58 protein-coding genes and 1 pseudogene (1 of these 59 cut by a window edge) are annotated in these 56694 nt (G+C 42.5%); 20 read left to right on the top strand and 39 right to left on the bottom strand.

The window, feature by feature from the left end:
* Positions 1-66: 66 nt before the first annotated feature.
* Positions 67-813, bottom strand: coding sequence for a DUF305 domain-containing protein (locus B1A85_RS15990; RefSeq protein ID WP_041919568.1), 747 nt, complete (start codon positions 811-813; stop codon positions 67-69).
* Positions 814-1206: 393 nt separating this feature from the next.
* Here B1A85_RS15990 and B1A85_RS15985 point away from each other — a divergent pair, with 393 nt between their 5' ends.
* The 3 genes from B1A85_RS15985 (at position 1207) to lnt (ending at position 5915) form a co-directional block, all read left to right on the top strand.
* Positions 1207-2730 (top strand): multicopper oxidase family protein, encoded by a 1524-nt coding sequence (locus B1A85_RS15985; protein ID WP_015328546.1) that lies wholly within the window; start codon positions 1207-1209, stop codon positions 2728-2730.
* A 500-nt stretch (positions 2731-3230) separates the two neighbouring features.
* A complete protein-coding gene (locus tag B1A85_RS15980) occupies positions 3231-3794 on the top strand; it encodes a DUF305 domain-containing protein (RefSeq protein WP_071882466.1) in 564 nt (187 codons plus the stop codon).
* Between the two features lie 600 nt (positions 3795-4394).
* On the top strand, positions 4395-5915 hold the full coding sequence (lnt, locus tag B1A85_RS15975) for an apolipoprotein N-acyltransferase (RefSeq protein WP_015328543.1): 1521 nt from the start codon (positions 4395-4397) through the stop codon (positions 5913-5915).
* 435 nt (positions 5916-6350) lie between these two features.
* Here lnt and B1A85_RS24745 read toward each other — a convergent pair whose 3' ends face one another.
* Both B1A85_RS24745 and purT read right to left on the bottom strand, forming a co-directional pair.
* A complete protein-coding gene (locus tag B1A85_RS24745) occupies positions 6351-6500 on the bottom strand; it encodes a hypothetical protein (RefSeq protein WP_210404514.1) in 150 nt (49 codons plus the stop codon).
* Between the two features lie 400 nt (positions 6501-6900).
* Positions 6901-7827 (bottom strand): annotated as a pseudogene (purT, locus tag B1A85_RS26225) (formate-dependent phosphoribosylglycinamide formyltransferase); the annotation flags it as partial.
* Positions 7828-8186: 359 nt separating this feature from the next.
* Here purT and B1A85_RS15960 point away from each other — a divergent pair.
* Positions 8187-8543: a four-helix bundle copper-binding protein gene (locus B1A85_RS15960; RefSeq protein ID WP_015328542.1), complete on the top strand. Its 357-nt coding sequence runs from the start codon at positions 8187-8189 to the stop codon at positions 8541-8543.
* Between the two features lie 192 nt (positions 8544-8735).
* Here B1A85_RS15960 and B1A85_RS15955 read toward each other — a convergent pair whose 3' ends face one another.
* Together B1A85_RS15955 and B1A85_RS15950 are read right to left on the bottom strand one after the other, a co-directional pair.
* Positions 8736-9227 carry a DUF411 domain-containing protein gene (locus B1A85_RS15955; protein ID WP_015328541.1) on the bottom strand — a complete coding sequence of 164 codons (492 nt, stop codon included), beginning with the start codon at positions 9225-9227 and terminating at the stop codon, positions 8736-8738.
* 166 nt (positions 9228-9393) lie between these two features.
* Entirely contained in the window at positions 9394-9894 is a 501-nt protein-coding gene (locus B1A85_RS15950; RefSeq protein WP_015328540.1) for a hypothetical protein, read from the bottom strand.
* A gap of 284 nt (positions 9895-10178) precedes the next feature.
* Here B1A85_RS15950 and B1A85_RS24730 point away from each other — a divergent pair, with 284 nt between their 5' ends.
* The 3 genes from B1A85_RS24730 to B1A85_RS15940 are packed head-to-tail and all read left to right on the top strand — an operon-like array spanning position 10179 to position 12263.
* Positions 10179-10805, top strand: coding sequence for a transposase (locus tag B1A85_RS24730; RefSeq protein ID WP_210404511.1), 627 nt, complete (start codon positions 10179-10181; stop codon positions 10803-10805).
* 36 nt (positions 10806-10841) lie between these two features.
* Positions 10842-11273 carry a transposase gene (locus B1A85_RS24725; RefSeq protein ID WP_210404510.1) on the top strand — a complete coding sequence of 144 codons (432 nt, stop codon included), beginning with the start codon at positions 10842-10844 and terminating at the stop codon, positions 11271-11273.
* A 33-nt stretch (positions 11274-11306) separates the two neighbouring features.
* Positions 11307-12263 carry a tyrosine-type recombinase/integrase gene (locus B1A85_RS15940; protein WP_104547871.1) on the top strand — a complete coding sequence of 319 codons (957 nt, stop codon included), beginning with the start codon at positions 11307-11309 and terminating at the stop codon, positions 12261-12263.
* A gap of 7 nt (positions 12264-12270) precedes the next feature.
* Here B1A85_RS15940 and B1A85_RS15935 read toward each other — a convergent pair whose 3' ends face one another.
* Both B1A85_RS15935 and B1A85_RS15930 read right to left on the bottom strand, forming a co-directional pair.
* Positions 12271-12885 (bottom strand): RES family NAD+ phosphorylase, encoded by a 615-nt coding sequence (locus tag B1A85_RS15935; RefSeq protein WP_104547870.1) that lies wholly within the window; start codon positions 12883-12885, stop codon positions 12271-12273.
* Complete coding sequence (locus B1A85_RS15930; protein WP_104547869.1) at positions 12863-13558, bottom strand: hypothetical protein; 696 nt, start codon at positions 13556-13558, stop codon at positions 12863-12865. Before B1A85_RS15930 ends, B1A85_RS15935 begins: the two co-directional genes overlap by 23 nt.
* A gap of 737 nt (positions 13559-14295) precedes the next feature.
* On the opposite strand from B1A85_RS15930, the gene B1A85_RS15925 reads away from it, so the two are divergent.
* Complete coding sequence (locus B1A85_RS15925; protein WP_104547868.1) at positions 14296-15582, top strand: acetamidase/formamidase family protein; 1287 nt, start codon at positions 14296-14298, stop codon at positions 15580-15582.
* A gap of 141 nt (positions 15583-15723) precedes the next feature.
* On the opposite strand, the gene B1A85_RS15920 is transcribed toward B1A85_RS15925, so the two are convergent.
* The 5 genes from B1A85_RS15920 to B1A85_RS15900 form a co-directional block, all read right to left on the bottom strand.
* A complete protein-coding gene (locus B1A85_RS15920; protein ID WP_104547867.1) occupies positions 15724-17349 on the bottom strand; it encodes an amidase in 1626 nt (541 codons plus the stop codon).
* A 254-nt stretch (positions 17350-17603) separates the two neighbouring features.
* Positions 17604-18011 (bottom strand): hypothetical protein, encoded by a 408-nt coding sequence (locus B1A85_RS15915; protein ID WP_210404509.1) that lies wholly within the window; start codon positions 18009-18011, stop codon positions 17604-17606.
* A gap of 362 nt (positions 18012-18373) precedes the next feature.
* Entirely contained in the window at positions 18374-18775 is a 402-nt protein-coding gene (locus B1A85_RS15910) for a winged helix-turn-helix transcriptional regulator (RefSeq protein ID WP_104547865.1), read from the bottom strand.
* Positions 18776-18897: 122 nt separating this feature from the next.
* Positions 18898-19737 carry a hypothetical protein gene (locus B1A85_RS15905; protein ID WP_104547864.1) on the bottom strand — a complete coding sequence of 280 codons (840 nt, stop codon included), beginning with the start codon at positions 19735-19737 and terminating at the stop codon, positions 18898-18900.
* Between the two features lie 88 nt (positions 19738-19825).
* The gene (locus B1A85_RS15900; RefSeq protein WP_104547863.1) at positions 19826-20782 is read right to left on the bottom strand and encodes an HNH endonuclease; all 957 of its coding nucleotides are present in this window, start codon (positions 20780-20782) and stop codon (positions 19826-19828) included.
* Between the two features lie 57 nt (positions 20783-20839).
* On the opposite strand from B1A85_RS15900, the gene B1A85_RS15895 reads away from it, so the two are divergent.
* Complete coding sequence (locus B1A85_RS15895) at positions 20840-21064, top strand: hypothetical protein (RefSeq protein ID WP_104547862.1); 225 nt, start codon at positions 20840-20842, stop codon at positions 21062-21064.
* Positions 21065-21190: 126 nt separating this feature from the next.
* Here the strand turns inward: B1A85_RS15895 and B1A85_RS15890 are convergent, their stop codons facing one another.
* Positions 21191-21958 carry a 3'-5' exonuclease gene (locus B1A85_RS15890; protein ID WP_104547861.1) on the bottom strand — a complete coding sequence of 256 codons (768 nt, stop codon included), beginning with the start codon at positions 21956-21958 and terminating at the stop codon, positions 21191-21193.
* 228 nt (positions 21959-22186) lie between these two features.
* On the opposite strand from B1A85_RS15890, the gene B1A85_RS15885 reads away from it, so the two are divergent.
* A complete protein-coding gene (locus B1A85_RS15885; protein ID WP_210404508.1) occupies positions 22187-22414 on the top strand; it encodes a hypothetical protein in 228 nt (75 codons plus the stop codon).
* A 168-nt stretch (positions 22415-22582) separates the two neighbouring features.
* Here the strand turns inward: B1A85_RS15885 and B1A85_RS15880 are convergent, their stop codons facing one another.
* The 5 genes from B1A85_RS15880 to B1A85_RS15860 all read right to left on the bottom strand — a co-directional run bounded on the left by B1A85_RS15880 (position 22583) and on the right by B1A85_RS15860 (position 31648).
* Positions 22583-23095, bottom strand: coding sequence for a hypothetical protein (locus B1A85_RS15880; protein ID WP_104547860.1), 513 nt, complete (start codon positions 23093-23095; stop codon positions 22583-22585).
* 174 nt (positions 23096-23269) lie between these two features.
* Positions 23270-23647 (bottom strand): hypothetical protein, encoded by a 378-nt coding sequence (locus B1A85_RS15875; protein WP_146087189.1) that lies wholly within the window; start codon positions 23645-23647, stop codon positions 23270-23272.
* A 110-nt stretch (positions 23648-23757) separates the two neighbouring features.
* Positions 23758-27999, bottom strand: a complete 4242-nt coding sequence (locus B1A85_RS15870; RefSeq protein WP_104547858.1) for a helicase-related protein — start codon at positions 27997-27999, stop codon at positions 23758-23760.
* 21 nt (positions 28000-28020) lie between these two features.
* Positions 28021-31281 (bottom strand): type ISP restriction/modification enzyme, encoded by a 3261-nt coding sequence (locus B1A85_RS15865; RefSeq protein WP_104547857.1) that lies wholly within the window; start codon positions 31279-31281, stop codon positions 28021-28023.
* A gap of 94 nt (positions 31282-31375) precedes the next feature.
* Positions 31376-31648, bottom strand: a complete 273-nt coding sequence (locus B1A85_RS15860; protein ID WP_104547856.1) for a DNA-binding transcriptional regulator — start codon at positions 31646-31648, stop codon at positions 31376-31378.
* 342 nt (positions 31649-31990) lie between these two features.
* On the opposite strand from B1A85_RS15860, the gene B1A85_RS26220 reads away from it, so the two are divergent.
* Positions 31991-32350 carry a PDDEXK nuclease domain-containing protein gene (locus B1A85_RS26220; RefSeq protein ID WP_104547855.1) on the top strand — a complete coding sequence of 120 codons (360 nt, stop codon included), beginning with the start codon at positions 31991-31993 and terminating at the stop codon, positions 32348-32350.
* Positions 32351-32359: 9 nt separating this feature from the next.
* On the opposite strand, the gene B1A85_RS23965 is transcribed toward B1A85_RS26220, so the two are convergent.
* The 5 genes from B1A85_RS23965 to B1A85_RS15830 all read right to left on the bottom strand — a co-directional run bounded on the left by B1A85_RS23965 (position 32360) and on the right by B1A85_RS15830 (position 36564).
* Positions 32360-32746 carry an HAD family hydrolase gene (locus B1A85_RS23965; protein ID WP_210404507.1) on the bottom strand — a complete coding sequence of 129 codons (387 nt, stop codon included), beginning with the start codon at positions 32744-32746 and terminating at the stop codon, positions 32360-32362.
* A gap of 669 nt (positions 32747-33415) precedes the next feature.
* On the bottom strand, positions 33416-33874 hold the full coding sequence (locus B1A85_RS15845) for a DUF29 domain-containing protein (RefSeq protein WP_104547854.1): 459 nt from the start codon (positions 33872-33874) through the stop codon (positions 33416-33418).
* A complete protein-coding gene (locus B1A85_RS15840) occupies positions 33852-35195 on the bottom strand; it encodes a ParB N-terminal domain-containing protein (protein WP_104547853.1) in 1344 nt (447 codons plus the stop codon). The genes B1A85_RS15845 and B1A85_RS15840 overlap by 23 nt, the downstream gene beginning before the upstream one ends.
* The gene (locus tag B1A85_RS15835; RefSeq protein WP_104547852.1) at positions 35192-35686 is read right to left on the bottom strand and encodes a hypothetical protein; all 495 of its coding nucleotides are present in this window, start codon (positions 35684-35686) and stop codon (positions 35192-35194) included. Before B1A85_RS15835 ends, B1A85_RS15840 begins: the two co-directional genes overlap by 4 nt.
* A complete protein-coding gene (locus B1A85_RS15830) occupies positions 35683-36564 on the bottom strand; it encodes a hypothetical protein (protein ID WP_104547851.1) in 882 nt (293 codons plus the stop codon). The genes B1A85_RS15835 and B1A85_RS15830 overlap by 4 nt, the downstream gene beginning before the upstream one ends.
* A 513-nt stretch (positions 36565-37077) precedes the next feature.
* Here B1A85_RS15830 and B1A85_RS15825 point away from each other — a divergent pair.
* Complete coding sequence (locus B1A85_RS15825) at positions 37078-37449, top strand: helix-turn-helix transcriptional regulator (protein WP_104547850.1); 372 nt, start codon at positions 37078-37080, stop codon at positions 37447-37449.
* Between the two features lie 224 nt (positions 37450-37673).
* On the top strand, positions 37674-37937 hold the full coding sequence (locus tag B1A85_RS15820) for a hypothetical protein (protein ID WP_104547849.1): 264 nt from the start codon (positions 37674-37676) through the stop codon (positions 37935-37937).
* A 60-nt stretch (positions 37938-37997) separates the two neighbouring features.
* On the opposite strand, the gene B1A85_RS15815 is transcribed toward B1A85_RS15820, so the two are convergent.
* From B1A85_RS15815 to B1A85_RS15785, 7 genes are all read right to left on the bottom strand, one after another.
* Positions 37998-38849 carry an ATP-binding protein gene (locus B1A85_RS15815; RefSeq protein WP_104547848.1) on the bottom strand — a complete coding sequence of 284 codons (852 nt, stop codon included), beginning with the start codon at positions 38847-38849 and terminating at the stop codon, positions 37998-38000.
* 67 nt (positions 38850-38916) lie between these two features.
* Complete coding sequence (locus B1A85_RS15810) at positions 38917-39138, bottom strand: hypothetical protein (protein ID WP_104547847.1); 222 nt, start codon at positions 39136-39138, stop codon at positions 38917-38919.
* Positions 39139-39248: 110 nt separating this feature from the next.
* A complete protein-coding gene (locus B1A85_RS15805) occupies positions 39249-39776 on the bottom strand; it encodes an antirestriction protein ArdA (protein WP_104547846.1) in 528 nt (175 codons plus the stop codon).
* 97 nt (positions 39777-39873) lie between these two features.
* The gene (locus B1A85_RS15800; RefSeq protein ID WP_104547845.1) at positions 39874-40323 is read right to left on the bottom strand and encodes a hypothetical protein; all 450 of its coding nucleotides are present in this window, start codon (positions 40321-40323) and stop codon (positions 39874-39876) included.
* Positions 40324-40378: 55 nt separating this feature from the next.
* Positions 40379-40726 (bottom strand): hypothetical protein, encoded by a 348-nt coding sequence (locus tag B1A85_RS15795; protein WP_104547844.1) that lies wholly within the window; start codon positions 40724-40726, stop codon positions 40379-40381.
* 76 nt (positions 40727-40802) lie between these two features.
* Positions 40803-41012: a hypothetical protein gene (locus B1A85_RS15790; RefSeq protein ID WP_104547843.1), complete on the bottom strand. Its 210-nt coding sequence runs from the start codon at positions 41010-41012 to the stop codon at positions 40803-40805.
* Between the two features lie 48 nt (positions 41013-41060).
* A complete protein-coding gene (locus B1A85_RS15785) occupies positions 41061-41309 on the bottom strand; it encodes a Pb-reticulocyte-binding protein (RefSeq protein ID WP_146087188.1) in 249 nt (82 codons plus the stop codon).
* A 206-nt stretch (positions 41310-41515) separates the two neighbouring features.
* On the opposite strand from B1A85_RS15785, the gene B1A85_RS15780 reads away from it, so the two are divergent.
* The gene (locus B1A85_RS15780; RefSeq protein ID WP_104547841.1) at positions 41516-41770 is read left to right on the top strand and encodes a hypothetical protein; all 255 of its coding nucleotides are present in this window, start codon (positions 41516-41518) and stop codon (positions 41768-41770) included.
* A 778-nt stretch (positions 41771-42548) separates the two neighbouring features.
* Here the strand turns inward: B1A85_RS15780 and B1A85_RS15775 are convergent.
* A complete protein-coding gene (locus B1A85_RS15775) occupies positions 42549-43052 on the bottom strand; it encodes an Lrp/AsnC family transcriptional regulator (protein ID WP_104547840.1) in 504 nt (167 codons plus the stop codon).
* Between the two features lie 415 nt (positions 43053-43467).
* Between B1A85_RS15775 and B1A85_RS15770 the strand changes: the two genes are divergently transcribed.
* From B1A85_RS15770 to B1A85_RS15760, 3 genes are all read left to right on the top strand, one after another.
* Entirely contained in the window at positions 43468-44487 is a 1020-nt protein-coding gene (locus B1A85_RS15770; RefSeq protein WP_104547839.1) for an ABC transporter substrate-binding protein, read from the top strand.
* A gap of 182 nt (positions 44488-44669) precedes the next feature.
* Positions 44670-45875, top strand: coding sequence for an aromatic ring-hydroxylating dioxygenase subunit alpha (locus B1A85_RS15765; RefSeq protein ID WP_104547838.1), 1206 nt, complete (start codon positions 44670-44672; stop codon positions 45873-45875).
* Positions 45876-45883: 8 nt separating this feature from the next.
* Positions 45884-46732, top strand: a complete 849-nt coding sequence (locus B1A85_RS15760; RefSeq protein ID WP_210404506.1) for a sugar phosphate isomerase/epimerase — start codon at positions 45884-45886, stop codon at positions 46730-46732.
* Between the two features lie 260 nt (positions 46733-46992).
* Here the strand turns inward: B1A85_RS15760 and B1A85_RS15755 are convergent, their stop codons facing one another.
* The 4 genes from B1A85_RS15755 to B1A85_RS15740 all read right to left on the bottom strand — a co-directional run bounded on the left by B1A85_RS15755 (position 46993) and on the right by B1A85_RS15740 (position 50618).
* Positions 46993-49128 (bottom strand): molybdopterin-dependent oxidoreductase, encoded by a 2136-nt coding sequence (locus B1A85_RS15755; protein ID WP_210404505.1) that lies wholly within the window; start codon positions 49126-49128, stop codon positions 46993-46995.
* Between the two features lie 191 nt (positions 49129-49319).
* Positions 49320-49742 (bottom strand): Tfp pilus assembly protein FimT/FimU, encoded by a 423-nt coding sequence (locus B1A85_RS15750; RefSeq protein WP_104547836.1) that lies wholly within the window; start codon positions 49740-49742, stop codon positions 49320-49322.
* A 58-nt stretch (positions 49743-49800) separates the two neighbouring features.
* Positions 49801-49986, bottom strand: coding sequence for a hypothetical protein (locus B1A85_RS15745; protein WP_104547835.1), 186 nt, complete (start codon positions 49984-49986; stop codon positions 49801-49803).
* Between the two features lie 29 nt (positions 49987-50015).
* A complete protein-coding gene (locus B1A85_RS15740) occupies positions 50016-50618 on the bottom strand; it encodes a thermonuclease family protein (RefSeq protein WP_104547834.1) in 603 nt (200 codons plus the stop codon).
* Positions 50619-50748: 130 nt separating this feature from the next.
* Here B1A85_RS15740 and B1A85_RS15735 point away from each other — a divergent pair, with 130 nt between their 5' ends.
* From B1A85_RS15735 to B1A85_RS15725, 3 genes are all read left to right on the top strand, one after another.
* Entirely contained in the window at positions 50749-51438 is a 690-nt protein-coding gene (locus B1A85_RS15735) for a hypothetical protein (RefSeq protein WP_104547833.1), read from the top strand.
* Positions 51439-51491: 53 nt separating this feature from the next.
* Entirely contained in the window at positions 51492-52376 is an 885-nt protein-coding gene (locus tag B1A85_RS15730) for a glycosyltransferase family 2 protein (protein ID WP_104547832.1), read from the top strand.
* A 165-nt stretch (positions 52377-52541) separates the two neighbouring features.
* Positions 52542-52811, top strand: a complete 270-nt coding sequence (locus B1A85_RS15725; protein WP_210404504.1) for a hypothetical protein — start codon at positions 52542-52544, stop codon at positions 52809-52811.
* 6 nt (positions 52812-52817) lie between these two features.
* Here the strand turns inward: B1A85_RS15725 and B1A85_RS15720 are convergent, their stop codons facing one another.
* The 4 genes in view from B1A85_RS15720 to B1A85_RS15705 are tightly spaced (each overlapping or abutting the next) and all read right to left on the bottom strand, a layout consistent with a single transcriptional unit that may run on beyond the window.
* The gene (locus B1A85_RS15720) at positions 52818-53735 is read right to left on the bottom strand and encodes a hypothetical protein (RefSeq protein WP_104547830.1); all 918 of its coding nucleotides are present in this window, start codon (positions 53733-53735) and stop codon (positions 52818-52820) included.
* On the bottom strand, positions 53668-55188 hold the full coding sequence (locus B1A85_RS24720) for a hypothetical protein (RefSeq protein ID WP_210404503.1): 1521 nt from the start codon (positions 55186-55188) through the stop codon (positions 53668-53670). Before B1A85_RS24720 ends, B1A85_RS15720 begins: the two co-directional genes overlap by 68 nt.
* Positions 55185-56291, bottom strand: coding sequence for an ATP-binding protein (locus tag B1A85_RS15710; RefSeq protein ID WP_210404502.1), 1107 nt, complete (start codon positions 56289-56291; stop codon positions 55185-55187). The genes B1A85_RS24720 and B1A85_RS15710 overlap by 4 nt, the downstream gene beginning before the upstream one ends.
* A protein-coding gene (locus B1A85_RS15705; RefSeq protein WP_104547828.1) for a metal-dependent hydrolase crosses the window boundary here: on the bottom strand, positions 56291-56694 show its 3' end. The gene runs 643 nt beyond the window's last position; the window shows 404 of its 1047 coding nt (coding positions 644-1047); its start codon lies off the right edge, out of view; the stop codon is at positions 56291-56293. Before B1A85_RS15705 ends, B1A85_RS15710 begins: the two co-directional genes overlap by 1 nt.

Here is a 56694-nt window from a genome sequence, read left to right as displayed (position 1 = left end):
TTGACTATGGCGAGTGTAAAACAATTCTCGCCATAATTTCTACAACTTTTAAGTTAGGTGCGATACTTACTGTTTGTACCAAGCTTGTTGCCACTGCTTCATTTGAGCAATCTCCGCTTGCTGCGAATCAATAATTTCTTGAGCCAATTTCTTAATTTCCGGATGCTGGGATTTTGCTAAAGCATCTTGTGCCATCATCAAAGCACCCTCATGGTGGGCAATCATTGCATTCATAAACCGCAAGTCAAACTCAGCATCAGCAGGTCCTAAGTCTTCAAGCATCGTCATGCTTTGCTGTTGTTGTTCCGACATCGGTACCAGTGGTTTGCTCTCACTACCGTAAGCTACAAATTCTTGAGGAGCATTGGGATACCAGTCTTGTCGCCACTGCCGCAACAGCTCATTTTCCTCTCTACTTTGAGCTTGAATAATATTTTCTGCTAGTTTTCTAATTTCTGGGCGTTGCGATTTTTGTTGAGCTTCTTGAGCCATGGCGATCGCGCCGCGATGATGTAGTCGCATTGCGTCAATAAACCGCAAGTCATAATTGGCATCAGCAGGACCTAAGTCCATAGCCATGTTATGGTTCATGCTACTGTGATCCATGCCCTGCATACCACCTGTATCCGTCATGGTGTTTGGCGATGGTTGGTTCTGAGAAGTAGTTGAACCTGCGTCAGTTGCAGATGTATTAGGGACTTGGCTTTGAGTCGTGTTTGCACAAGATGCAAGTAATCCGCCTGTGGAGGCGATCGCTGCGAAGGTCAATGCTAATAACCCTGTTTTCAAAGAAATACTTTGTGTAAACTTCATACCTATATCATTGCTACTTAGAGGGGAGGCTTTTTCATTATGATCTCTCCAGTCAACTGGAGATTCAAATGTCTCCATGTATACTGGCTAACTTTTCTAGAATTTTCAACAGCACACAATCCCAGCTTGTCATTTAAAAATGAAATCAAGATGAAATTTTGAGATTTAGAGAACTCAAAAGTACTGATTTTTCATTACGAAGGCGTATCAACAATTTCTGCCACACTTGATTTGTTACTTCAAGTAGAATAGCTAGAAGTCAAATATATAATGTCAATACCGTATTTTTACTTACTTCTTGACTCTCCAGCTAAATAGAGTCTTTAAAATATTGACTGAGATAGCCTAATTACTCAAAACCGCTACAAAGTTGGCTATAAACAGGAGTCACATATGAAAATTCATCGTCGTCAATTTTTTACGCTCAGTGCTGCCACTGTAGGAGCAATTCTTGTTAGTCGTTGGGTAAATCAACGAAATCAAAATCCGCTGCAATCGGCGATTTCTACGGAACGTTACGCGAACGCGCTCCCACAACTGCACAAAAGTAAGGATGGTTTGCTTGAACTCGATCTGGACGCGAGTTATCGTCCGGTTCAATTAGGTAATCGACAAGCTTATCTTTTAAGCTACAACGGACAAGTTCCAGGTCCGCGACTGGAGGTCAAGCCAGGAGATACTATCCGCATTCACCTTACCAACAAACTTTCGCAACCTACAAACTTGCACTACCATGGATTGCACGTTACACCGCAGGGGAATGCTGACAACGTTTTCCTCAATATTCCATCACAAGAGCGCCTGACTTATGAATTTTTCCTGCCTCGTGACCATCCGGCAGGTACTTTCTGGTATCATCCCCACCTCCACGGCTCAGTGGCAGAGCAAGTGTTCGGCGGACTTGCAGGTCTTTTTATTGTACGCGGGGAACTAGATGAGATTCCAGAAATACAAGCAGCACAAGAAGAGTTCCTTGTTTTGCAGGATTTTGACCTTGACACCAATGGTCGCATCATTACCCCGAATCCTATGGCAATGATGATGGGACGTGAGGGACAACTCGTGACGGTAAACGGGCAAGTCAATCCTAGTCTAAAAATTGCTTCTGGTGGATTGCTACGCTTGCGCCTCCTTAATGCTTCCCCATCCCGCTTTTATCGATTAGCACTTGAAAATCATCCTCTCTATTTAATCGCCACAGATGGCGGTGCTCTAAGCGAGCCAGTCGAAGTCGCCGATTTACTGTTATCTCCTGGAGAACGGGCGGAAGTACTCGTCAAAGGCGATTCTCCTTCGGAAAGGCTTCGCCAACGCCAACCAGGACAATACCGCTTGCTTAATTTGCCTTATAACCGAGGCGGTATGAGCATGATGGGGCAAGGTATGAGTGAGATGATGGGGCGTGGAATGCGTCATGATATGGGAACTCAATCCCAAGCTCCACAACCTTTAGCAACTCTTACCTATCACGATTCCGTTACTTCTGTGCCACTACCGCAAAAGTTAATTAGTGTTGATTCTTTACCAAAGCCTGTACTCACCCGTCGAATTGAACTCTCAATGGCAATGGGAATGGGTAGAGGTATGACATTTCTCTTCAATGGTAAAGCTTACGATCCTAAGCGAATTGATACTGAAGTGCAATTGGGCACAACTGAGGAATGGGAATTAGTAAATGTTGACCCAGACCGCATGGATCACCCTTTTCATCTCCATATCAATCCATTTCAAGTCATTTCTCGCAATGGTCAACCTGAGCCTTATCAAGCTTGGAAAGATACAGTTCTAGTGCAGGGCGGTGAAACTGTCCGAATTCGCATTCCTTTCCGCGATTTTGCAGGTAAAACTGTGTACCACTGCCATATTCTCGACCACGAAGACTTGGGAATGATGGGGAATTTAGAGATTCGTAGTTGATTTTTCTGGCGATCGCCTTGCCTTACTGGCTTATTTTACCCAGATTGAGCCAAAGCTCAAGCTAACACCAACAGAACTTATACACCAAGATATTGATTGTATGCAGAGAAATGTAGCTCTTCTCTGCATATAAAGATGAAATTAGAATGAAATCCTTTTACCTAATTAGTAATAAATCACTTTTACTCCATTTGAAAGATGTATTACTCTTGTCAAGACTTTAATCTGAGTTTGTCTTTAGAGATTTAAATATACTATCAATAGCAGGTCTTGAAGTTTAGTCAATGTATGCAGAGATTGATATTGATTAAGCAATCAATACTTATCTTTACATACCAGTAAAAGCTTATTGAACTTTCTCTTAATCAATAAGTTTTATTTTCTCAATGCATACTAAAATCAATAAGACAAAAAATATGCACAAGCGTTGGACTGTAAAAATTACCTCTCAGCTAGCTCTAGCTTTAACACTAATAATTGGTACACTTGTTACTACAAGAATGCCTGTTAAATCAGACGCGCCTGCACCAAGAAATAGGCTAACAATATTAGAGATTCGTCTTCTACGAGATTTAATTGACGGTCATAATTTTGCAGTCCAAATGGCACAAGTTTGCGTACAGAAAGTCAGTCGTCCGCAACTAAAGTCTCTCTGCGAACAGGTAATTTCAACTCAGCAACAAGAGATACAAACTATGCGATCGTGGCTTTTTAATTGGTATGGCGTTAGCTATGCGCCGACAGCTAATAAATTTGCTACGAACGTAGTCAACGAACTTGCATCATTAAATGGCAGGCAATTTGAAATTGTCTTTATGAAGACATTAGCGTCACATCATTGGGGTGCTATCGAGTTTGCAGGAGAAATTATTGACCGTGCTTACCATCACCAATTTGTAGATCTTGCCGCAGATGTTGTTACTGCACAAGTAAGTGAGATTAATCAGCTACAAAATATGCTTCTGAATGTTTATGGTGTTGAATACAATGGTGCTGCTGCTGCTGGTTCGGCATCTGTTGATCCTGAACCTGGATTACTCGATCCAGGAGCACCTCGCCGATAATTGTATCTTTTAGCCTGGAGTTATGTTGCAAAAACGCTGTCGGGCTAGTGATGTATGCACTTTGAAGAGTTAAACACTATTTCAATGGAGTCTAACCGTCCCTATCCTTGGAAAGACTTCGCCTATGAGTGGCAGCGCTTTTTGCCCCAATATATTTCCGTTGCATCCGCTGATACTTCTGTTAATCGCTCATCTATTGAGATGTAGAAAACATAAGAACTAGGATTGAGTGTGGGTCATCAACCGTTTACGGGTAGAATTTTACACCCCAGAATTAGACAAGTGCTATTCCACCACTTCGATTAATATTTTACTCTAGTGATACTTTAGTTATTCCTTGACTATGACTTCAAGTACAAGTGCTAAAGCAATATACTCAAATAGTGGTACTATAGCAAACCTTAAGACTGCAACTGCTGTAACTAGCAATTAATAGGTAAGTAATTCATTTTTAACTTGCGTTAGTTTTTTTGTTTAGCCAGTTTATTAGAACACTTAATAATAACAGTAAGTAACAGTATTTACTTCGTAAAATCTCATTCCAGCAGAATGCCAATTGTGAAAACGAGATTGGGTAAACAGTATCATCAGAGGTGGGCAATGCTTGCCTCTGGTTTTCTTGCTTTAGCTAGCGGTATGCTAATGGGGCTAACTGTTGCCCCTGTTGAAGCATGGTTTTTAGCATGGATCGCATTAGTACCTTTATGGGTATTAGTAGCATCTCCCGCACAACGAAAAACTAAATTACTCTCAGCTACACTGTGGGGAATTGGCTATCACGGTGTTGCTTTGTCTTGGATTACTGGTGTTCACCCTATGATGTGGATGGGAGTACCGTGGCTTGCGAGTATTGCGATCGCACTATTTTGCTGGGCTGCTATTACACTTTGGGGTGCAGTCTTAGTAACAATTTGGGCAGTTTGTATGACTGTTCTGAGTCAAAGTGTAGGAACTTTCAGCCGCACTCTTGTTGGCGTTGCATTGTGGTGTGGTTTAGAAAGTTTATGGAGTTTAGGTCCTTTATATTGGACTTCACTTTCCTACACTCAGAGTCCTCATAACTTAGTTATTCTCCATCTAGGACAAATTTCCGGTTCTCTCACAGTCACAGCCGCAATTGTTGCAGTTAATGGCTTACTAGCTGAAGCATGGATGAAATATGAGGGGTCAGTGGTCAAGGATCAGAGGGCTGCAATAAAGGTCTTTGCCAGAAGCTGCATACTTTTTGTTATATTACATCTTATTGGGTTTAGTTTATATAGTCGCCCATTAATACAACCACCAGAGACTGCTTTAAGAGTAGGAATTATTCAAGGTAATATTCCCAATACAATCAAACTTTATCCTGAAGGATTGCGACGGGCGCTCGCCGATTACACTGAAGGATATATTACATTAGTCGAGCGAGGAGTTGAGGCAGTTCTGACACCCGAAGGGGCTTTACCTTTTATGTGGAGTGAGGTGCTGCGTACCTCTTTCTACTCTGCTGTACAAGAAAAAGGTGTCACCGCTTGGATTGGTACATTTGGCGAACAAGGACAAAGTTACACCAACAGCATATTTACTCTTACTGAAAAGGGCGAATTCAGTCGCTACGACAAAGTTAAATTAGTACCAATTGGTGAATATATTCCGTTTGAGCAAGTTTTAGGAGGATTAATTCAACGATTATCTCCATTAGAAGCCAAGCTAGTACCAGGTTTGCCAGATCAAGTATTTGACACACCTTTTGGACGTGCGATCACTGCAATTTGTTACAGTTCCGCGTTTCCTGAACAGTTACGTTATCAAGCTGCAGCAGGTGGACAATTTATCCTCAGCGCTGCGAATAACGCACATTACAGCCCTTCAATGCCAGCACAACACCATGCTCAAGATACCATGCGAGCAATAGAAACAGATCGTTGGGCAGTACGCGCAACAAACACAGGTTACTCAGGTATTATCGATCCGCACGGTAGAACATTGTGGATATCCGGCTTAAACACTTACGAGTTACACGCAGAAACAGTCTACCGACGTATTACGCAAACTTTATACGTCCGTTGGGGGGATTGGCTCACACCCTTACTACTAGGATTAGCCGTAATCTCTAAATCAATATCAAGTCTGGCTAAATAAATAGGTACATTGCAGGGAATCGATAATTGGTAACTGGGAATTGTGTTGCTGAGTTATTAGCTACTTTATATTACGAGCGATTGACCAGATTTAATATAAACTCTTTGTGTACTGTGTGCCTTTATAGTTATTCTTAGTTTAAAAACTTTTAAATATAACTAACTAAAACTTTTGGTTGTTTTATTTGTGGAACATGACCGCAATTTTTCAACCAAACAAGTTGAGAATCTGCGATTGCCTAATGAAACTTCGTTGTATCATTTATACCCAAAGTATCGTTGCGATCACCCCACAAAATGAACGTTGGTTGAGTAATTTTATGAGTCTTATCTGCTAAATTATTATAGCTGTTACTTTTCATAAAATCGAGCATTGCCTCATACCAATTAGGCATATCTAAGTGCAGTAAAGCACAACTTATCGCTTCTACAGAATCTAATTTACTAAGATAACTCCACTACGTTGCCAATACTCTACTGCTACATAATGAAAAGGCGGAAAGAAAAACTTACCAAGTGGAAAATCACCACTAAAGCCTACACTATTAATCAAAACTAACTTCTCTACCGCTTGCGGATAATTCAACGCAAAATCGATTGCCGTTGCACCTCCATCGAAGTACCAACCAATTAATGGCTGATTGATCAGCTTCCAAAAGCTATAATGATGGGCTTTAATTGAGTCCGGACTATAGATAATTTCTGTTATTCTTTCAGTAAAACCAAATCTGAGTCAATCAACCGCCCATGTTTGACCAAATTTGGCTAGTAATAGTAGAAAATAGCGAAATTCTAGAACTGAACTGTCAAATCCATGCAATAGTAAAATTAGTTTACCTGTACCTTGACACACATAAGCTGTAGTGATCGCCTATTTGCTTAGCGGAGTTCAAATCAACTTACGTTGAATACTTTTAGCTAAAGCAATTGCTGCATTTTCCTTAAGTAACTGTACTTGAGATGGTAGAAATGCGGGAAACATATTTTTAAACAACTTTGATTTTGCTAGCAGCTTGTGTAGTGCTTTTTCTCTTGCCTCCTCTACATTGTTACCCTTAGCTAAAGCTACTCCCATTTGTCGTCCAGGACGTGTATCTGGCTTGCCAAATAATCGCAATTTGATGTCTTTTTGTCTTTTTCTGCTAAAGCCTCCGTTGCACTAATATAGGGGACTCGTCAGCCTATTTATGAGCTAAAATAACTGCACTGGCTGAAGGTGCGAATAACTCAATTTGCGGTATGGGTAATCCTAAAACAGCCTACAGGTGTAATTCAAATTCATTCAGATTTTGTGAAATCAATATCACCATACCTATATCGTGAGGTAGATGTGAAAGTTTTGAAAATATAAATTCATTTTTAGTAACAAAAAACTCTACTCCAAAAAAATCCTGCACCACTCAAAACATCAGTAACTTTTTGAATGATCGCTTGTGCTTCTATTAATAATTTATTTGAAATGTTAGCGGATTACCAAGACTCCTGATAGTTTCCATTTTCTTGATGGATCCAATTGCAGAATAAAAAAATGTTGGTGCATTCCACTGCTTAATGGTTAAGAGAGTTATTTCAGTTTAAATTGAATAAATTCTTCAACGATAGTTTTTTGACTATCTCCTCTAGAATTATGAATAGCATAATTTCAAGCAGTTTTCACCTCATCAGAATATGAACAACAGATTGCCCTTTTCCTGATGAAGACATAATTGGTTTAATTACATTTGGAAAACTAATATTTTGAGAAGCCGTCACTATTTCCTCTAAACTCGCTGCATAAGCATATTTAGCAGTCCGGATTCCAGTTGAGTATGTGCTAGTTCGCGCATGTGCTTACGATTCATTGTAAAGTTAGTTGCTTTAGCCGTTGGTATAACAGTGATTCCGTGTTGTTCAAACTCAAGTAATTTTTCAGTTTAAATCATGCTCTTGCTATTTCAATCTTTATTTGGAGATTTTATATTCATTATTTAAAATTTTCTTTTCTTCTTGCTTTTACTAACATTGCTTACTATTGCATTTAGGTTCTTCGTAGAAAAATGAAGTTGCAACGAGTATCTCACGAGTTTAGTTTGTATCAGTTAGATTGTGTATAAAGCATATAAGAATGAAATTTAGATGAAATTCTTATATTTCTAAAGCAAGAAATTGCTCGCATACCATTAGAGAGACGCGATCGCCCGCGTTAACTTCTAACGTGAAATTGGAAAAGGCATACTACCGCCAAAGGCATACTACCGCCTTAGATTATGTTTCTCACTTTAGGAGTTAAACAATGACCACAACTCAATCTCACGATTCTTTGTTGGAAACTTGCATTCAAGCTTGTCTTGATTGTTTACGCGAGTGCGAAAACTGTGCTAATGCTTGCTTAGACAGCGATATGGTGCAGATGATGGCTGCATGTATCAAACGCTGCCGTGATTGTGCTGACACTTGCGACCTCTGTGCTCGTTTTATGGCTCGCAATTCAGATATTCACGGTCAGATGTGCAGCATCTGCGCCGAAGCCTGCGATCGCTGCGCTGCAGAGTGCGAGAAGCACGACCACGACCACTGCAAGCAATGTGCTGAATCTTGTCGTCGCTGTGCTGAATCCTGCCGCAAAATGGCAACTGCCATGGCAGCATAAATAGTATGCGGACTGACTATTGTACTGATATTATTGATAGAAACCTGCGCTCAGTACAGTAGTCAGTGAATTACTGGCGATCATTAATGGTTTGCGTCTGGCGCGAAAATCGGCATGAGTGTAGCCTACCATCTGCAAGATTCCAATACATTCTTTACAAGCTTTACAAGCATTGTTCGTGTAAATCTAGATTTAGTATGACCGATACTCCTTGAATACCTTAAATTCGCCGTTTTTCTTGAAGGAAATCACAGCAAATGGCTCTTTCTTGTTTCCTACTTCCATACCAGGTGTTCCTACAGGCATTTGGGGAACAGATAAGCCAGTTAACTGCGGCTTTTCTTTCAAGAGACGTTTAATATCGTCGGCTGGCACGTGTCCTTCAATCACATACCCGTCAATCAATGCTGTATGGCAGGATGTCAATTCCTTGGGTAAGTTGTACTTCTGCTTGATAGCTTCCATATCGATTGCTTTAATATCCTTGACTTGGAAGCCGTGCCTTTTCAAATGCTCCATCCATCCGCCACAGCAGCTACAGGAGGGGCTACGATACACGGTAATGTTTAATATTCCTGAATAGGACTCAGTTTCTCTATGCCAAACGCTCTCACTTGCAATTACAGGTGAAGACAGCGATGAGATAAAAACTGATAACAGAACAATGGCATTTACTAATTGCATTCGTTTATTTCCTACAGGTAGAACAATTGCTGTTTGATCGTAAATGCTTGTTGCGTCAAAAAATGTCAAATACAGTATTTGGTTGCGAACTTGTAAAATCTTACTGTTAACGAGTAACAAACCACGTTGAACCAACGTTTGCGATCTTTCTCTACGATTGTCTCAGTCATTTATGCCTAGTATAAAAAAGTTGGCGTTGGACGAACCAAACAATTAGGGGCGGTATTAGTAACCACTGAAATAGTGGTAACAGTCCTGTACCCAACAATGGAAGCTTTGGCATAAGAGCAGCATATTCCCACAGATTAAGTGGTCCAGTAGCCAAAGCTTCAAAACTAATCGTGATTGCAACGCCTACCAGAACAAAGACACTTATCTGCAACCTACTTGACTGATTCACCCATTGGCGAGACTTTGATATTACTGCAACCATCCAGAAAGCAGTGGTTGAAATTCCAACATCTCCTATAGTTGCAAGAGTACAATTCCTGATTATATCTGAGCAAGAAAAATCTAATGGAATCTGAAAAAACGGCATTTGCTGAATCTCCCAAACGAAATTCAGCAGAAAGGAGAATATAGCGACATTCCATTCAGGTAATTTTACCCAAAGAAAAGCACGACCGATGCTTGAAGAATAATTTGACATACGACGACTAGGTTTCATTGCAGTTATCGTTTTTATATATAGATATTAGGTTGTGCGAAGTGTTCCTTTGGTTGTTGTGAGTGGCAAGTGAATAACGAAGGTACTACCACTGCCCAACTTACTCTGCACTTGAATGCTACCTTTGTGTACCCAAGTGCTCGCCTTTCCCTAATAAGATGCGGTGCTGGGGCATTTAGGAAAGAATTAGGTTGTGCTGTCTCTATGATGAGTTGTAAGCAACTAGTAGAATCCTTCATCAGAATTTAAGACAATTCAAGTAGTAGTCTAAGAAGGAGATTGCTATGAATAGCTCATCAAAGAAGCCTTCATACACGGGAAAGAATGTTTTCATCGGGATTGATGTACATAAACGAACCTACTCAATAGTGAGTGTAGTAGACTCAATAGTGAGTGTAGTAGAAGGAATCGTAGTAAAGAAATGGCAGACTACGGCTATACCCGACCAACTGGCAAGACAACTCAAGAGTTATTTCCCAGAAGCTAACCTGTATAGTGTTTATGAAGCAGGATTTTCAGGATTTGTCTTACATCGGAAACTGGAAGAAGCTGGTATTAAAAACTTGGTAGTCAATGCAGCTAGTATAGAAACTACCGTCCATAACCGAGTGAAGACGGATAAGCGAGATGCTCTAAAATTAGCTAGTTTACTAGAGGCGGGACGCCTAAAAGGAATCAGAGTTCCGAGCGAGAAAGAAGAAACTCAAAGACTGCTTAGCCGTACCCGACAACAACTAATCAAGGAGCGGACAGCGCTCAAAAATCAAATTCGGATGAAGTGTCATCAAATGGGATTGATTGCAGCAGATGACCGCCGTAAAATGAGCCACAAGTTAGTGCAGGAATTGCTCAAATGCTGTCCTTCGTTAGAATTGAGCTTAGCAATTGAAACTGATTGGCAAGTGTGGTAAGCTATCGAAGCCCAGATTAAAAAGCTAGACAAGGAATTGGAGCGGCAGGCATACTCAGATCCCAACGAGAAAATTTACCGTTCTGCTCCAGGGATAGGTCCTCTCGGAGCGAGAATCCTATCCAATGAGTTAGGAGATATGAGCCAATTTCACAACGAGCGGCAATTATTTAGCTATACGGGGTTGACTCCTTGCGAGCAGTCGAGTGGGGACAACATCCGAAGGGGTTGCATCACGCGACAGGGAAACAGTCGGGTTCGATGGGTTTTATGTGAAGCGGCTTGGAGAGCCATTAGACAAGATCGGGATTTGAGAGAATACTTCGAGCGACTCTTTCCCCGAACGGGGAAGAAGAAAGCAATTGTTGCTGTCAGCCGTAAATTAATCGGTCGTATTCGTTCAGCTTTCCGTCAGGGTAAACCCTATCGCATGACTCCTATTACCTCATCTTCAGCAGAGAATAGCTGACAAAAGTTTCCAGAAGAGTCCTTCTCATAAGTAATGCTCAGAGCTACTGCAACGCTTGTCTTAACTACACCGCTGCCACTGACCGAGCATCCCGCCGCTGTGTATCTGGCAACGCTTAGTCCAGGGTCGCGTGCGACAATGCAACAAGCTTTAGATGCGATCGCTTCTTTACTGACAGATGGAGTTGCTGACGCGCTGACCTTAAATTGGGCAGCATTGCGTTACAAACATACTGCCGCAGTCCGCGCCGCGTTGATGGAAAAATACGCGCCAGCGACAGCCAACAAGATGCTCAGTGCGTTGCGACGAGTTTTGAAAGAAGCGTTGAGATTAGAATTAATTGACCCTCTAGATTACGCTCGTGCTGTGGATATTGCTTGCATTAAAGTAACGAAACAGTTACGCGGTCGCGCTCTATGTGAAAGCGAGATTGCGGCGTTGATGGACGTTTGCCTCAACGATCCTACTCCCGCAGGATACAGAGATGCCGCACTATTTGCATTGCTGCGCGGTGCTGGGTTGCGACGGCGCGAGGTCGTTTCTTTGGACGTAGCAGACCTCGATCTCGGTATTGGAGCTATAAAAGTCCGTTCTGGAAAAGGAGGCAAAGACCGCACAGTATATTTACCACAGGAGGCGATTTCCATCATAGAAGCGTGGCTCAAGATTCGCGGCGATGTGGTAGGTTCGCTGTTGTGTCAAGTCAATAAAGCTCATCGAGTAGTATCAAAACGGCTTACTCCACAAGCCGTGTTATTTATTCTGCAAAAACGCGCCAAGGAAGCACAAGTAGCGTCGTTTTCTCCACACGACCTACGGCGCACCTTCTGTTCTGACTTACTCGATAGCGGAGTAGATATTGTAACAGTCCAGAAATTAGCAGGTCATGCCGATCCGGCAACAACGTCGCGCTACGACCGCCGAGGAGAAGAAACGCTGCGTCGCGCTGTGCAGACTTTGAAAATTCCTGGTAGCAAAAGGAAACAGTAGCGAACGCTTACAGCAAGCCATAGTCATAGTGCGCCAACATCTGAGCAAGTAGTACGGGATGTTGCTCGACCAAATTACCCAAGTTCTCTTCGCGCAAAAGCGATCTCGTTCGGTCGAAAAGTCCGCAACAGATGCGCGTATCGTCGTGCCGCGAATGGTATCTCAGTCCATCTACGGCGCTCGGATGCTCCCAAATTGCCTGCGCCCACTTCCGCGCCATCAAATACGGACCAGAAGCAATTCGAGAATCGGCTCCTAACTTCACTAAGCCACTACCTGTCAAGTCAGCTAAAAGCAAGGGACGCGCCGATGTAATGCGTACTAAATTCCGCATTTGCAGTGCTGATTCGGCTACGCCCCGCGCCCCGTGGACGCGACCGAAGCATTCGATAAAAGCAGCGTACTCGTCGGCTCCAACATACAAAATGCCATAACCAAGCTCAGCCCCGTCAAACCTACCTCTGCCGCTGCGGTCAAAAAATAACGCACTTGAGTAACGTGCTGGGTTCAATCGATACCAAGGACTATTACTCTCAACTACAGGTAACGAGCGGCTGCCAAAATCAGGCGGCGGTTCTGGATGCGGGGCTAACGGCTCCTCAAGCGGCTCCTGGGGTGCCATAACATTCTGCTGCCCAGACTACTGTATCAATGTCTCCTGCTTGCAAGCGCTCTAGCGGAGTAGCGCCATCCAAACGCACGTCACCAGTTTTTAAAAACATCAACTGAGTCCAAGTGTCGTAATCTTTGAGTGCAGCTAAAACTCGCTCTAGACCTGGTAGCACTTGCCCTGCTTGAAATTGCCAAACTGGATACAAGTAACCCCTCCTGCCTAGCGATAACCCTAATAATTGTCCTTTTAACCGTCGCTTGTCTACTGCTTGCCGAGTGATGTGCAGTAACTGTGCCACTTCCTCGCTCTTGAGTGGTTGTCCGTCTCCATACAACAACTCTTGCTTGACCTGCACTCCCTTCAACCGAGCAGCTGCCAAGGGGTCAGCAGGAGCAAGTACTTTAAGTGCTTCTGGACGCGCGAACACTTTAACCATCGTTTCAAATCCTGTTTGAGGATCGTCCAAATCGGTATCAGCAATCTTAACTTCTCGACTGACAGCAAGCGCTGTTTCCAAAACGTATTGCAAAAATTTACTCCGCGCTGTCGATTTATTCATCTCTGACAACGCTTCTATCAGCGCTGGCTTAAGTGCTGCGGAGGAAGCAAGAACTCGTTCAATTAATTTCTGTTCTTCTGAAGTTGCTGAGTGCACCTGTTGCCATAAGGCTTTTTTGTTCATTACACTTGCGCAGTTCGTTACTTTAGATTCTAGCAAAGTTTACCAAGTTGCACAACTTAGTAAACTAAACAAGTAAGTGAATTAGCACGAAGTACTTAGTAGTGAGACTTATCTCTATTGGTTGATGTTTTATATAGCAAACGACATCACTATTGGCATTGGACGTACTTGGTGTCATGACCGTAGGCGCGTAAGCTCGATGAGGAGATTACTTACAGAGTAGCCAGCGCTCTTGCCGCCAACCAATCATCTTGTCAAGGTAGCGTTAAGGAATCATCTAGCAACGAGTGGCAACTGCTTAAAGCACAAGGTACTACTCAAAATTTAGATAAAAATTATGTACTAATTAATGCTTTGCAGAATCAAACAAAAGTGTGAGACAAAGCGATCGCGCTCATTTACGCTCCACAAATTACTTATACTGTGTCATCTAACCACCCGCATTCTAAGCAATCCCAATGCACCCGTGCTGTATAGTCTCGCTCAAACTGACGTCCGCAGCAGGTCTTGCAGTAGTCACGTTCATAAATCTACTGTAAAACTATGTAAATTAAAGCCTTTACAAGCTTTGCAGACTTATCCTTGCTCTTGTTTCAATACTACGTCTGTACTATCAAGCGCTTACTTAGATAATTTTTCAAGCACTGAGAGAGTTTGTTATATGGAATACAAACAGACGGCTCAAGTACTCCTTAAAGTGCTCTGATACGCTTACCTAAATCTCTGTGAGGAGTTTCATGGATCGCCACAGCCACAACCACTCTCATTCTTTTGCTGATTCAACTAATTCGACTAACGATGACGACATTGCTGACGAACATGATGAAAAAGCTTTTCTAAAATGTCATCCAGGGTTTCTTTCTCGCCAATCTCGTCGAGCATTTTTAGCAAGCGCTGGAGCCGCTGCTGCATTAGGTTCAAACTATGCTGTCAGTTTTTTGCGCGGTGACTCAGAGGAAGCAAAAGCAGAAACTTTGCTAGCCGCCGACCTGATTCGCAATGCTGGCAGCATTCATATACTGAAAGCAACGCCGCAAACTTGCTTTTGGGGCTTCTTTGATAAAACTTTGCCGCCAGTGCTCACAATCAATTCTGGTGACATTGTGTATATTGAAGCTCTCACTCACCATGCAGGTGATGCTCCAGATCTACTGATGGATGCAGGCGTGCGCGAGGTGTATGAAAAAGTCATCGATCGGGGTCCTGGGGTACATATTATGACCGGACCAATTAGCGTTCGGGGAGCAGAGCCAGGGGATACATTAATGGTTCGCATTCTTAAAACGGAACCTCGTCTCGCTTACGGTAGTAATATTGCAGCACACTGGGGGTATCTTTACGACACTTTCAAGAAAGAACGCATTACTATCTACAAAATTGATATGGCAGCAGCCCAAGCTTATCCTACCTTTGCCTACGACTTTAAAGGCAGACCAGTTTACGACAGACCTGGTTTTATTACTGCTCCTGAGCCAGCTGCGCGCGAAACAATCAAAACAAAAGTTGCAATTCCCTTACGTCCGCACTTTGGTGTTATGGGAGTTGCTCCGAATGAGAGTGGAAGAATTAACAGCATTCCTCCTGGCTCATTTGGTGGCAATATTGACAATTGGCGAATTGGGGCAGGAGCAACTATGTACTATCCAGTGTTCAATAAAGGTGCCAACTTCTTTGTTGGTGACTCTCACATGGCACAGGGCGACGCCGAGCTTTCAGGTACAGCAATCGAAGCCTCTATGAATGGTTACCTACAAATCTTTGTGCTGAAAGACTTTCCGATTACTAACCCGATATTAGAAACGGACACTCATTGGATTACGCATGGCTTCAACCAAGATTTAAATAAGGCAATGCGGCAGGCAGCCGATCAAATGCTTGACTTCCTTACAACCAAACGCAAAATGAGTGCAGATGAGGCATACTCAATGATTTCTGTCGGGGTGGACTTTGGGGTAACGCAAGTAGTAGATATTCGTCAGGGATGCCATGCGGCAGTACCCAAGCATTTGTTTATTCCAAGTTAGTTTAGCTCTTTACAACAGTTCAGAATTGGCAGAAATGCAAAATAACTAGTGAGTTTTCATGGAAGTAAATCTAAGTCTTAGATTAATTAGATATGAGTAGATGCACTCAATCAAATAGTAAATCAAAGGTTTTATCGTCTTTCAATCAGCTTTGAGTTGAGGAGGGCGGCGATATTGTGTTCCTTGCTCAAAGGCATAAGCATAGTTAAGTAGCTTTGCTTCTGACCATTCTGGACCTAGTAGCTCAATACCAATAGGAACTCCAATCGGTGCAGATTTAGTAGGCTGAGAAAATCCACCCTGAAACGTTACAGATGGAAAACCAGTACTATTTGAAAGAACGCCGTTACGTTCGACCTGATCTTCCCCAACCGGAACTACTAGCCGCTTCTGGTGAGGATAGAGAATTGCGTCTAGATTATTATCTGCCATTACTTTCATCACAGCTTGGCGTAAATCTGCTCGACGCAGCAGGCGATCGCGGTAGTCTTGATTACTTGTCAAATCCCCAAACTCGCTTGAAGTTTGCATACTTTCTGCAATAGCTGGGTGGAAGTCACCCCGCTTCATAATTTCATCAAACGACTTGACAGCCACATGAGGACCTCGGCTTTTGAGATACTGGTCTAGTGCTGTCTTGAACTCCATATCCCCTACTTGTAAATCAGCCGTAAGTGCAGAAAGGTCAGGAATCTGAATCGAAATAACTTCAGCACCAAGTTCCTGCATCTTTTTAGCAGCTGCCATCGTTACTGTATTGACTTCAGTATGAATAGCTTCTGTACCAAAGAAATCTTGCAGAACACCAATCCGAGCACCCTGCAAACTATTCGGATCGAGTTCCGACGCATAGCTATTAGGTTTTCGTCCCATACCAAATGCTGTAGTAGGGTCTGCGGGATCGTAACCTGCCATCACGTCGAGCATAATTGCAGCGTCCCTGACGGTACGAGCAATTTGTCCTGTATTGTCTTGCGTAAAGCTAACAGGTACAATTCCACTACGACTCACCAACCCGTAGGTAGAGCGAATTCCTACTAAATTGTTTGCAGATGCTGGAGAGCGAGTAGATTGACCAGTATCGCTTGCCGTTGCCAACACGCCAAAATTCAATGCGATCGCTGCTCCTCCTCCCCCAGTCGAGCCACCAGGAGTCCGCGTTAGGTCGTAAGGATTTAAAGTTTGTCCGCCTAAAGAACTAACAGTAGTTCCACCACGAGCAAATTCAGTTAAGTTTGACTTTGCTAAGATAACAGCACCTGCATCTCTTAGCCGCTTGATCGTAAATGCATCATTAGGAGGAACAGAACTCTTCAAACCGACATATCCAGCAGTTGTTGGCATATCGGTGGTGTCGTAGTTATCTTTAGCGATAACTGGGATACAGTGCAGCGCGCCAACTCTACCAGATTTTGCATATTGTTGATCGAGTTGAGCCGCCACTTTAATTGCATTGGGATTGACATACAAAAGCGCATTAACTTTTGAATCTAAGGCATTTATGCGAGTAAGATAATAGTTGACAACTTGGGTACAAGTTAGCGAACCCGATGCAATTGCCTGATGAATTGATTCGATGGTTGCTTCTTCTAAATTAACTACTGAATTTGTTGTAGTTTGAGTACTTCGAGATTCCTGTCTGCCTTTTACAGGTCGGTCTATAGTAGTTGCTTGAGTAGTCAGATTTGTGAAAGAAGGAATAGTTAAAATGCATAAGCATGCAGTAGGGAGTAACCACCTCAATACGTTTATCTGATTTTTGCTCATTTCCTCACCCTCGAATGATACGAGCAAGCATAAATTACAGGGACTTATCGAGGTTGTTGTAAAATTTACCTTCCTAGTACTTCGACCGTCAAAATCTAGGTGGAAACCGCCTAAGCCCAAAGTGTAGCTGAAATGAAGCAAGACTCAGCCTAGCATTAGATTTATCTTTACCCGAATAATAAGCGGTCTGTAGATGTTGCAGGTAATTTATAGTTTCAAGGCACGTTTGTAAAACTTTAGGCGATCGCACCCATCTAATTACTGTTACAAAACTCAGGATGAAACAATGGATGCAATGCACCTTGAGAAAATCCTTCTCTTCTCAATTGATGCCGATTGGAATAATCACTATCTAAAATTCCGTAGCACTTAGTTTTTGCAGCAGTCTGCATCACAAATTTTCTCGTGAAAACCACTCCGAAATAGGCAACCTCTGTTTCTTCAGTCCAAGTCGGATCGATTACTTCCATAGCATCGTTCACCAACCAAGCATGAGATAAGGCTATTGGCATATTATCTCGAATAGCAAACCCTTCACAGTAGTTAAATTCGGGATAATCCCACAACGCTTGGAAACAATTTTTAAAACACTGTCTGACTTCTCCTACAAAGAAAATTGATTCGCTTTTCTTCAGAAAAGGCTTGTCAAACTCTAATAACAATCTTTGAACGCTTTTATATCGAAATAAAGACGTTTCATTTATACTATCAATTAAGTCAGCTTGAGTTTAAGTAGTCTCAATAGATTGTCTATCATATTACGCGGATCAGTCTTGCGATTTGATAATCTATTACTTACATATTGTCAAATGATTCTATTAATCTACACTGTACAATAAATTCCAAGTAAATCGTTTGCTACTAATATCTCTATAACGAGCTTTGGAACAAATTTTATTATATACTGCTAGTAACTTTATTCGCTCAAACTCTTGAAGTAAATTGTATTTATTCTCAATTCTGAGATCTGAAATCCTTATATCACTCTCCATCTAGATATCTTTTTACTAACTACGGTCTTATTCTATAAGATTGCTTCATCTACAATTTTGTACATATATTCAGGAGTTAGCCCCCTACCACTGCGATTATTATTACAGTTAGTACGAGCTATTTTGATTTTTTTAATTTTTCTGCTTTTCACTAATTTATTAAGCAATGAACTGACAACGTTAGGATCTAATCCGGAATTGGATGCAATCTCAGCACGAGTTGCACTTCCACCAAGCTTTTGCAAAGTTTCTAATAGTCTTCTTTGACTTCCTGGCGTATACTTTTTATGTTTGTTTTTCTCAATAACCCCCAAACCTTCCAATAGTTTATTAACTATATCTTCTTTAACCTTATCATCAATTGAAAGTTCTTCAATATTTTTTAAAGTTTGAATAGCTAATTCAAAGAGTTGTTTTGTCTGTAATTCATTCATCTACGTTTATCTAATCAAAAATAAAAATCATTATTAATTTGCTCAATATTTACTTTCTGCTATATAAGATTCAATTTCTTTAATAACTTTACATTCAAAACTTCTGTACTTGAACAAAGTATTCAAGTATTACCCATAACAAGAACTGGCTCAATCCACACAATCTTTTTCTGCTGCCTGCCTTGACCGTAGGGTTGGTTGCGCAGAAAACCTCTACGCCAATGGATGCGAGGAGAAGCATGAGTACCTCCTTTGTCCTCTACATCTCTTTTAACACTATAGTTTTTCCCAATCCATAACGGTTCGTATAAATCTTTAGCCTTATCCTTAGCAAATCCTTGATTAACTCTGACTACTGGACTCTCTGTATCTACTAGCTCTGGACGGCATTCCATAATTAAAATCAGCCGCAAAAAGATTGCTTGCAAATACTCATTGAATTCTGCTACTAATTGCGGATCTAAATCCTGAACGTCAGTGTAAGTAAATTTCTTTATATTCTCAGTGAATTGAAGCTTGCGACAGAAAAAACTATCTCCATCGGTTGCTGCCCAGCAAAGAAAGCCGTCAGCAGCATTGTAATGCCAGTAAATTGCATAAATACTGCGTTTTTCTGGAGAGAAAACTGTATCGCAAGGCAACATAAACATTCCTGTTTTCATTGCCCAATTTAAACTTTCAGTTTCTACAGATAACTCCGATTGCATCAGCGCTGTTAATAAATCCTTACTCACCCAATATGCTGGGCATTTAGCTTCTCCTACTTTGTGGAGAGCATACAAAGTGACGTACATTGACTCTCTAACGTTAGTCAATAACTTACAACGTAGAGTTTGTTCGTCCGTTGAAAAATAAGTATCCGCAACGTGGTTGCAAGCTTTTTCGTAGCTCTCATAGCCCTTTACACCGACAACAGGACGGATAGCAATAGACTTATACCAACCTTTGGGCTTTTTATTCATGTATTTTTTCAAAAAAAGCGAACGCCTTGCCGCACATTACAATCTTATCATTTAAGGCTTAAAGTTTTTAAAAACTCTAGTACTGGGATCAAGCTGCTCCAAATATGTGCTGGCGATGCCAGCGCAAAGCTTCTAGGCGCGGGTAGTATTGTTGCTGAGTGGGTAGATGAATGCGATTGCCCTTAAACTGTTGCATAGGCTTGCAATTAGGTGCATCCTCGCGCAAGTCATCTTGTACTAAAAGGGTAAACTCATCGCTGACACTAAACCAGCCTCGGTCAAATGCCCAGTGGTGGTTTTTACAAAGTGATAAACCGTTATCAATTCGGTCGTCGTAGAACTGAGAAAAGGGCATGATGTGCGAACCGTCTACAATGTTTTGTCCCAAAGAACTTAATATCTGCAATCCACAGAAAGCACAGCGGTATTCGTAGACGGAAACAATAACTCGACGAAAGGTAGCATCTCTAGCAACTAACTTCGTTTCATTCTTCAATTCATCCGGTTGATAAATCTTCCCCCCAGTTGCTAAAAATTCCTGTTGCAACTCTGCGAACGCATCGATACGAAAAGCCTCCTGTACCTGCTGCATCTTGTCAGCAAACCAAGTATCTAACAACACCTTAGTCAACACACTTCTCAATGATGGTTGTTGCAAGATTTCAAATAGTTCTTCATCTAAGTAAGCATACTCAAATACTTGCCGAATTATACCTACCGATCTCACCTTAACTCCAGAGGATAACACGGCTTCAAAGCCAGGATTAGGTTTGAAATGCCAAAATCTACCGCTTTGAAGGTGAAAAAACGGCAACCCTATATCGGCGTTGTGGGTTGTCGAGCCTAGGTATTGCCACAGCTTCAGAAAAGCAGCAATAAGTTCAGCGCTCAAAGAAATTTGGTTTCGCGATAACAGACCTTGTTCGATGAGTTCGATAACAGATAGCAGCAGTATGGGTTTATGTGGGGCGATCGCACCATGAGCGCGGTGTACTCGTAACTTAGCGAACTTGTTAGCGTAATAATTGAGGTTTTTGTCAACCATTGGTCTGCAAAATTTGTGCGTATTATGTTGTTAGCACAATAGAAACCACAATTAACTATGGAAAAAGAGTACCGCTGCACTCGTAACGCGCTTTATACCCATGAATGCCTTGGTCATAACGACGTAACTGCTAGGCAAGGACATTATGTAAAAGCTAATAGTGCCGAAGAAGCCTGGGAGAAAATGGCAATTAGATTTCCAGAGGAAGTTAACGAAGGTTTCACTGTACAGGAATGGGAAGGATTTAATGTAATTGTTGAAGAGGTTAAGCGCGATGATTAAAGAGCGATCGCCTTTTAATTAGGGAGACTCAATGTTTTGGGGTGCTTCTTTTGTCTGATATGTTTTAAACAAAATTCTATGAAAATTTAAATTTATTAACTTAGCTTCTATCACCGAGGCTTGGATCTATCTATGTAGATAGCTTTGAAACGAAGCTTCTAAATTTATTAATTCTTCAGATGCCATTACTTGAATTAGAGCTAGAGTAGCTAAGCAATCATCTACCGCATTATGTTTGCCGTTCAGAGGTTGCCATTTGTAACTGCCATAATACCTAGACCATTCTCCACAATATTGCGAGTACCACTTCATCACGCAGTCACATCCTTTCTTAAATTCCAGAAGCGGTAGTTTGTGAAGCTTGCAGCAGTATCTCAAAATTGAAGTATCAAAATTGGCATTGTAAATCAAAACTTGCTTACTTTTTAGAGCTTCGACTATTTGAGGATAGATTTCAGGAAAACTAGGGGCATTGGCTACAGCTTCGTTCGTTATACAGTGAACGGCGATCGCTTCTTCAGGAATGGCGATCGTTGGCTTAATTAAGGAGTCAAGAACTGTTTTACCTTCGCGGTCAATAATACCAATTTGTACAATCTCGGCATCATCTAATCCAGTTGTTTCAGTGTCTAATATTACCCACTTTCTTCTCTTTAACTGTTTTCTTGCCCATTCAATTGCACAATTTTCATCCTGCTCAAATCTACCAATTTCCTCGTACCATTGATGCCGTTGACGGAGGAGGAGTTGCTTTTCTCTGCCTTTGGCTAAGGCTTCAAGTTGAGCAACAGAGGCTTTCTTCTTAGGAATTGCTGATTCTGAACTACTTGGATCGTAAAGATGGAGGTCGTATTTACTTGTTTTAATTACCCCTACTGGTTTGACAGGTTTCATTCCTATCTTTGCAAGCTGCTTCTGAGTTTTTAGGTATGGAGGAGTCGATTTTACTGCCAGTCTTCATTCAAGTAATCTATCCTACCCAGTGCAAGTGATAAGGAAGCCACAAAAGCTAAAAGCTGAGAAAATAAGTCTAGTTTACGAAACTTTATACGAACGAGTGTTAGGTTGGTCTGGCAGTGATGAAACTAGTCACAATGAGGGCGATGAGACAAGTTCCTTTGAGTGAATGTTTCCATCGCTCGTCTAGAACTAAGTTTTTTGAGCATCTCACTCGTCTACACCTATTTTATTCGCAATACGACATCAACTCAAGCGATCGTCGTTCCTTCAATTGCTTTTCTCGATAACTTGGAGCAATGGTATCTGGTTTTATTTTTGGAAAAACTATTACCAGAAACGCGCAAGTTCTTGCCAGCTGTAAAAGCTGATGGTTTCTTCCAGATTTCGTAAATTCTCTCAGTACTAAATTTTAGAAAACTCACTGTGCAAGATTCTTGTTATCTTCTTTGGAAATGCTAAGAGCCTACGGGAGCGCGAACAGCTACTTTAAGGACGGGCAAAACCACTGCCCTATATTTTATTACTTAATTGCTTGGCTTATCGTCCTTTAAAAAAAAGCTATTTAAGGTGTTGTAGTAACCCGTAAGGAATTTCTATTTGTTCGCTCTCTAGTTCTGTAGTATATCCCAACCGAGTTGCTCGCGACTCCAAATCATATTGCCACGGTTGCCACAGATTGTGACATACAGTCCAGTATATCCAGTGAGAGCCAGAGTTATAACCGTATGGGCTTCCACCAAGGTTAATAACATGAATAACTGCCATCTGCTGCTCAAAGTCAGATTTGAAGGCAACAAAAGGTTTAGAAGTTGAACACTGAACTAAATTAGTTTGTCGTGTTACGCCATCGTAGTTACTATCTACTTCTAAATCGATTAAATACAATCGTCTACTTTCACCGCCCAACTCTAGTTTTTTAACAAACCTTTTATTGAGTAGATATACTTTCCAATCTGTTCCTTGACGCGAGCTTTCATAAATCAGCTTTTTACCTTCTGCTTGAACTGAATTATTTATAGATAAACTCCATATTAAAGTAACAATTATTTTCAATACTGTCTTGATTCTCATAAGTTAACTTTTAACAAAAATACTAAAGCAGAAAAATAAAAATTGTATCAATTATTAAACAAACTGCTATCAACTTAAATGTACTAAGTTCAACAGTTTGAGGATGATAAAAAGTTGTTTACCTTCTGATGGTAGGTTTTATTACCATTTCTAAAAACTGTTAGTGTTACCCATTCACCAGTACCACAAGTCATATATTTCTTTAAGAGAAACTTGATAAGTATACTGCTTGTTTATCGCCTTGTAAGTTAATCCTCTATACTCTCTTTTGAAAGGAAGCATTTCTTCTAGTTCTGAGTCGTATTGAAGAATTAGTGGCAGAACAATACTAGAGTTATCTCTTTTGCTTTGTCCGATGTAGTAGCCTCGCTCATTCTGATTGTTATAATAAATGCCAACATTATAATCATTTGTAGATAAAGCTACTACAGTATATAAATTACGCTGCTTACACAATACTGAATCGGCTTCAACTCCTGCTGCTCGGCTAGGGAAACCTGAAACTAATAAGTTCAAGGCAGACAAAGTTACACATAGAAAATATTTCAGCATAGTCATATTAGCAATAAAGTAATATTTTTTATTTGAGATAAAATTTTGTTAAAAGATGAAGGTAGTTATACTAAAATTTTGATTATTTTTTATGGTGTTTTATTTAGATATCAAGCTCTTAATAAAAGAGCAGACAGTGAAATAGAGATAGTTGTTGGTTTAACACTGTTATTCAAAATCAGGTTTTTCTCATCAGTATCCTTTACTAATTCAGCAACAAAAATAGCGGTTTCTAACTGAGCTTTTGCTCCGTCGGTATACTCTCGCAAGAGCTTTTGAACTGACTTGATTCCTTTCCAAGCGTTAAGCTTTTTGAGCGTATCTTTCACCATTTTGCGCTCTAGTCCATCTGGTAACTGGTCTAGCGCACTAATTCGTTGTTGAATTTTGTTGAGCCGTTCGGATGTGACACTTACATTCTCAATCGTCTCCGGTTGACTAAGCTCTTTTACTCTTTGGTGTTTCAGGTCAACAAGTTGCGTATAGAGCGTTTGAGCCATTGCATGGAGATAGCGAAACGAAAACATATCTCCAGCTTCAGGCGTTTTGCAAGCAGTCGCGATCGCGTTTCCATAAGCATCGCGTTCTCCTGTTTGGTCGTTCCAAAAGACGAGATCTTGATGATCGGGAATGAGTTCGCCGTTGGGACCGAAGTATTGAATCGTTAAAGCAGCTAGGGCTAGTGCTTCATCTTTCTCACCCGTGCGCCTACCGAGAGCAATGGGATTAGCTTGATAATCGTCGCCAAAAGCTTTGAGCCGTTGGTTGACATCTTCAGAGAACAGGAGTTCTTGTTGCGTATACAGTTCCCTTGAAGTTTCGGCGCTGCGGTACAGCGTTTCTTGGAAGCTTTCTTGAGTTTGTCGTCTTTTCGCGACTAACTCGCGAATAAACTCAACATAACCTGGCAGGATTGTATCGTCAAAGAGAGTATCGCCATAAATTGACGCGCCCAAATCGTCAACATTGATTGAATTTCGGATTTCATCGTTAGCTAAATCTGCGCCAACCAGTTTCTTATTAAGATTAGCAAGACGGCTAGCTTGACGCAGCAATTGACTTTCGCTGTTGGCGTAATAGATATAAAGCTTCTCGCACAAGTGCTGCTTAGGGCGGTCAATTCGCCCAATTCGCTGCTCTAGGGTCATTGGGTTCCAAGGCAAGTCGATATTAATCAAATAATCGGCATCCTGAAGATTCTGACCGACTGAGAGCGTTTCAGAACCAATCAATACCCCAATTTCTTCTGCTGAGTTAGGGCGATCGCACGCCTGACGACACGTTGCAACAGGAGCAAACAACCGGAAAAGCTCGTAACGTTTAATTCCTGTACGCTGCCGTCCTGCTTTGACAACATTGTGCGGGGCTACCTGAATAACGCGACTATCGGTATCGGGAAAGTAGCGTTTCGTTCCGCCAATCGCCATACCAATACCATGCTGCGCGACCGCCGCGTCTTCAGCCATATAACGGTAATAGTCCAAAACTGTATCTGCAAACGTAGAAATCAGTAAAACTTTTTTTCCCTGACTCGCGAGTTCGTGGACTTTACGAGTAACTTGTTCGCGCTTGTGGTCTTTGATAAATTCATCTGCGAGTAAGTCTTGAATCTCTTGCAACTGCATCAAATCACAATCGCAGGCTGACCACATTAAGTTGTGTACGCGGCGTGCTTCATTCGGGTCGGATTGCAAGCGTTCAATCGCAAAGTCAATTGTACGTCGCAGTCGCTGCCGTTTTTCCTCTACTTCGACTTCGGGTTCTTCCTCATCTTCCTCTTCGTAATCTTGCTCCGATGCTTCGCGGTCATCAAGCCAGTTAAAATGTGATCGCTCGGTCTGTTCAGACTCAAAGCCGTAATGAAGTAAAAGAAATTGCTTTAGCCCATCAGCATCGGCACTAACGTTACCCAAACGCGACTGCATCTGCTCAATCCGACCGCGAAAGTTGAATATAGTACGTTTGAGCGCGTACATACTCGATTCGGCACGTTGTAAGAAGAAACGGCGCTGGTTTTGCAATAGAGCGCGTTGCTCGACACTACCTGTTAAATAGCGTACAGGGTCGGCAAAGGGAATATAAAGTTGGGTTTCAAACTGCGTGAAAATTTGCTCTAGTGCCTGTTCGGTACTCGCTTCAAACTCTACAGGCAACCATTCGGCTTGCCGCCTGGCGTAAACGTTGAAGTCAGGCATCGCCTCGCGTAACATCTGACGGGTGCGCTGCAAGAACAGTTCGCGATACGTGCGCCGGAACAATGCTGAATCATCCGTGAACTGCTCGACTCCAGTTTCGCGGTTTTGAAACCATTGTGCAACTTCTAATGGAAAACCAGCATCGCTAAAACCTTCCGGTCGCGTCAGAAAAGGTTGCAGGATATTGTAAATATCTTGACGGCGGTTATTCCAAGGAGTTGCGGTGAGTAAGAGAAATTGGCGCTGCCTCCCAGATGCGCGATCGCGTTCTTTGATCTGTAGGCATAATTTGTGAATCCGATTGTTGTAATTACGGATGCCTTCGTGCGCCTCATCAATAATCACAAGGTCGGGTCCACCATAACGGTTAAAGTCATCAATAAACCGATTACCCTTGCGGCTCATTAGGTTTTTGTTATACCGCTCGTAATCGCTATCACGGAAACCAAGTTCGTTCATCTCGCGCTTCCAGTTGTCATGCAGCTTCTGAGCGGCAATAATGGCAATCTTTGTTTGTCCGCTTTGCTGTCGAGCCAGACGCGCGACTGCGGCAGCAAGGCGAGTTTTACCAAGACCTACGGCATCGGCGCAAACTGCAACGCCAAAATCTTGCATAACGCGCAAGCAATGTTGCGCTCCTGATTTTTGGTGTTCAAACAGTATTCCCTGGCTCACTAGTTGGTCGAGTACCTCACTCTGCTCGACGCGAAATTGTCGAGGACGTTGTTGAGCTAACCAATAAAGAAAATCATTTGGTGTACCGTGCTGTCCTGCCAAAATCAATTCGACCGCTTGCTTAAAACCTTCGATCTCGTCAAAGTTAGGAATCTCTTCAACTTTGCTTACCCGAATTGGTTGCTGTGGTTGAACGGTTCGCTCCTCTCCCAACGAATCAGTAATCGTCAAGTCAGCAATCGGTTGGGGCGGATGGTCAGGAGATACAGTTACATCTGCGGCGATTTCTTCGGAAGTTTGGTCGGTAATCTTAATTTCAACCAACGAGTTATCGGGAACGGTGATCGCCTCAATTCGATCCAAATTGTTACCCGTAATTTTGACAGCAGTTGTTTTACCTGGGGAAAGCTCGTCAGGGGTAATTTGCTCGATATGCGGTTGATGCGATGATGCGCGGCGGTCGTATTCCTGTAATACTTGACGGAGAAATTCTTGCGTCAGGTCGTGCGCCAGGTTTTGCTGCTGCCACTCGCGATCAAATTCTTCAATACTTTGCTCGATTGTTTCCTGGTCTTCTTGTGAATCCCAGGAGCGTAGGAAAATAGTGCCTTCAGCGTTGCGCGAATGTGCAGCACGAGTGAAATTGTCCGAGCCTTCGTGCAGAATGTGATTATCAACGCGATCGCTGAAGATGCCTGTTTTTCTGTGGTACAAAGCACACTGCTGATTCATGTTAACCAGCTTGATTTCTAAAAAGCCCAGGCGAACTAATTCAGCCATAATCTGCGTACCGCTAAACGCATTCTCCTCAAGTCCCTGTAGAAATTCCTGCAACGTGCGCCCAATAAAATCAGCGCGGTAAGTAGAGTCGAGTAGTTTATCTAATTCTGCAACATCCGCACGTTTGGTAAAACCTTGCCAGTCTAGGAGTAAGCGAATTTGTCCGTCGGTTTGGACGATTGCTTGTAGCGGTTCAGCGTAAAGTTTGAGAACACCGCTATCGAAGTAGGCAGTTGAGCGGCGGTAGATACTGCTACGCTCCAATATTTGTGCGATCGCTTGGTTGTAAAAGTCCAGCTGTGCGGGTAAATTGTAGCGGCGTTTAATGTCTTTGATTTCACGAAAGCTACCACTGAGAAGCGCAGGTTCTTTGGTAGTTCGCTCTAGTAATAGAAATTTCTCGATAACTTGAAGACTACCCGTTCGTAGCAGCGCGGGAGAAGGGAGATCTCCTGGCTTACGTGGGTTGTAATTATAAATCTTGGCACCAGTGGGGTCAATCCGGAATACTTTATGAGAAACGGCTTTATCTTTGAAACCGAGTAGTGAAACGATATTTTTCAGGAAGCTACCACCTTTATCGGCATCTCGATGCTGAAACACGAGCCAATATTGACCGCCCAAACCTTTAACTGGGTTGCCTTGTGGTAGATAGTAGGGGCGTTGTTGGCGAATTAGGTCTTGAATAACTGTTTCTAACATGAGAGACAAGAATAGGAAAGTTTAAGGTAATGGGAAGCCTGGGATAACTTCATCAATTTGTTGCATCAGCCGTATGGTTTCTTGGAGTGCGATAACGATGCGTTGGTAGTGGTCGATATCTTCTTGAGTAAGAGTGCGTCCTTTACGGTCTTTGAGCCATTTTTGGCAAACTTGATAACCACCTACATAGAAGTTCCAAACATTTTCGGGAACTCCTATAAAGCGATCTCCTTTTTTATTAATTACTACGTCACCCTGCTGATGCTCAGGATGTCCAGCATCAATAATTCGATGACCGCCGCGTTCTTCAAACTGGGTAATTTTGTTATCTAATTCGGGTGATTTCATCAAGTGTAGGGCTACTAATTCTTCGCCGTAGGCAGCTAATTGGTGAAAGAGGCGATCGCTGCTTGTAAGGGGTACGCGAGGGAAGTCTATTTTGAGGAATTCCGCGTAGCGAGTGCGGTAGGTAGAGGAGTGAAGGATGGCGTAGATGTAGTAGAAGATGGCTTCTGGGGTGGGGGTGTAGTTAAGTTTATCTTTAACAGCATTAAAGAAAACTTGAGTAAAGTTAAAACTACGCTGTTTGTCAAAAATTAATTTTTGTGAGATTCTGTTTTGAGAATAAATGTAAAGAGGAAAAACTACACATCCGTTTGCTGGCTGAATAACATTAGCTTCTATAGGTTTAGATGAAACAATTACATGGCAAAAATTTCCTTGAAAAACTTGTCTACCAATTCCAATACAAAGATTATCTTTACCTGCAACATGACTAATTAGTTCTCTACGAGGACGATCCATTACAGCATCACTAAAATAGCATTCTCGTACATCAAAAGGTCTGTAAAGACACTTGCTGAATGCAGTTTCCCAGTCTGCCATGCTACGTAATTTAATTCTTGCTTTTTTAATGTCCCATGTACCTAAATCAAACTGTTTGAGTAATTGCTCATCACTTATTTTATATTGATACAAATCAGCAATTCTTTTATACAGAGATGTCTTATCAAAATCGATAGCAAAATGATCGCGGTGTGTTTGAAAACCAAGTACATTAACTGGCATTGCTTCTGTAATTTTCCAGCCTTTTTCATACTCGGTTCGCAAATCATTATCTTGAGGAATAAACAAATAAAATTGGGATTGAGGTTGTAAATTAATCCACTGTGTTGTAGTCAAATCGTTTTTTTCAAGCCAATCGTATTTACAATCACGATCGCCCCACAAGTCTGCATGATGTATAATTGCTTTATTCTTGCTACCATTTGGATGCTTAACAAAAATATTAATAGAAACTCCCTGCTGAATATCAAAGACATTTTCATCCTTTGAACCATCAGGACACTTCTCTTTCTTCTTACTATTACCGTGTAAATCTAGTACGTAAATATCATCAAAGGTTTCCATCAAACTTTGACGCATTCCTCGAAATGTAGGATTATCTAAATAACTGTGGTTAGTAACAAACGCTAAGACACCGTAGCCCGTTTTCTCAATCCGCCACTGAGCAAACCGAATAAACTTGACATAATCGTCATTTAGCCACTTCGGGTTTTTTTCGCCTAATGGCTTGCCATCGACTTCAAAATAGCTGCTCGTCTGTTGCTCGGTTAAAGTATCCTTACCTTTGAGTAGATTTTTAATCCAATCACCATTATTAGCAGAATGACCAGAGTAGGGAGGATTACCGAGTATAACCATTACTGGCGCTGCTTCTTTGATTTGATTAGCAGCATCTGCTTCTCCCCAAAACAAGTTAGAAAAATGATTGTTCGCTGGAGGGATATGAAAAGCCTCTTGCAAGGTGTTGGTTAGATAAACCCGCAATCTTTCTGCTGTGTCAAATTTATAGCCCAATTCAGCAAGTTGCAGCCCCAACTTCATATGAGCTACTGCGTAGGGAGCCATCAATAGTTCAAAGCCCAGCAGTCGAGGTAGCAAGTCTTGAGCAACGTAATCTGACCATTGTTCTGGTTTGGATGCAAATGATTTATGAATATGGTTAATGACTTCGTAAAGGAAGGTCCCTGTACCAACGGCAGGGTCTGTGATCAAAACCTTATGCGTCTCAGTTACTCCTTTGCCGTTTGGTGACTTTACCTGCACCTTAGTTGCGTCTGCAAGTCCATCTTTTAGTCCGAAATCTTTTTTGAGAATATGGTCAACAGAGCGAACAATGTAAGACACTACCGGCTGTGGGGTGTAATAAACTCCGCGCCGTTCTCGCATCTGGGGTTTATAAGCACTTAGGAAGTCTTCGTAGAACCGAATAACAATATCTTCCTGGTTAATCTTTTGGTGAAAGTCCCGCAAAATCACCTCCATCTTGGCAACGCGCAAGTAAGAGATGATTTCGACGATCGCTTCAATCAACTCGTCACCCAACTCTACAGGCGATCGCTCGGAAATATCTCGAAACAAGTTACGTAGAAACGGGTTTGTTTCTGGCAGTAAATTCCACGCTGTTTGGCGATTGAACTCTGTAGTTTTGAGGTCGTCTTGATTGCGCTCATAGCTGAATACTCTGGCTGTAAATAACCCATAAGCAACCGTCTGAGCATAAATATCAGCAAAACTATATTCTTTCTCGTCAGTGGAACTTACCTTGAGATTGGGTAGTAACTCTTTTTGGAAACTGGTAAACAGTTGATGCAAGTATCCGTTTTCGGATTCCGCACGATAAACAGTGGGTATGATTTCTTCGATCTGACGCGCGATCGCCGCTAATCGCTGTGCCAGGTCTTTTGCCGTTGCGACTGAATCGTAGAACACCCACTCGACTAGAGGTGTAGAAAATAACGCTTTTCCTGCAACTGGTAGCGAACTCTGTTGTAGACGAGGAAGTCTGCTTTTTAATAACTGTGTTGAATTCCACTCAAAAGTTTGGATTTGCCGCTGACGTAGTTTTCCTTCAGTAGGTAGAACCAAAGCGATTCGACCCGTTTCTTCTTGACTGGGTAGAAGTATGTACATGACAGGTTGGTCTTCTGCCATTCGGCTTACATAATGTCCGTAGATTTCTTGCTGCTGCTCAGGACTTGTTAAGAATGCTTTAATCTCATTATCAGTGTATGAATTTAGTTGAGAATAGAAGCCAACGGCGATTGGTTGTGTTTCTTCTGCTTCTAATTTAGTCTTACCAGGACGCAAATACCAAAATCGAGAACCTTGTGAATCGCGCTGCTTGATTGGATATCCGAGTAACTGTTGCAATGCTTCGACGCGATCTGTTTCTGTGCCAGTTATCACGGCACGCAGATTCTCCTTGGTGAAAGCCATATCCTACCAATCCCTGATTTATTAATAAGTTTTTGTTGATGAAATACTGATAAGTTCTGTGCAATGTCTGCGTGGCACAGGTTATACGTTTGAATTAATGAATTGAATACTTGGTTAGTAATTCCTGGGCGCGATCACGAAGTTTCGCATCTGAGGATGCACTCATTTGTTTGATTATCTCCTCAACCTTTTGCATAGCTAGTGGTGAGGGCTTGCCGCGTCCGTTTTCCCATCGATTAACTGAGGAACAAGTGATACCTAAATGAGCAGCGAATTGTTCTTGTGTCAGTTTAATTTCTTGCCGAAGTTCGCGAATAAATTTGCCTAAAAGTGGTTGGTCAATTACTAATAATTTACTTTTGTTCATTAAAATAAAGTATTAAATGGTGCAGTATTTTTCATGTCATATACTGCATTATCTTCTTGATTAGTTTTGATTGTAATCTGAGGAATCTCGGAATACGTGAAAACATTATTTTCTATCCAACATTAGTATTTTTACTAAGGTCAAACAGTATAAATTAGAATAGTAGTGAGCTTTATATAAAGTTTATATAAAGCTGCAAGTAAACTTACGGAAATATACTTATATGCTAAATCCTTACAAAAGACAACAATAGTTGCATAGAACACCAGTGCGTTTTCAAAATACGCAAATCATTATCTTTATCAGTTCAATCAAGGATTTTCACCACGCAATCTTAAGTATATGAGGACATTCGCCGAGGCGTACCCAGATGAATCGTTTGTGCAACAAGCTGTTGCACTAATTCCTTGGGGTCACAATGCCCGAATTTTGGATCTTGTCAAAGACTCAACCGAATGCTTATGGTACGTGCAGCAAACAATTCAATATGGCTGGAGCCGCAGACGAGTTGCTCCGTCACCGGACGACCAACCCAGTATCGGCATAATTCTGTGTAAAAGTAAAAATCAAATCGTTGCCGAGTATGCTTTGCGCGATACGAATAAGCCGATGGGCATTTCTACTTATCAGCTTCAGGATGCTTTACCTTCTCAACTCAAAGGAAACTTGCCAATGGTAGAGGAACTAGAAGATGAAGTGTAAAGATTCAAGCTACAAATCAAGCTTTTTCAGTTCTGTTTTCCTATTAAATCCATCGCGCCACACATCTGCTTGCACAAATTCTATACCTGCTCTCCTCGCAGCTTCCTCATCTTCAGCGCGATCGCCCACATACAAACAACTTTTCTCGCAACTCAGACCGCAGTGATTTTTCATCGCAACCTTCAGCATCCCTGGCTGCGGCTTTCTGAACGCTCCGACAAATTCCGCTGCCCAACTAGCCAAGTGAACTGGTTTTGCATCGTATCCTCGCCCCACTAACCAGCAATAATTACCATCAAAGTCAGGACACAAGTAAATGCATAGCAACTGTGGAAATAGCTGTAGCGTATACTCTTGCTCTGCGATCGCCTCCTTGATTCGTGATGCCGACTGCAATCCAACCTTCCTGATGGTAATGGGCGATCGCTTCCCTTGCCCTAGCAATAATCTTCTGGTCTTCGGGCTGCTGTATAAACTTTGCTCCAGATCTCGGTTATCGAATTGTACCGTCGCAATCTAACAAAAGAAGTTTTGCTGTTGTACTCATCATTAGAAAAGCACTCCAAAACTGGTAAACCAAGTCATTTAGCTTATTGCCCTACCTGTAAAGAAAAATGCTCGGCTCGGAGCGTAGCGGAGAGTGGAGCCAGACAAAAAACGTTAGCCTAGGCGGAGCCTGGGCGAACACAACTTATCTGCTGTTGTACTATCACAGAAACATTAAAGAGTAATAATAAAGACCTCTAAAACTGTTTTTTTGTCGCGTTCTTAGTTTTAGAGGCTCGGTTGTAGAGTTAAGAAGCAACGACAACTTAATTATATGAATGGTAACGTCAACTATCAATATTTACCTCTAATCACTTCATAGTTACTATAAATTTCTGATTATTTATTCATTCAATTTTTATAAAACCTATGCTTTATTATTTCTTTGTTCGAGAATTGACTAGAACAACTTAGATAACGTATTAATACATTTTTCTCAAGTTGCTCAAAATTTTACTAAAAATAGAGTTTGATCCGGTGCGCAGCATAGGCTTTGCCCAATCACATTTAATTGCTGCTTTACTCTGGTAAGTAATCCACATTTAGAACTTCTTCAGAAGTAAACGGAGATTGTTCTGGGAAAGTCTCAGTAGGTAAACCAGTTTCAATTGCGGCTGAGATGCGCGCATCCTGATAGCATTGCTCAAACACTTCATTGAAATACTGCTTGAGACTAGGACTATCTGCAAAATCATCTCTCAAGCGACGGCGGTGTTCAAATATAGTTAATAACCAGCTATTGCTTCGCTTCTCCGGTTGATATTTATACTTAAGCAAGTGCATGAGGATAACAATCAGATTGCTTCTAACTGCCTTTCTTTCACTCCTGCCCATGTCCTCAATTTCTTCAATTAAATTGGGAATATCCAACTCAGACAGTCTGCCTTCTCGCAGCAAACTGCTGGTTTTTTCTAACCACAGATAATAATCCTGTTCGTAAAGAGTTGAAGTCACGTTATTCATCCGGCGCGATTCCATGACGCTTTTCGATATGGGCAAGGTATTCCAACTCGGTTGGTGTTAGCACTACAGGGCGCTCTAGCAGGTTGAGTATTTCTACCTCAAATGGGTCTAGGTTACACTGCCGCAGATATGAAATGCGATTACATATTTTCTTTAATTGTGGCTCCTTTTCTAAAGGTAAGGAAATGAGTTGCTGATATGTCAAGGTGTACTTCTGCATCATCATCGTATCTACATCGCGCAGCCATACCTCGACAGTGTACGGTGTAACAGCAGCAATACGTCCCCAGCGACCATTAATTTTATTATCATTAGGCACGGACATCTCCACCAACCCACCTTCAGCTAGCTGTAGGTGTTTAGTGATAGCAGGTTTTAGGAGACCAGTTGTAATTAGCTCTTGCTCTTTCGTATCGAGTTCTACACTCGCAGTTTCTAGGTTAGGTAACTCTTGACTGGGCTTACCAATATTCGCGATATTCATTTTGGCTGTGGTGCCGTGCTTAGTTTCATAAGTCCGCATCGAGTTGTCACTACGGAAATCCGTAGTGAGAGAAGCACGGATATTCCGCACAGTCTTTTCATTAACTCTTGCTACTTCAGCGATCTTATAGTTACTCCACTTTCCCCACTCAGGATCTTGCAATAAAGTCATCACCGCCCGTCGCTTGTCCTCCCGACTGCGCGGCAGTGCTGGCTTGTGGTCGGCATTTGCCCCGACAGAATATAAGACAGCTTCGCGGCGCGTTCCTTGATGAATAAAACAGGCGATCGCTTCTATATTTTGATTCTTGTGTGCTGCATAGCGGTGAAATCCATCAGCCAGCCAGTAAGATTCCCCGTCATAGAAGACAACAACTGGTTCTAACTCCTTGCCGTCCTCAATCTGCTCTTCCAGCAACTTAACGTGCTTGAGGTCGATAGCTGCTCTCGGTTGCGTTCCACCGTCGCGGCGAATTTCGTCAAGTGCTAAGTATGAAGTAGAAAATCTACTACTAGGCGATCGCTTGTTGATTTGTTCTTCTAACCAAGCAATTTGTTTATCTTTATCTGCTGCTGCTTGTGCAAACTTTTGCTTTCGGGCTGCGGACTTACTCTTGTCTCGTTGCTGTAAATAATCGTTTTTAGCACTGATACAATTTTGCAAGGATTTTTCCAAAACGCTGACATTACATTCGCGTTCTTGCCCGCAGTAACACCAATCAACAAGAGTACCGTTTGCTCGCCAAATTGGAGTAAACTGATGCTCGTGCCTTGTAGACTCTTGACGCGAGTCAAGATGACTGTCTACTCGTCGAAACTCACCCGTCACTTCCTGACAAAGTTGCGCGTTCATAATGAGCCTTCCTTGACGTACTCGTTGTCTAATACCGTAGCGATCGCTTTAGCTACGGGTACTGCGTTACATACCTCTTCGTGCCGTCGCTGTGCTTCTATTTCTTCAACTGACGTGCGGTCGCGCTTTCTCAAACTCATGTTTTTAGCAGTGTCTTTAATAGAGGCTTGAATTCGCTCAAATCGCTTCTCAGTTGTGCGTCGCCAAGAATCGCGGTTTTTACTGTCAAGCACCATGCAAATTCCTGCACTGAAGCGCTGGTCGTAGTTTGGGTCGTATCTATAAATTTCCCCAGCTTGACAATGCGGATTTTGACACACTACGGATTTGTCGCGCTGGTGGTCGTACCCTGGAATAACTTGCTCGACGAGCCACTGCCGCACTATTCCAGTATCGTGGCAACAAAAGCATCGCCAGCGCGGTTGCCAAAGTTCTCGTTCTGCCTCAGCTTCAGGTCGAATTGGTTCGCGGGGCAATTGAGGTAAGTTCATAAGCACACCCCGTCAAAAGCATTGACTGCAAAAGCCCAATCGTAAAAAGCTCTGCGCTGCTCGCGTTCGCCTTCATCCTCTTGAAGCCACTCAAAACCGCGATTGAATGCTTCCCAAATCCACGTATCAAATCGAGCATCGTTTCGCCAGTTATAGCTCGTGGCAATCGCCCTCTTTTTCGCGCTACGACCCGCAGGGGCATCTAAAAATCGCTGGCGCCAATTTTTAAAATCTTCTTCTTTTGCCAAGAAACGCTCCAAGCTGATTATTTCTTCTCCTTTACGCCGTCGCCATTCGTCTCGCACAAATTTTTCAAAATTCTCTCGTTCCTCTTCTGAGAGAGTCTGTATAAAGTCTGTATAAGTCTGATTAGTCTGAGGAGTGCTGGAATCCTTACTAAAAGCAGCTTTTGGACGTTGATTTTCCAAAATCTTGGACTCGGACTCCAAAATCTTGGACTCGGACTCCAAAATCTTGGACTCGGACTCCAAAATCTTGGACTCGGACTCCAAAATCTTGGACTCGGACTCCAAAATCTTGGACTCAATAACTTGCTGTTGTTGAGAATGGTCAGACTCTTCAGTATCAACAGGATGGCTTTGCAAGTTGTAAACTTTAGTGGTTCCATCCTTGAAGTCGAACAACCCAAGTTTTTGGAACTTGGCTTTAGTGGCAAAGTAAGTTGATTTTTTGATTCCGCATCTAAGCATTAATTCAGCTGGAGAAAATTTAGCTCCGCGATCGCCAAAAGGATCGAGGCTGACCAAATAACACCAAACTCGCCATTCAGCAGCTGTTAAATTGGCATCAAGTAGCTTGTCTCTGACATTAGGTGTAAGCATGAAGAACTGCTGGGTTTTACGAAGCGGCTTAGCCATCGTTCTGCACCTCCTCAAAAGATGCAGCAATTAATGACTTAGAGTAGATGGTTGTAATGTTTTCCCAATGTCTTGTTCTACAGTCGCTTGGCAGCGTGCCAAACTTTCTTGAGAACTTCGGCTCAATCTGTGTCATAATATGTACAAGTTTTAGTATGTACAAGTTTTAGTTTGAAACGCCCCAAACAAGTTTCAGTTGATTGGGGTTAATTTTTTGTCTGGAAAAAAGAGCTACTGTAGCGAGATAGCGTTCGTTCTCTATACCCTATCCGACAAACGTGAGTTATCATTGCTTCAACAAGTAGAAGCACTTAACTCTAAATTTTTAATTGATATGCAACTAACTTTGCTACAGTAGATATTAAGTATAGAAATCTCCTTCTGCTGCTCTGATCTTTCATGTAAATTTCCTCATGTAGTTGGTGAAGTATGTGTAGATTGGTGGAATAGCTAACTTAATTTACTCATAGTAAACTGATTAGCCTACAGTAAATAAAGTTGTAAATAAACTTAATGTTAATTCACGAAGCCTTTGACAAGACATTGAGGAAGTACACCATCAGCGCGAAAGCTCTGTCGCAGCTTGCTGGAGTTAGCGAAGCTCACATATCGCGATTTAGAAATGGTAAAGGCGTAGCAATGGCGCATAACACCTTGGAAGAGATCCTTAGCGCTATGGAGCAATTAGAACCAGGCTCAAAATCTTTTTTTTATCTTTTGCTAGCAGGCAAAGAATCTGTGCAGAGCGACATTGATTTGTTCGTGCAATCAATGGACGACGCGCAACTAAGCAGCTTACTAGCAGCGATCGCTAGACGGGTTTCTCCTAAAACTAACTCGTTAAACGAGCAGTCTCGCCATTCAACAGAGCGGATTGCTGTTTAGAAAACTTTAGTGCAAGTCCTAAACAGAAGAGTATTAGGGCTTTTTACATAATACAAAGAAGCATACTTAATCTGAATTCATGCGAGAAAATACGGAAGTTATTCAGAACAGGAGTCTTCTGCGTAGGGCAAACTCGTAAATATACGGTTAATAGATGTTTAAGAGAGTATTATGATTATCGAATTCATTCTCTCAGTAAAGTAAATCGTAGCTTCAATATAAAAATGAATGCGAGACATACTTTAGAAAAAGTACTGCCTGTAGTCGAAAGCTTGTCCTCTGAAGAGAAGGTTGAATTAGCTCAACGGTTACTTGGCAGTCAATCAGGGTTAAGCGTCGTAGTTGAAAACAACTTTTTACAATGGATGGTTAAACAAATTGACTGGATGAATCGTGACGAACTAAGCGAAATATTAAATGCTGTTTCGTACCGACTTTCTACTAAAGGGCAATCGTTGCAGGATAGGGACTTGCAAGCTAACCTTTAGTGAATTGGTATCTGATGATAAGTGGTAGCTTCTAGAAACTACCACTTGCATCAACAAAACCTAAAAAGGTTCTTTAAGCACTGCTACGCGCTCTACCCACACAGGCGCTTTCTTACCGTTGCTAGCAGGTAAATTATCAAATTCTTGTCGTAGTTCTTCAATCGGCATTTCTGGTAATTGAGCAGCTGCCCAGGCGATCGCATCTGCTTCAGATTTCCACACCAACCACGGTTCGCCCATCCAAGCACGTAGGCAGTATGCCAGATCTTTACCTGGCTTGTTAATGACTCTACCAACTAAATCAGGACATCGAGACTTAGTAACAATTAAGTTATTATCTTTGTCCATATCGCCCACGACATCAAATTCGTATTCAAGCCCGTCGCGTTGAATTGGTGCGAGTCCAACTTTAGCAGGTCTAGTCTTCTTCCTACCTTTATCTTCGTACTCCTCCATAACATACTCAGTCTTACTCCGCATCGTGACAATCAAATGACTCTGGCACAGTAGCATTGCTTCTACTAATTGATTGTGTAGTGGAGTAACATCGCGCCATGCTGCAAAAGTGTTACTAGAGGGCGATCGCTTAGCAATGCGGTCTACTTGTTCTAATGCACCATCTTTACCAATCCATGCATGACTGAGGCTATCAACGATCAGCACGTCATAGTTACCACTCGCCGCGTTGATTGCATCGATATAGTTTTGAGGATGAAAGCTAGATAGTTCGCAAGTATCGAATTGAAATAAGTCTGCATACTTACTAGCGCTGCCGTGTTCGGTATCAATTACTGCAATACTCTTACCTAAATGGGAAGCAATTGATAAAGCAGAGTAAGTTTTTCCACCACCACTAATCCCAACGAGGGCTAAGCGAAGTTTGATTTGTGATTTGGTTGCGCGTTTAAACATTGACGTATTCCTAATGCAGAATTGGTTGTAGTTGGGGAAGCAGTTTTATACTTCCCCATTGTTAGTTCTAGAAGTGTTCAAAACTCATAGGCTCTGGCTTCAAGCCAATTTCTAGCTGATACTCCATATCCCAGTACCCGCTCATATACCAATAGTTATCTGGGTGAAGTGGTGGTAAAGTGTGCAAGCAATCGAGTTCGCCCATTTCAAACCAATAACGAATCAGCCGTTCTCGTTCCTGTTCTAACTCGGCAATCTCGCGTTCGATTTCTTGAGCAATGTTGTACATTAAAGTTACCTCTTGATGTAAGGGGAGGCTGCCGCTGTCTCTTGGCGGGGATGGGCGGCAACCTTGGATTTGAGCAGTTTAACAACATACTCAGGTCGGAGTTTCAATTATTAATAGCGATTGAACACGTACACCTCTTTGTAACCAGTTTCAACCGAAAAGTAAGAATCGATGAATAAGTCACGGGCTACAGCTTCCCAGTCAATGTAAATATCAAGAATGCCCCAAGTTTCTAACAGCTTTAACTTGCCCAACTCGTACCAAATGCTGTAAGCAAAGTCTTCCTCACTTTCGTACTTTCCTTCGTAGCATTCTTGAAAGCCCGCTAAACTGGCGTCGCTACCGTAATAGTTGTAGTAAGCTGCAAATGCTCTACCATGTACCTGTAATAATTCAGCTAACTCTGCAACGCGCTCAATCGATTCGTATTCCCCAATCGAAATACCTTGCCAGTTTTCATAACTGTGAATTGCCCAATCCTCTGCGCCTAGGACTGGCGATGTTCTTAAAACCTCATCAATTCCTTTCCAAATATTTTCTATACCTTGATTGCAGTCGAGCCACGCTCCGTGTAGTACACCCTTGCTGTATGCTTCCAGGCAAGCTATATAGATACGCGGTGTTTTATCTTCACACATTGATTTTTACCTCTTGATGTATGGAAGTTGCTGCCGTCTCTTGGCGGGGATGAGCAGCTAAAGTGAAGGTCTAACCGCCTACCTACAGGGACGAAAGTTATTGATTTTTTGACGATAAGTATGCTGCTACTGTGTGATGACAAAATATCTTTCGATTCAATGCCTCGAATAGTTGAGGTAGCTCGGTTCTCAAACGATTATCTCGGCATTGATAGAGCATACATTCACAGCGAAAATGGTTGTTTTGTCGCACCACTGCATACTTTGATTTCTGCACTCCTTGTACTAAAAATAAGTTGGGCAATCGCTTTTCTACTCGTAACCCTGACGCCTTAAGTAAGGTTGTTTCGCGAATGAAACAGGCTAAATCTTGATAGCTAATAATTCCTGCCTCTCTTACCCAAATGCCAACAGCCCAAAGCTCAACTTTTAATTGATGCTTGTTGTATTTCTGCTCCCACTTTGACCTATTCAAGTAATGAAGCAACTCAGCGATCGCATATTTAGAAAAGTGTTGTGATGCAAGTTCTAAGGAGATTTCAATCATAATGTTGTTGTTGCCACTAACTCGGTTAAAAGCAGTGGCACAGAAGTAAAACTGTTTAAGCTAGTTCAACCTCTAAACGAGCGATCGCCTCGCGCTTTTCTAACTTAAGAATTGCAAATTGATTTCGTAGCAATTCAAGCTCAATTGCTAGTATTTCGCGCTTTTCCTTTGTTTCTCTTAGTAACCGTGATGCAGCGTAAGAATTGCCGTCGGTTTGTTGCAACTCAATTCGCCGCGCTTTTCGCTGAGCTTCGTTTTTGAGCGATGTATCAAAAGCGATCGCCTTATCAATCTCTGCTTCAAAAATCTTTACGCCCTCTGTCAATCCGATTAGGTGCTGGTCTGTGTCGAGGATTTGCCTTTGAATGCGCGCGATCGCATTTGGATAATCTGTAAATAGCATTGTTACGACCCTGTGTATTTTTAGTGATTTGAAAAAACTTGACGAGCCTTTTAACGTCTTGCTCAGGACGCTTGGCTTAGATGCTGTTTAACCGTGCCTGATAATCTTGAACTGCATTGCTTTTGTTTACGAAGTAATGCCCGTATTCGGTGCGAGTTTCATCAGGTGACATTGATACATATGTTGCCCACTCGCGGCATCCTTGCCCTAGCAGCGATTCTTCACACAACCAAACCCAGCGATTGCCTACTTGCTGTTTTTGAATAACTTTCATTCCTGGCTTCATATCTCATTCTCCAAAGTTTGTACTGGGGGCAACTGCCCCCGTTTGCTTCTAGAACCAAGCTGAATCGTAGTAATCAGCCTCTAGATCTTTGCGATCGCAGTGCAATTCAAACTCTTGTTCTAGTTGCTCAATGTCTATGTCGAGTTTCAAATCCTTAACAGCTTTAAGAATGATTTCGATATCTTCCTTACTGCTACCGTATTGATAATGAATTTGTAAGAAAGCCTCAGCCTTACGAGTAAACTCCTCAATAGCTAAAGCGAGAGTAGATTCGGCAGATGGTGCAATTATTGACATAATGGAATTACCTTTTTTATTGAACGCAGCCCAGTAACACACTGGGTTTTTTGTTTTCGTCTCGCTGCCCCACTGGTTCCGAGACTCTCAGCTGCCCAAGCCCTGCTGCACGCTGGTTTATTTGTTACTATTATTATGCCATGAAAACACTGCATTATCCCTAGTTTTCAAGGCATAATGACAAATCTTTACATTAATTAAACGCTGTGGCAGGAGTAAAAGGAAAGACTGGAAGTCCTGGGAAACCGAACCCTAAAAAGAAAAATGCGACTAGCTTTGTAGTTGCTCCAGGTGAAGAACCCAAAGGACGAATGATGGGCTTTCGCCCCCCGCGATCGCTAGAAAGTCGCATTGATCGCGCTGTGGCAGCATCGGGCTTGAAGTTATCTGAGTGGTTGCAAAAAGCAGCGATCGCGTACCTTGAAAACAGCGAAAACCAAGCAAAAGATGAAGAAAAATAACCTATAAATGCTTGACATTGCCGTGAAAACAAGGCATAATAAGAATGTGGAAAGAAACAACAAGTCATGTAAATCAGAGGCACAAAACAGAAGGCGGCGCGGAAGCCTGAAGAGGAAACGACAGATGCTGAAAGGAACGCAAACCACCAGCTGCGCGAGGAAACTAACCGCGCTAGGAACAAATCGCCAGCTGCGCCGAGAGGCATATTAAACTACCATTTCCCCCGTGTGGGGGTGAGGGGGGTTGCCAGCCTTCCGCCCACGTGACCTACCAATTGCGAGACTATCCGGCGAACGCTGCCCGTTGTGCGCCTGACCTTTACCTCTCCTTCTCACTCTTCATCTTTTTCCTCCTCACGACAGTGGAGCGACACCCAATTTCGTCTAAGCAGCACAGCCCTGGAGCGGAGCGCAGATCTACTTAGCAAGCCTAAAAAATGCGAGACCAAAAACAGGCAACCTTAAAAGAGTGAGCGACTGACCGATCTGCTTGGAGCGTAGTGAGTAGTTAGCGGGAGCGAACAAACCAACAAACGCCTAACCGCCCAGATCCTCACGTTTTTTATTTACTTCAGGCTTGCCCCTCAACGACGCTGTGCTACCATACCTTGTTTGTGGAGCGGAACGGCAACTAGAAGCCGCGCATCGAACTTCCATTACACGCCACCCAATTTTGTATGAATCTTGCAGTTACCGCGCTAATCGCGATCGCAAACTCATTGAGCTTAGCAAGTCTGCGCATACTACAATTGATGATTTGCTTAGTATAGATGACAACTCAGGTTATGATAGATTTTGCTTGAAACGAATATTGAGTTTTAAGTAGTTTAAGGACGATCGCTGTTTCACAACTGCTGACTCCAGATTTTGCTTTTAGGGCTGATATAAAATCGAATAATCCTTCATTTGTATCGTAGGTAACTTCCACAAATAGGTCGTAACTACCTGCCACAAAGGCAACATAGCTTACAGAGTCTTGATTAACCAATTCAGATGCGATCGCCTGCGCTTGCTCAAAATCTACCAACTTTAGCTCAATCAGTGCTATGTTGCGAAAGCCTAACTTATCTGGGTTTAAATATGCTTGAATCGTGATTGCACCGGAGTTTGTCAATCGTTGAACGCGATTGCGGATCGTTGCTTCTGCTACACCGACTTTCTTGGCAATTTCTGTAAATGGCATTCGCCCGTCCTTATGCAGCAGCTGCACAATTTGAATATCTAGTTCATCTAGGTTTAACGGAGTACTTTCAATTTTTTGGTAGTGAGCTTCGTCAGACATAATACGAATTTCGCAACAAATCCTTCGTTAAGCTTAGCTTTTAGTTGAGGTAACGCTAATATTAGCGTTCTCTAGGTATCACTCTATACAGAAGCTAAGAACTGCTATTTGCTTATCCTCTCTCATACACTCGTAATCCTCAATTTACGATATTCGCATATCTGAGTAGAATATTTACTTTAAAAGTATAGATTTACTAAAATCAGTAAACAATTTCGCAGAAAAATATTCTAAAACTGCGTTTTTTGTTATTTAAAACACAGTTTTGTACGAGTAACGCTTTTAAGGTGTGAAATAGCTTCTTACTTTTCGCTCAGTACTTCCTGCTTGTAGTAATCAAAGAAGTGAAGTTATTGAGACACGAACTACTTGTAGGTGTTTAGTTAGTTCAAACTACCAGAGAGCAACCAAACTCATGCAGCGTCGTAAATTCCTTAAATACAGTGCAATTGCTGGAACCACAAGTGCGATCGCTTCTTGTAGAAACATATCTGGAACATCATCAGGAGTATCCAATTCTCTTCAATCAATTAAGATTGCTATTTTGACTTGGATTGGTTACGGACCTTTTTTTATAGCCAAAGAGCAGAACTTGTTTGCAAAACACGGACTAGAGGCAGAAATTCTGAAGATTGAGGATGCGGCTCCTCGTCGGAGTGCACTAGTAAATCAACAAGTACAATTTTCTATTACAACACTCGATTGGTTTGCGATCGAAGCCTCTCAAGGGCTACCTGCTACCTGTATCCTAAAGCTCAATGATTCTTATGGGGCAGATGGTATTGTTGCTAGCAAAGACATCACCAGCATTGCAGATTTACAAAATCAGTCTATTGCAGTTGAACAAGGCTCGCCTTCTCATTTCTTTTTACTTTCCTTATTAAAACAAGAAAATGTATCTCCTGAAGACGTGCAGACATTGTTCGTGCCAACAGCTGGTGATGCAGCAGCAGCATTTACTGCGGGACGTACTAAAGCTGCGGTGACGTGGGAACCTTACTTGACTACTACAACAAAGCAGTTGCCCAACGCACATATATTAGTGACAAGCCGCGAACAACCAGGACTTTTGTTAGATTTATTACTCGTTCACAGCGATTACGCAAATACTAATCCAGATGCAGTAAGCGGTGTAATCAAAGCTTGGTTTGATGCAGTTGAATTCTGGAGAACGAACCCTGCTCAAGCTAACAGCATAATGGCAAAAGGATTAGGAGTTTCGCAACAAGAAATCAGTGAAATGGTACAAGGATGTAAATACGCTGATTATGCAGAAAATGCTAATTATTTTGGATTACAAGGAAGCACTCCAAATCTATTTTCCAAAGGTTTTTCTCAAGCGCAAGAAGTTTGGGCAGAAGCGAACTTAGTGACAAAAGCGATTCCTGCAAATTCAGTGACGGATATTTCCTTTCTAAAGGCAATCACAGTGTAATACCAACTTACTACAGACAAAATACAAATAGCTTTTCTTGAAGCTACTCTGCTCTTCATTTGTAGCAACTTTAAAGCACTATATTCATTAGTTTGTTTTGCTAAACTTCGATACTTGCTTACATACAAAGAACCCTATTTTTCTTAATCATCAGTTTTGCTAGAAAAAAGAAATAGATTGTCATGTCAACAACTACGAAGTTTTCAGATGAAACGCAATTACTCCAACTTCAGCAGAAGATTGTGAATATTGCAGCGAGACCGCTAGAACAAGCGATCGCTCTTCCTGCTCAAGCTTACACGTCATCAGCTTTTTACCAATGGGAAGTTCAGCACATCTTTAAGAAGCAATGGCTGTGTGTAGGACACGTTTCACAAGTTTCTCAACCTGGAGACTACATTAATATCAATTTGTTCGATGAACCAATTTCAATTGTACGTGGCAAAGACGATCGCATTCGCGTGCTATCAAGAGTGTGCCCTCATCGCGGTATGGATATCATGCCTGAGGAATTTGGGCATCGAGTGCAAGGTAATCGCCGCAGTTTCTTATGTCCATATCATCACTGGAGTTACGGCTTAGATGGGCATTTAATTGGTGCTCCACAAATGCATCACTCTCAAGAGTTTGAGCAAGGTAAGTTTTGTTTACCTGCGTTTCGTTCTGAGATTTGGCAAGGGTTTATTTTTGTCACGTTTGATTCAAATATTGAACCTGTCAATACACATTATGCACAACTGCTACCTTTTGTGGAACGGTGGAATATGGCAGAAATGGAGATAGTTGCAAATGTGAGATGGGATTGTCAGTTCAACTGGAAGGTGTTGGTTGAAAATTTTATGGAACCCTATCATCATTTGGGTACTCATCACAAAACCTTTGAACCAATGATGCCTGCCGCTAGTACTTGGTCAGAACCAGAGTTAGCAAATAGTATTGTATGTCATTTACCCTTGGCAAAATCAATTGTAGAGCAGGTGAAAGCAGGTCAATCAACCAGCGTATTTCAACCTCCTAGCAGCCTGCATCCTCGCGACTACTATGAATATGCAGTCTATCTTGGCACTCCAAACTTCTTACTATTTATTGGTCCCGATCGCGTTTACTGGTATTTACTATTACCCACTAGTGAAAGTGAAATGATTTTACACACTACATTGTTAGTCACATCTAAAAGTAAAGAACTGCCAGGATTTGATCGACTGTTGGAACAAGAAATTGAAGCACTAAGAAAATTCCACCTAGAAGATGTAGAGGTTTGTACTGCGGTGCAACGAGGATTACGATCCTCAGTTTATTCCCCTGGTCCGCTAGGGCATCTGGAAATGCCTATTTGGCTATTCCAACGGTATTTAGCGCGGCAAATTGAGGCAGCAAGCAAACAATGAAACTTCTGATGCTTCGCTCTTTCTGGTCGGGTTCATCTAATCTAGATGAGTGGATTCAACAAACTCTTAGGGATGGGTTTGATGGCTTAGAGGGTCCAATTCCCAAAACGTCTGAGCAACGTTGCAAACTGCGGGAAAAACTTAACGAACATCGTTTAGTCTACGTTGCTGAAGCGACAACAGGAGTGGATGGTGATGCTACCAAGGATTGGTGGATTCCACGCCGCGAGTTCACTATTCAAAATCATCTTGATGATTTGCGCTGGTCGGTTGAACACGCCGTGCAGCTAGGAGCAATGTTTGTCTCAACAATGTGCGGCTATGATGGCTGGTCGTGGCAGCAGAATGTCGAGTTTTTTGGGAAAGCGCTAGCACTTGAGAAAGAAGCTGGTATTGCGATTTCGTTTGAGACGCATCGGAGTCGATCGCTGTTCAATCCCTGGATTACTAGAGATTTGCTACTTGAGTTTCCCTCGATGAAACTTACCTGTGACTTTAGCCACTGGTGTGTTGTTTGCGAACGACTAATTGATACAGAGTGGGACGTTCTTGAACTGTGTGCTCAACGGGCACTTCATATTCATTGTCGGGTTGGCTATGCTCAACATGCTCAAGTCTCAGACCCTCGCGCCCCAGAATATACTCAAGCGCTTGAAGCTCACGAAAAATGGTGGGATCTAATTTGGAGAAATCAGGCGCAGCAGTGCATGAGTGAGACAACCATGACACCTGAGTTTCTTCATGACGGCTATATGCAAACCCTACCATTTTCTCAAGTACCTGTTGCTAATTTGGGGGAGATTGTCTGTTGGATGACTCAACGACAGCGACAGCGTTTTGCAAAACAATATGGCTAATTGTTGCAAATTGTTTGTTTCAGCTTGCTTAACTAGATTGCTGAGAATTAGAAGCCTATTCTGACTTTTGAAATTTAGGAAAAGGCTATAACACCGCGAAGCGATCGCAAAAGCTACTTCAAACCAAAATAACTCCTTGGCTTCCTTGTCTAAGATTAAAAATTATTGCAAACAGTCATTTGTATATTACACGCACAATTCCTTACAAGGACTGAACGAAATAAAAGTAAACTTGGAGGAGAGAAGCTACGAAAAGAAAACTAACTAATCGCTGCAACTTCTATCAAGGTATCTCCCACCGTTGCTGCATGTCCCATGTCTGTAAAGGTTGATGATGTTGCTGCGTTGAGCGTATTGTTATTTTGGTTGAATGCGCGCCAGTGCCCCAATGGAGCTACAACAATACCAGGCTGCGTTATGTCTTTAACTAGCGCAACTGTTTGAAATGCACCACGATCGTTGAAAATTTTAACCTTTTGCCCAGATTCGATTCCGCGTTTTGCAGCATCGCTCGGATGAATCACTACATTAAATTCGCCTTCCAGCTTCCGATGTTTCGGAAGATTAGCAAAACAGGAATTGAGAAACTGGTGTGGTTTAATAGACAGCAACTTAAGCGGATAGCGTCGTGCTAGTTCTGGGTTACTTTGTACCGTTTCTCTAGGTGGAATATAAGTAGGTAGCAAAGGCAAAGTTTGCCCAGGCTCATATTCCTCGAATCCCTGCCGGAATGCTGACACTACAAAGTTAGTGCTGACTGGTTCGGATGCCACAAACTCGCACTTACCTGATGGCGTTGGGAAATTCCCCTCAGCGTGAGGTACCAAATCAATTTTCAGCTTGGCGTAACCTTTTTGCTTCAATAATTCCATATCAATGCCCTGCATTACAGGAGCCGACCAATCGAGAATTTGCATTGCTAACGCTTCATCACTAAGTTTGAAGCACTCATCTTCAAAGCCCATCTTTACAGCAAGACGGCGAAATAACTCAGTGTTAGCTACTGCCTCACCTAGTGGAGCGATCGCTGGATTGTTGAGAGTAACGTAGGTATGCCCCCAGGAAAACATCAAGTCAAGATGTTCAACCTGTGTTGCTGCTGGCAGCAGAATATCAGCGTAGCGAGCCGTGTCGGTCATAAACTGTTCGCTAACAATCGTAAATAGATCGTCTCGCATCAATCCTGCTAGTGTTTTACTTTGCTCTGCCGATTGACTAACCGGATTGCTGTTATAGACAAATAGCGCTTTGATCGGCGGTTCTAGCAGCAATTCTCCTGTTAATACCGCTCCAAGTTGCCACAGGTTTACCACTCGCGTGCCTGGACGAATGAACTCTGGATGGTGAGCAGCTTCCCACCGAATTGGGAAGGGCCAGAGTGGTGCTTGTAGAATCCCACCACCCAAATATCTCCACGCTCCAATCAAGGCAGGCAAGCAGCAGATAGCTCTAATTCCCTGCCCGCCCCCAGCTTGCTTCTCCAACGCTACGCCCAGCCGAATAACAGCGGGTGGAGTGGTAGCATACTCGCGGGTCAGAGTTACGATATCTTGCACCGGAATGCCTGTCACTTCCGATGCCCATTTTGGTGAATACTGCTGAACGTGCTGCTTTAGTTCTGCGTAGCCAGTCGTATAACGTTCAATGTAGTCAGCATCTACCCAATCATTATTAACTATCAGATGCATCATGGCGAGCGCTAAAGCTCCATCGGTTCCTGGACGAATCGGAATATGCCAATCTGCCTTTTGTGCCGTGCGATTGCGAACTGGATCGATAACAACCAGCTTTGCCCCGCGCTTGCGAGCCTCTTGAATGAATGACCATAGATGTACGTTGGTCGTAAGTACGTTACAACCCCAAACAATGATGTATCTGGAGTGGACAAATGTATCTGGATCAGTGCCATGCGTTGGACCGCAAGTCATCAAGTAGGCAGCACTGGAGCAAGAAGCACAAAAAGTGCGTTCGCTCACTGTTGCTCCAAGTCGATTGAAAAACGGATCGCCTACTGTTAGCCCGTTTAGTAAGCCTTCATGTCCTAAATAGCTACAAGGCAGAACTGCTTCTGAACCATAATCTTGAATGATTTGCTTGAACCGATCGCAAATTTCATCTAACGCAGTATCCCAGCTTATTCTCTCAAACTGCCCGCTGCCTTTCGCTCCAACTCGTCGCATGGGATAAAGCAGGCGATCAGGACTGTAAACTCGGTCGAGATAATCGCTCACCTTACCGCACAGCGTTCCTTTCGTGAACGGATGATCTGGATTGCCCGCAACTCTAGCCGCTCGACCATTTTCTACAGTTACTATCATTGAGCAGGTATCTGGACAATCATGAGGACAAGCTCCGTACACAATTGCAGACTGAGGCATTGCTGTCGATGTTGCCATATCTTCAGTTGCATCATCACATCACATTATGGCAATTGAAGTACAAAATACTATTTTAAACTGTTAAACCTGATACTCGAACATCATTAATACTAATTAGTTGACAAACTATCTTGTAGTTTCCTGACTTTACAGCAACAAGAGACTTAGTAAGTCCAACTCATCTCATTCATCGATATGAAAAGTAGTAATTACTGTGCTATTTCTAGTTGATTGCATTCTTGTGTATTTCTACCGGTAGTTGTTGCACCTAAGAGTGTTTTAACCACTATACAGCGTGAACTACTTCCACCATTTTCTACAGTTAGATTAATATGGTAAGGCACAGCCCCTGCTTTTACAGCACCTCGATGATCGAAAGAGAGTGTGGGTGTAGGATAAGTAACACTAACAGATGAATCAATTTCTGTAGCAGGTTGCAATGTTTGCGTTGCTTTAGTTTTCTTAGCTTCAGCTTGCGTAGCTTTTACAGCACGATACATCTGGTCAGCCGCTACGCTTAATCGCCGCTGTTGTACAAACGAGAGCCAACCAGGAACAGCGATCGCTGCCAAAATCCCCGCAACAGCAATTGCTACAAGTAACTCAATTAAAGTAAAACCAGAGTTTTTCATCTGTAAGGTTCTGAACGCTTATCAGTCTTAGTATTCCCACACTGAGGAGTGAAATAATTTACTCATCTTCTGCTAAATAAAACTTCCAATTTAAAGTCTTTGTACTCATCCATCCTGCAATTCGACACGGCTGATTCATCTCCGCAGCAATTGCTTTGATATTACTCTCAATGCGTCGAAGTATTTCAGTCTGTTCTGTCGGTAAAAGACTATCAAAAACTGGCAATTCTACTATAATTTTCATACTACATTTCTAAACTAAAACATCTATACCTATCGCTTTCTCTTTCTGTAATCCCAAGGTTTTTCATGATTGCCACTCCATACGCCAATGCGTTTAGAAACAGCGATCGCTTCAGCCTCCTTCATCGACTCAGCATTAAAACAACCTGATATGTATCTTTGATAAACATAAGCCAAACCGCTCTTCAGCAATTCTTCCTGCAAAGACTGTTCTTGACCATCTTTCAAGACTACGAATACTTCCGCCACCGTTCGACCGTAACGATCCTTCTCAATTGGCATCAGGATAATATTGTTACCCGCAGCAGCAACGAGCGATCGCGCAAAGTCGCGGCTTTCATAACCTAATGGTTGATCAAGTTCAGGTGCATCAATCCCGCACAATCGAACTTTCTGCTTCCCCCAATTTCCCTGAACTGTAAGAGTATCGCCATCATGAACGCTAGTAACTTGATACTCTTCAGATTGAGGAAGTTCTCGCCTTCGAGGAGCGTGAACTACTTTATTACCGCGTCCTTCATCTTCTAACTCTGCGCTAGGAGCAACAAACTTCGGATAATTAGCAAAACCAACAGCAAGAGCAATCGCTACAAATGGCAAACCATTAACTGAATACCTTATTAAACTCTTCATATTTAAATCCGTATCTTCCGTAGTGTTGCCACAGCAATTGCAAAGCTAATTTGGTGGAGGCTGCTGAGGGGATTGAGTGCAGTAGCAGCCTCGCTAGGTAGATTATTCCCTTCTCGTAAGAAATTGAATCATGAACAACAAAAAAACTGCTGCCGCAATTGCGTCCCTCATCGCTGTTGCCACAACTGCAACACCTGCTTTGGCTAACGTTACAGCTACCAAAGGTAATGACGGTAGCGTTACGGTTACAGGATTGAACAGCTACGGAACTTATTTACTTGAGTATTCTGGTACTCCTCGAGTTCGGCGCGTTGCAGCTAATGCTTGTGGTGTAGTAGCTTTGCGTAGCTCCTCCTCGTTTCCAATTAATACTGATTCTTCGTTTACAAAAGATGGAGCCGCCTACGAGATGTCAAGTCTTCCTGTCGGTTCAACTCCTCGGTGCGTTGATGGTAATTTAGCCTTCTCCTCCGCTGCTCCCTCTGCTTCGGTATTCAAAGATTCCAATAATGTAATTTACTTTACTGGGTTAGCTCCTTACTCTAGACAAGAAATTACATTCAACAACGTGCCCTCAACGCGGCGTGCTAAGGCAAATGCTTGCGGCATGATTTCTGTTAAAAGCAGTCCGAGCTATCCGCTTGCTAGTACTCCAATTTCTGTAATGCCTATTAGTGCCTCTGGCTCTACAGGCTCGGAGATAACTAGATTTACTCCGAGTACTATGACTTCTGAAGAATTGCCATTCTGTCGTCAAGGTAAAGCCTACTTCCCAGAAGGTTGGAGCGGCGGTAGTAGTAACTACACCTTGGCTAGCTAGTTAAGCCCAAACATACTAGTTCTCGTGCCCCTTACGAGAGGGGCATTTCTACTATGAACCAGCCTTTTGTAAGTGTAGTCGTTCCGGTCTACAACGATAGCGATCGCCTGTATAAAGCGTTAACTGCACTTTACTATCAAACGTATCCTTACAGCAGATACGAAGTGATTGTCGTTGACAATAGTTCTGACGATGTTGACAAAGTTAAAGCCGTTGTTAGGCAGTTTCCCAATGTTCAATTACTTCACGAACCAAAACGCGGTTGCTGCGCTGCCAGAAATCGAGGCATAGTAGCTGCTAAAGGCGAGATCTTTGCTTTTACTGATTCTGACTGCATTCCTGCAAATGATTGGATTGCAGCAGGAGTTCAAGCATTCTTAGCACAACCCAACATTGGCTTAGTTGCCGGACATATTGAATTTTTCTTCAAAGGCGATCGCCCCACTGTTCCCGAATACGTTGACTCGATCTTCTACTTAAGACAAAAAGATTACGTTCGCCATCACTATGGTGCAACCGCTAACGTGTTTACATCCCGAAAAGTGCTTGAAAGCGTTGGATTATTCAACGACCAGCTGCCAGCATTAGGTGATAAAGAGTGGGGACAGCGAGTATTTAAAGCAGGGTATGAAGTTGTCTATTCTCCCCATGCTGTTGTTCGTCATCCTGCCCGAAACAGAAAACAACTGATAATGAAGGTACGGTGTTGCGCTATCGGTAATTGGGCTATTTACCAGAAGCTTACTTGGAAGGAACTTTGGGGATTAGTTAGTCCTATTAATATAAGCGAATATCGCAAAGTTATAAACGATAATAATCTCAAAGGATTCAAAGAAAAACTTACTTTCATTTTGACGATCAATCAATTGAAGTACGTAACCGCATTCACTGTAATTCACTGCTGGTTTTCTGATCGACTATCAAAGTTGCCAGTTTAACTTTCTCAAAGAGCGATCGCGTCACCTGCTTAGACTAACTATCCATATACATACTTTGAGTGCACCTTTACTGCTCACTGGGGAATTCCTCAGTGAGAAAATCGCTCAAACTGACTGCTTTGTGCAACTGTGGTAAAATCCCCCCATTCGTTGATTGTGGAGACAATGATGAGTAAAAACTGGCTTAATTCAGAACGCAGTATTTTGAGTTGGATGAGTTATCGTAGCATCCTAAGTATTGGCAGTGCTGGCAGTATTCTAAGTATTGGTAGCGTTGGCAGTATCCTGAGTATTGGTAGTGCTGGCAGTATTTTAAGTATCGGTAGCGCTGGTTGTCTTTTAAGCGTCCTTAGTGCTGGAAGTATCCTATCCGTCTTGAGTGCTGGCAGTATTTTGAGCATATTGCAATTTAATGAGGGGTGGGTTTGCTCATAAAAGCAATTACTCGTCTACCCCTAACACTAACAACTTAATCTTCTCAAGCCGCGATCGCAGCGTTGCCCATGCTCGGTAAGTTTGCGCTTTTCTTCCATCTAAGCTATTAAGGCTATTCAAATAACTATTGGTATTACCTTCACCAAAGCGATATTCTACTTCTAGTAGCTGCATCCTAGCTGCATCGCGTTTAGCTACTTCTTGAGCAATCTGAAATTCACGCGCTGCGTCGTCATAATCAAACACTGCCAAATACACCTGTTCGCGAATCTTTTGTGCGAGTTCGGCACGTCCTCGTTGTAACTCAGCAGATTTTACCTGAAGGTCAGAAATAGCGATTGCATTTCTCTGATTTTGCTCGTTACCGCCAAATGCTGATTGTAGTAGGGGTACGCCAACCGCAGAAAGTAGTTTATCAACGATGCCTACAGGATTAGTAAAGATTGAAAGAATGTTTGATAAAAATCCCCCAGTCGTCCGTGTCTTTCCGTTCTGAGTAATTGCTTGTGGTGAAAGCAGCGCTTGCAATCCTGGCGTAAGAACACTAAGCCGAATAGATTTTTTATTACTCGCCCTCGCTTGTTCAATCTTGGCATTGATTTCTTCAATACGCTCGTCAATCTCCAATAGCAAAGGATTGCGCCCAGTTGCCGTTGCTTGTAACTCAGAGATACACTCGCGAGTCGCGATTAAGCACGGTAAGTCACCTTTCATCGCTTCCCACAAATCATCGTTAATCCGAGTTTTGATAATCACGTCAATGTCAGTTCCTGCTGGTTCTAAAGGATTACTTTGAGTAGGTTCTGGTATTTCCTCTTGCCCAGCTTCTAATTCAGGAACCTCCGTTGGTTGAGAGTTACTCTCTGTTTGGGGCTGTAGTTGCGCTCTCTGACCCTGAGCTACTGCTGGTTGTAGTGGCAGCATCAACGCTAAGTGTAAGCTCAACGTGCAAATCATTGTTAGACTGCTTGCGGAACTTGATTGCTTTGATGACACCATCATACGGGCTAGTAACAACTGACAGATTTGTAAGTTGGCTATTAACATTGTCGATTTTGGCTTTGATTTGTGCTAGCTGAAATTGGCGATCGCGCTCCTGCTGTTCGGCTGCTAATAAATTGCGCGAATGACTGTCCTGCGCTGCATTTCGCTCTTCTATCCTTCTTGCAGCAACGACCGATGCTTCGTATTCTTGATGCGCTCTCATGTCTTTTTTAGTTTGCAGCTTGGCGATCGCGACTTGTAAATCTGCCCTTGCCTTTTCTACAGCAGCACCTAACTGCTGTAACTTTTCAACTTGATTGCGCGATGCTGCCTCTAACTTAGCTGTGAAAAGTTCTTGGTCAGCAACAGCCTGTTTGAGTTCAGCTTCCTTCGCTTTCAATACCTCCTGCTCGTGTTCGAGTACAGCAGCAGGCAAGTCTTTTAGCGTACTTACAGCATCAAGCTTCCGCTTCTGATTATCAACAAGGCGTTGTTTGTTCTCCACCTCGACAACTGCGCGTTGCACAGCATTCGATTCAGCAATTGGTGAAGAGCGCATACTCTGCTGCTGTAACGAGAAAGCGCGTTCTGCTTGCCTTAAATTACTTTCCGCTGCCTGAATTGCTGCTTCTTCCTCCGCATAGGAAATTGGTGGTAGTTGTTTAATCAACGGCACTGGAGCATGAGAGGCAGGTTTGGGAATTATACGAGATTGAAGCTGCTGGTACTGAAGATTTAAAGAATCAAGTTCAGCTTGCAGGCGATCGCGCTGTTCAACTCGTTCGGCTATCACTTGTCCCGCTTCTACTGTATCTCCTTTAGATACTTTAAGATCCGCCGGACTAGATACTGATAAGCTAAACTTCAACGTTCGCGGTACATTGGTGCTACTCGGTGCGGGTACAGGCGTTGTTGCTTGAGTATTAGTTGTAACGCGATCGCCCAACGTTGGTTTCACTTGCACTAGCAATGTTAATCCCATACTAATCGCCGCTATAGGAATCAGCACTTTTCGCAATTGAACTGACTGTAACTGTTTAATGAACTTAAAGTTATCTACCAGCGATTGATGATTTGTTGTATCACTAGTTTCAAGCTGCTGTATTTCTGGTTGAACCTCTTTATCTAAAGCAGTAACCGCAGTTTCCTCTAGCAGATTCTGTACATTAGATTCGCTCTTTACAGAAGTAGCGCGTTCTTTCTTCCACTTACTAATCAGTTTCCGCGAACAACCCGTGCCTGTCTTTTGTCGAACATAATTAATTAGCGCATCATAAGTTGTAATGCCCTGCGCTTGAGCTTCATCTAAAGCTCGAAATACCTCTGCTGTTCTCTGCGCGTGAGGTTGCTTTTTAGCAGTTTCCAGAGGAGGTAATATCGAAATTTCGTTCATTTCTCACCCTCCAAGCGCTGAAAATAAGGTACTATATCAACCTCCATTGCATCTTTACCGAATCTACACAGTGCTTGTAAAGGAGAAAGTCGCGCTACTCTCTCTTCAGCAAAGCGAAATTTTTTAGCAATTGATTTGACCTCCGCTTGGTCTACAGGTAACACAATCTTCGTAGCAGAATTACCAATAACATCAGAACTCATGTGTCGCTCTGATTGGGACGCAAGAACTAAAGCTAAGCCGTACTTTCTGCCATCAGCCGTAATGCGATCGCACATCAACGACTTTGACATCTCCTTGGCTTCGTCGATGAAGAGAAATGTACGAGGAATTTTGCCCTCGATTTCGCCATGCAGTCGATGACTATCCATTAGCTGTTTCGCCAAAGATTCAGCAGCAATCGCGCCTAAACCTGGAACTTTGCCAAGTGCGGATAAGTCAAACCGGATAATTGGTGCATTAAGCGGTGGCTGAGGACGGTTAAAAATACCATATTGAAACGTTGCTGCCAGCTTCAGAAGCAACTTCTGACTTTCTTTACAACCCTCTTCGATACGTTGCTCGACTTCAGCTTTTAGCTCAGCAAATGTTGGGGGTTCTTGCTCCCAGCTTTTGGGATCTGATTGAACGATGCCTCGCGCTGTGTAACAGCTATTTAGAACCTCAATCACCAATCCTTCCTGATTAGGTCCCATCGACAAGGCTTTTTTCAAAATTGCTGCGACAGCGATTGCTTGCAGTGCTGGTCCACCACCCTTGGTATCTTTATCAATAGTTAAAGGATTAATGCCGTGCGGCGATTCCATATCTAGGTGGTAGCAAACCTCCCCCTCTAGTTGCTGGTCGCCGTGAAAGTCCACAATAAATATTTGCAGGGAGAAGACTTTAGAAGCTTCATACGCGATCGCCTTCAAGGTTTGCGTCTTCCCCGAACCGCTAGCACCAATAATCGCGATATGAGCATTAGGTAAAAGTTCAGGATTCCAGTAAATATTTTCTCCTAACTGAATGCCAGATGAAGTTACCGTTGGCGATGCTGTTGGTGCATGGCGAACTACTTTTAGTACTGGCTCTGGCAATGGCTTGGCTTTTTTTTGAAACATCACAATACCTCAACTTTCCGAATAATCAAACTGCCAGATGCGTAGTAATCGCCAAGCAAGCTGAGAACTTCCGCAGGACTTGCTGACTCTAACCGCACGACTCCCACTTCGCGTTGCTGTTGCAAAGTAATCGTATCGAAGGAATCTGCATGAGTCGGTATGACTAAATCTTCAGCATCTTCAACAGCTAAAGTGCCATTGATATAAGTTCGCTCGCTCGTAAAACTTTGATACTGTGCCAAAACTTCAGCAATAACTTCATCTGTTAATTGCAGTTCTTGTACTTGTAATTTAATAGGGCGGCTGCGTTCAACTAAAATTCGGCTAGCAATAATCTGACAATTCTGCGAACTACCAACTCTGTAAAGAGTGCCTGAAGCATTCTTTAGCAACAAATCTGTTT

It is taken from the genome of Chroococcidiopsis sp. TS-821 (genome assembly GCF_002939305.1).
Classification (GTDB): domain Bacteria; phylum Cyanobacteriota; class Cyanobacteriia; order Cyanobacteriales; family Chroococcidiopsidaceae; genus Chroogloeocystis.
The sequence above is the reverse complement of the archived record's forward strand: the minus strand, read 5'-3'. Positions and strand labels throughout refer to the sequence as shown.

Coding starts and splice junctions, on each gene's coding strand:
- B1A85_RS15990 (WP_041919568.1), bottom strand. CDS start 813: ATGAAGTTTACACAAAGTATTTCTTTGAAAACAGGGTTATTAGCATTG.
- B1A85_RS15985 (WP_015328546.1), top strand. CDS start 1,207: ATGAAAATTCATCGTCGTCAATTTTTTACGCTCAGTGCTGCCACTGTA.
- B1A85_RS15980 (WP_071882466.1), top strand. CDS start 3,231: ATGCCTGTTAAATCAGACGCGCCTGCACCAAGAAATAGGCTAACAATA.
- lnt (WP_015328543.1), top strand. CDS start 4,395: ATGCTTGCCTCTGGTTTTCTTGCTTTAGCTAGCGGTATGCTAATGGGG.
- B1A85_RS15960 (WP_015328542.1), top strand. CDS start 8,187: ATGACCACAACTCAATCTCACGATTCTTTGTTGGAAACTTGCATTCAA.
- B1A85_RS15955 (WP_015328541.1), bottom strand. CDS start 9,227: ATGCAATTAGTAAATGCCATTGTTCTGTTATCAGTTTTTATCTCATCG.
- B1A85_RS15950 (WP_015328540.1), bottom strand. CDS start 9,894: ATGAAACCTAGTCGTCGTATGTCAAATTATTCTTCAAGCATCGGTCGT.
- B1A85_RS24730 (WP_210404511.1), top strand. CDS start 10,179: ATGAATAGCTCATCAAAGAAGCCTTCATACACGGGAAAGAATGTTTTC.
- B1A85_RS15940 (WP_104547871.1), top strand. CDS start 11,307: ATGCTCAGAGCTACTGCAACGCTTGTCTTAACTACACCGCTGCCACTG.
- B1A85_RS15935 (WP_104547870.1), bottom strand. CDS start 12,885: ATGGCACCCCAGGAGCCGCTTGAGGAGCCGTTAGCCCCGCATCCAGAA.
- B1A85_RS15930 (WP_104547869.1), bottom strand. CDS start 13,558: ATGAACAAAAAAGCCTTATGGCAACAGGTGCACTCAGCAACTTCAGAA.
- B1A85_RS15925 (WP_104547868.1), top strand. CDS start 14,296: ATGGATCGCCACAGCCACAACCACTCTCATTCTTTTGCTGATTCAACT.
- B1A85_RS15920 (WP_104547867.1), bottom strand. CDS start 17,349: ATGAGCAAAAATCAGATAAACGTATTGAGGTGGTTACTCCCTACTGCA.
- B1A85_RS15910 (WP_104547865.1), bottom strand. CDS start 18,775: ATGAATGAATTACAGACAAAACAACTCTTTGAATTAGCTATTCAAACT.
- B1A85_RS15905 (WP_104547864.1), bottom strand. CDS start 19,737: ATGAATAAAAAGCCCAAAGGTTGGTATAAGTCTATTGCTATCCGTCCT.
- B1A85_RS15900 (WP_104547863.1), bottom strand. CDS start 20,782: ATGGTTGACAAAAACCTCAATTATTACGCTAACAAGTTCGCTAAGTTA.
- B1A85_RS15895 (WP_104547862.1), top strand. CDS start 20,840: ATGGAAAAAGAGTACCGCTGCACTCGTAACGCGCTTTATACCCATGAA.
- B1A85_RS15890 (WP_104547861.1), bottom strand. CDS start 21,958: ATGAAACCTGTCAAACCAGTAGGGGTAATTAAAACAAGTAAATACGAC.
- B1A85_RS15880 (WP_104547860.1), bottom strand. CDS start 23,095: ATGAGAATCAAGACAGTATTGAAAATAATTGTTACTTTAATATGGAGT.
- B1A85_RS15875 (WP_146087189.1), bottom strand. CDS start 23,647: ATGCTGAAATATTTTCTATGTGTAACTTTGTCTGCCTTGAACTTATTA.
- B1A85_RS15870 (WP_104547858.1), bottom strand. CDS start 27,999: ATGTTAGAAACAGTTATTCAAGACCTAATTCGCCAACAACGCCCCTAC.
- B1A85_RS15865 (WP_104547857.1), bottom strand. CDS start 31,281: ATGGCTTTCACCAAGGAGAATCTGCGTGCCGTGATAACTGGCACAGAA.
- B1A85_RS15860 (WP_104547856.1), bottom strand. CDS start 31,648: ATGAACAAAAGTAAATTATTAGTAATTGACCAACCACTTTTAGGCAAA.
- B1A85_RS26220 (WP_104547855.1), top strand. CDS start 31,991: ATGAGGACATTCGCCGAGGCGTACCCAGATGAATCGTTTGTGCAACAA.
- B1A85_RS15845 (WP_104547854.1), bottom strand. CDS start 33,874: ATGGAATCGCGCCGGATGAATAACGTGACTTCAACTCTTTACGAACAG.
- B1A85_RS15840 (WP_104547853.1), bottom strand. CDS start 35,195: ATGAACGCGCAACTTTGTCAGGAAGTGACGGGTGAGTTTCGACGAGTA.
- B1A85_RS15835 (WP_104547852.1), bottom strand. CDS start 35,686: ATGAACTTACCTCAATTGCCCCGCGAACCAATTCGACCTGAAGCTGAG.
- B1A85_RS15830 (WP_104547851.1), bottom strand. CDS start 36,564: ATGGCTAAGCCGCTTCGTAAAACCCAGCAGTTCTTCATGCTTACACCT.
- B1A85_RS15825 (WP_104547850.1), top strand. CDS start 37,078: ATGTTAATTCACGAAGCCTTTGACAAGACATTGAGGAAGTACACCATC.
- B1A85_RS15820 (WP_104547849.1), top strand. CDS start 37,674: ATGAATGCGAGACATACTTTAGAAAAAGTACTGCCTGTAGTCGAAAGC.
- B1A85_RS15815 (WP_104547848.1), bottom strand. CDS start 38,849: ATGTTTAAACGCGCAACCAAATCACAAATCAAACTTCGCTTAGCCCTC.
- B1A85_RS15810 (WP_104547847.1), bottom strand. CDS start 39,138: ATGTACAACATTGCTCAAGAAATCGAACGCGAGATTGCCGAGTTAGAA.
- B1A85_RS15805 (WP_104547846.1), bottom strand. CDS start 39,776: ATGTGTGAAGATAAAACACCGCGTATCTATATAGCTTGCCTGGAAGCA.
- B1A85_RS15800 (WP_104547845.1), bottom strand. CDS start 40,323: ATGATTGAAATCTCCTTAGAACTTGCATCACAACACTTTTCTAAATAT.
- B1A85_RS15795 (WP_104547844.1), bottom strand. CDS start 40,726: ATGCTATTTACAGATTATCCAAATGCGATCGCGCGCATTCAAAGGCAA.
- B1A85_RS15790 (WP_104547843.1), bottom strand. CDS start 41,012: ATGAAGCCAGGAATGAAAGTTATTCAAAAACAGCAAGTAGGCAATCGC.
- B1A85_RS15785 (WP_146087188.1), bottom strand. CDS start 41,309: ATGTCAATAATTGCACCATCTGCCGAATCTACTCTCGCTTTAGCTATT.
- B1A85_RS15775 (WP_104547840.1), bottom strand. CDS start 43,052: ATGTCTGACGAAGCTCACTACCAAAAAATTGAAAGTACTCCGTTAAAC.
- B1A85_RS15770 (WP_104547839.1), top strand. CDS start 43,468: ATGCAGCGTCGTAAATTCCTTAAATACAGTGCAATTGCTGGAACCACA.
- B1A85_RS15765 (WP_104547838.1), top strand. CDS start 44,670: ATGTCAACAACTACGAAGTTTTCAGATGAAACGCAATTACTCCAACTT.
- B1A85_RS15760 (WP_210404506.1), top strand. CDS start 45,884: ATGCTTCGCTCTTTCTGGTCGGGTTCATCTAATCTAGATGAGTGGATT.
- B1A85_RS15755 (WP_210404505.1), bottom strand. CDS start 49,128: ATGGCAACATCGACAGCAATGCCTCAGTCTGCAATTGTGTACGGAGCT.
- B1A85_RS15750 (WP_104547836.1), bottom strand. CDS start 49,742: ATGAAAAACTCTGGTTTTACTTTAATTGAGTTACTTGTAGCAATTGCT.
- B1A85_RS15745 (WP_104547835.1), bottom strand. CDS start 49,986: ATGAAAATTATAGTAGAATTGCCAGTTTTTGATAGTCTTTTACCGACA.
- B1A85_RS15740 (WP_104547834.1), bottom strand. CDS start 50,618: ATGAAGAGTTTAATAAGGTATTCAGTTAATGGTTTGCCATTTGTAGCG.
- B1A85_RS15735 (WP_104547833.1), top strand. CDS start 50,749: ATGAACAACAAAAAAACTGCTGCCGCAATTGCGTCCCTCATCGCTGTT.
- B1A85_RS15730 (WP_104547832.1), top strand. CDS start 51,492: ATGAACCAGCCTTTTGTAAGTGTAGTCGTTCCGGTCTACAACGATAGC.
- B1A85_RS15725 (WP_210404504.1), top strand. CDS start 52,542: ATGATGAGTAAAAACTGGCTTAATTCAGAACGCAGTATTTTGAGTTGG.
- B1A85_RS15720 (WP_104547830.1), bottom strand. CDS start 53,735: ATGCTGCCACTACAACCAGCAGTAGCTCAGGGTCAGAGAGCGCAACTA.
- B1A85_RS24720 (WP_210404503.1), bottom strand. CDS start 55,188: ATGAACGAAATTTCGATATTACCTCCTCTGGAAACTGCTAAAAAGCAA.
- B1A85_RS15710 (WP_210404502.1), bottom strand. CDS start 56,291: ATGTTTCAAAAAAAAGCCAAGCCATTGCCAGAGCCAGTACTAAAAGTA.